The following is a 54,113-nucleotide window of genomic DNA, read 5'->3' on the forward strand; positions in this document are numbered from 1 at the left end:
GCAGGCGACCTGCGGAGCCTCGCCGCCGACAAGGGCTACGACGATATGGGTTTCCGCGAGGAGCTTCGCGCAGAAGGCGTTCGACCGCTGATCAAGCATCGCGTCTTCGCACCGTACGACCACGCGCACAACGCCCGGATCGACGATGACCTCTACAACCAGCGGTCGGTGTGTGAGACCGTGAATTCGGTGATTAAGCGCTCGTACGGCTCCGCCGTCCGAGCGCGAGCGTGGTATCGCCAGTTTCGTGAAATTGTGCTCGCCGCCGCAGTCTACAACGTCGAACAAGCCGTGAAACAGTGAATCCCGTCGCCCTCTGCGGATTCAATGAAGCCGAGTCGAAGTCGTCGTGGCCGTGCGGGAGCGGACCGTCGTGGTCGGCGAATCGCGCGGCGAGATGGTCGTAGTAGTCGGTGTCCTCCCAGACGAGCCCCTTCTCGAAGCGCTGGACGAGCCCGCGGTACCGCGGAAGGTCGCCGACCGCGTGGCGGTTCGCGGGCCGGTCCCAGTCGCCGCCCTGCACCCGGCCGAGCCCCCAGGGGAGCTCCACGTCGTCGACGTAGTGGGTGACCACGGTCGGGTCGACCGCGATGGTCGCCCACGGCTCGGTCGGCACGCCGTACCGGAGGCGGTTGTGGATGCCCCAGAGCCGCGTGTACCACTCGAACTGCGTCGCGAGCGGCACCGGCTGGCGGGCGAGCGCGAGCCGTCGGAACCGCTCAGCGATGGCGGGACGGACCGACCGGGCGAGGGACGCAGGGGACCCCTGCCGGAGAACTGTGGGCGTGAGATAGTCGCGGGGCGACATGGACTCTCAGCCGGGGGACTTCTCGTACTCGTACCGTTCGGTATCGAACTGCTCGTCGGTGGCGGTCCGTCGGTCGCCGAAGCCGACCGACTCGTAGAACCGGACCCCGACGTCGTTCTCGGCGAACACGGAGACCCGCAGGCGGTCGAAGCCACGGTCACGGAACACCGCTTCCAGCCGGTCCAGCAACGCGCGACCGACGCCGTCGCCCCAGTAGTCGGGGTGGACGTAGATGCGGTAGAGGTGGGCCACGTCCGCCTCGTCGTCGTCCGGGACCCCCTCGACGAAGCCGACGACCGCGTCGTCGACCGCGGCGACGAGGAACGGCCGAGCATCGGGCTCGATGTCGTCCGCGACGAGCCGGTCCGGGTCGTACCAGTTCACGATGATGTCGTCGACGACCCCTGGCCCGAGGATGTCGTCGTAGACGGCGTGACAGGCGGCGTCGGCGACGCGCTGGACGGCGCGGGCGTCGTCGCCCCCGGCCCCGCGCACGGAGAGCGAGTCATGCATGCGTCGTCGATTCGATGGGGGACGGGAAAGGTTTGGGGCGGGGTGGCACGCCGCCCAGACGACAGCCGTTCGCACGCGTGGCCGCCCTCCGAAATCGTTTTCATCCGCCCCCGCGCACCATCGGTATGCCGACCGATTCCGAAACGGGGTACGACCCCACACTCGGGAACAAATTCATCTTCGTGACGGGCGGCGTGATGTCCGGGCTGGGCAAGGGTATCACGGCCGCGAGCACAGGCAGACTACTGAAGAACGCGGGGTTCGACGTGACCGCGGTCAAGATCGACCCGTATCTGAACGTCGACGCCGGGACGATGAACCCCTACCAGCACGGTGAGGTGTACGTCCTGAAAGACGGCGGCGAGGTCGACCTCGACCTGGGGAACTACGAGCGGTTCCTCGACGAGGACATGACGTTCGACCACAACGTCACGACGGGCAAGACGTACAAGCACGTCATCGAGAAGGAGCGCGCGGGCGACTACCTCGGCAAGACGGTGCAGATCATCCCGCACGTCACCGACGACATCAAGCGACGGGTGCGCGAGGCCGCCGAGGGCACCGACGTCTGCATCGTCGAGGTCGGGGGCACCGTCGGCGACATCGAGGGGATGCCCTATCTGGAGGCGCTGCGCCAGTTCGCCCACGAGGAGGACGAGGAGGACTTCCTCCTGACCCACGTCACGCTGGTGCCGTACTCGAAGAACGGCGAGCAGAAGACCAAGCCGACCCAGCACTCGGTCAAGGAGCTGCGCAGCATCGGCCTCCAGCCCGACGTGCTGGTCGGTCGCTGCAGCGAACGACTGGACCCGGAGACGAAGAAGAAGATCGCGCTGTTCTGTGACGTGCCGACCGATGCGGTGTTCTCGAACCCGGACGTCGAGGACATCTACCACGTCCCGCTGGTCGTCGAGGAGGAGGGCCTCGACGCCTACGTGATGGACCGACTCAACCTCGACGCGAAGGCGCTGCCCGAAGCGAAGCGCGAGAACACCTGGCGGGAGCTCGTCACCCGCGAGCGCGAGGGCAAGGTCGACGTCGCCCTCGTCGGCAAGTACGACCTCGAGGACGCGTACATGAGCGTCAACGAGTCGCTGAAACACGCCGGCCTCGCGAAGGGCGTCGACGTGAACGTCGTCTGGGTCGACTCCGACGAGATGGTCAACGACGACACCGACGGCACCCACCGCGAACGGCTGGAGTCCGCCGACGGCATCGTCGTCCCCGGCGGCTTCGGCTCCCGTGGTACGGAGGGGAAGATTCACGCCATCCAGTACGCCCGCGAGCACGACGTGCCGTTCCTCGGGCTCTGTCTCGGCTTCCAGATGGCCGTCGTCGAGGTCGCCCGCGACGTGCTCGGCTACGAGGACGCCCACAGCGCCGAGATGGACCCGGAGACGACGAACCCCGTCATCGACATCCTGCCCGAGCAGTACGAGGTCTCGGACATGGGCGGGACGATGCGGCTCGGCGCACACCAGACCGACATCACCCCCGGCACGCTCGCCGAGGAGGTGTACGACGCGTCGGCCTGCACGGAACGCCACCGGCACCGCTACGAGGTCAACCCCGAGTACTTCGAGGACTTCGCCGAGACGCCGCTCGTCTTCTCCGGTCGCGCGGGCAACCGCATGGAGATACTGGAGTACGAGGACCACCCGTACTTCCTCGGCACGCAGTTCCACCCCGAGTTCCGCTCCCGGCCCGGCCGGGCGTCGCCGCCGTTCGTCGGCCTGCTCGAGGCCGTGATGGACCGCGCCGGAGTCGAGGGTGCGGACAACGGTGTCGACGGTGAGGAGGTGACCGCCTGATGGTGGACGTCGACGAGTTCATCGACGAGAAGGTCACCGAAATCGCCGAGGCGGTCGGCGACGCCAACGCCGTCATCGCGCTCTCCGGCGGGGTCGACTCCTCGACCGCCGCCGCGCTCGCCTACGAGGCCATCGGCGACCAGCTCACCCCGGTGTACGTCGACACCGGGCTTATGCGCAAGGGCGAGACCGAGGAGATCCGCGAGACGTTCGACTACATGGACTCGCTCCGCATCGTCGACGCACGCGAGCGGTTCCTCGACGAACTCGAGGGCGTGACCGACCCCGAGGAGAAGCGCCACGTCATCGGCGAGCAGTTCATCCGCGAGTTCGAGACGGTCGCGAGGGACGTGGACGCGGATTACCTCGTGCAGGGCACCATCTACCCGGACCGCATCGAGAGCGAGGGCACCATAAAGTCCCACCACAACGTCGGCGGGCTCCCCGAGGTCGTCGACTTCGAGGGCATCGTCGAGCCGATGCGCGACCTCTACAAGGACGAGGTCCGCGAGGTCGCCCGCGCGCTCGACCTGGACGAGCTCGTCTCCGAACGGATGCCGTTCCCCGGCCCCGGGCTCGCCGTCCGCATCATCGGCGAGGTCACCGAGGAGAAGCTCGACGTCGCCCGCATGGCCAACCACGTCGTCGAGGAGGAGCTGGCGGAGCACGAGCCCTGGCAGGCGCTCGCGGCCGTCCTCGGCAAGGCCACCGGCGTCAAGGGCGACAACCGCGTCCACGGCTGGGTCGTCGCCGTCCGCTCGGTCGAGTCCCGCGACGGCATGACCGCCCGTGCGCAGGAGGTCGACTGGGACACGCTCCAGCGCATCCAGTCCCGCATCACCGCCGGCCACGACAACGTCTCCCGGGTCGTCTACGACGTGACCCACAAGCCGCCGGCGACCATCGAGTACGAGTAACCCGCTCGCGGCTGTTCGACGTCTCCTCGTTTTCGCCGTCGGCTGTCACAGCGCCCAGTCGCGCCCGACCGGTCACTGCGCGGCCAGCCAGGCGTCGAGGTCGGTGACGACCTCGGCGGCGACGTTGTTCGGTTCGTAGTACTTCGCGAGGCTGGACGGGCCGGAGCCGGCGAACAGCAGGTGGTCGAGCGACGGGTAGCTGTGGTAGGTGCCGCGGTCGCCGATGGCGGTCTCCCAGTCCTCGATATCCGAGGGCGGCACTTGGAAGTCGCGCTCGCCCTGCTGGACGATGGCGGGGATGTCGAGGTCGGCGGCGACGGCGGTCTGGTCGTACGCGCGGAGGCTGGCCCAGAAGCTCCCGTCGTAGCCGAGGACGTCCTCGTCCTCGGAGAACTCCCCGTTCGAGATGCGCTCGACCTGGGCCGCGATGTCGTCGATGCGGCGCTGCTCGGCGTCGCTTATCTCGCCGTCGAGCCCGAAGATGTGCCGGTTCTGCATCGGGAGCAGCTCCCAGAGCTTCCCGGCGGGGGCTGCCAGGAGCGCCATCCCGTCGGCGCCGGACCGCCGGGCGATGCGCGGCGCGGCGAGGCCGCCCTGGCTGTGGCCGGCGACGTGGACCGCGGAGACGCGCTCCTCCTCGCGGAGCCGTTCGACGGCGGTGACGGCGTCGTCGACGGTCACGTCGTCGATGGTCACGTCGTCGGTGGCGCTCACGTCGCAGGCGTAGGTGCGCTTGTCGTATCGGAGGACTGCGTACCCCCGCGTGGCGAGGCCGTGGGCGAGGTCGCGGAAGATCTTGTTCGGGCCGACGGTCACGTCGCGGTCGTTCGGGCCGCTGCCGTGGACGAGGACTACGCCCGGCACCGGCTCGTCGCCGGTCGGCAGCGAGAGCGTCGCGCCGAGGTCGCAGGCCGGGGAGGGGAGGGTGAGCTCGGTCTCGTCGAACGCCGACTCGTCGACGTAGTCCGGCGAGCTGTACTCACCCTGTGGCGGCTGGATGAACAGGCTGTTCGGCTCGCCGCTGGCGTCGAAGCCCCAGCGGAAGTTCAGGACGCCGCCCTCGAACGTGGCTTCGACCACGACGACGTGGCTCCCGTCGTCGTTCGCGGTGTGGGTGACGTTCGCGACGGCCCGGAACGTGCCACGGTCGCCGGTGGCCTGCTGCCAGGCTCCTTCGAGGCGCTCGGGGGTGAGTACCTCGGCGGCCTCGTCGGTGAAGGCGTTCGAGACGCGCTCGAACTCGCCGTCGGCGAGCGCGACGGTCAGCTCGCGCGCCTCGGTCCGGAGCGCGGCCGGGTCGACGGTCCCCTCGGCGGTCGTCTCCTCGCGCGTGGTCTGCTCCTCGGTCGCCGTGGGTGTCCTCGTCGCGGTCGGCGTCGCCGTCGGGGTCGGTGTCTCGGTGGCGGCACCGTCGTCGCTCGAACAGCCGGAGAGGGCGGTCGCCGCCGTGGCCGACAGCGCGGCCAGGAGGCGACGGCGGGTGGGCGTATCCATACTTCCATCTTCCCCGGAGAGAACAAAAGGCTGTGGCGAAGCGATCTTCGAGAAGAAACCTGACAGTTAGTCGTCGCCGGTCGCGCGCTCGACGATACGGTCGGCCGCGGCGCTCGCGTCGTGCGTGCCCACTGGCGGGCGGTTCACCTCGGCGGCCCTGCTCTCGTCGAGGTCCGGAATCTCGACGTTGCGCTCGCGCTCGCTGCCGTCGCGGGCGTCCTGGTCGATGCGCATCGAGCAGAACTCCGCGCCGCACATCGAGCAGAACCGGGCGTCCTTGTAGTTGTCACCCGGCAGGCTCTGGTCGTGGAACTCCCGGGCGCGCTCGGGGTCGAGCGCGAGGTCGAACTGCTCCCGCCAGTCGAACTCGTAGCGGGCCGACGAGAGCGCGTCGTCCCAATCGCGCGCGCCGGGGCGGTCGTTCGCGATGTCGGCCGAGTGGGCGGCGATGCGGTACGCCGCCAGTCCGTCCTTCACGTCCTTCTCCTCGGGCAGTCCGAGGTGCTCCTTCGGGGTGACGTAGCAGAGCATCGCGGCCCCCGCCTCCGCGGCCATCGCCGCCCCGATGGCGCTCGTGATGTGGTCGTAGCCCGGCGCGATGTCGGTGACGAGCGGGCCGAGCACGTAGAAGGGTGCGCCGTCGCAGACCTCCTGCTGGCGCTCGACGTTCTCGGCCACCTTGTGCATCGGCACGTGACCTGGTCCCTCCACCATCACCTGGACGTCGTGGTCCCAGGCGACCCTGGTCAGCTCCCCGAGAGTGTCGAGCTCGGCGTACTGCGCCTCGTCGCAGGCGTCGGCGACCGAGCCCGGTCGGAGGCTGTCCCCCAGGCTGAACGTCACGTCGTGCTCGGCGAATATCTCGCAGATCTCCTCGAAGTGCGTGAAGAGGGGGTTCTGTTCGCCGTTGGCTTCCATCCACGACGCCAGGATGGAGCCGCCACGGGAGACGATGCCCGTCACGCGCCCGTCGGTCAGCGGGAGGTGCTCCATCAGGATGCCGGCGTGGATGGTCATGTAGTCGACACCCTGCTCGGCCTGCTTCTCGATGACCGAGAGCAGTATCTCGGGCGTGATGTCCTCGGGCGAGCCCGCCTGCTTCAGCGCCCCGTACAGCGGGACGGTCCCGATGGGCACCGGCGAGCGCTCGACGTTGTCCTCGCGGATGCGGTCGAGGTCCTCGCCGGTCGAGAGGTCCATCACCGTGTCCGCGCCGTGGCTCACCGCGACGTGGAGCTTTCGCCGCTCTTCCTCGATGCTGCTCGTGGTGTCGCTGTTGCCGATGTTCGCGTTGACCTTCGTCGAGAACTCCCGGCCGATGATCATCGGGTCGAGCGAGTCGTGGTGGACGTTCGCCGGAATCACGGCCTGCCCCGCCGCGACCTGCTGGCGGACGAACTCCGACTCGACGCCCTCTCGCTCGGCCACGCGCTGCATCGCCGGTGTGACGACTCCGTTCCGCGCTTTCCGTATCTGCGTCATCGACTACTAGGTAATACTACTAGGTTATAACTCTATGGTCCGACAGCGTTTTCGCCCGACCGGGCGGACGGCCAGTATGGCCGACGCAGACGAGTCCCCGACGTACGACCTCCGCGAGGGCCCACCCTCCCCCGAACGGTTCGTCGAACTCCGCGACACGGCCGGGATGAGCCACCGGACCATCGAGGCGGCCCGCGAGGGAGTGCCGAACAGCTACTACGCGGTGCGGGTCGTCGCGGCGACGGACGACGCCGAGCCTGTCGTCGGGATGGGGCGCGTCGTCGGCGACGGTGGCACGGTCTTCCAGCTCACCGACATCGTGGTCCACCCCGACCATCAGGGGCGAGGCCTCGGCACCGAGATAACCGACGCGCTCGTTACACACCTCCGCGAGACCGCGCCCGAATCGGCCTACGTGAACCTCATGGCGGACGTCGAGGGGTTCTACGAACGCTGGGGCTTCGAGTACACGGCCCCCGATTCGCAAGGGATGTTCATCCGCATCGGCGAGGAGTGACAGCGGCGAGTTCACTGATAGTGTAAACTCCCGGCCGGGTCCGGGGCTGTGAGCGGGCCGGCGGCAGGCCCGGCGAATCGCCGGCCCCCACGACGGGTGGACGCCAGTTTCATACCGCCCCCGGCCCTCGTCGCGGCCATGGACACCTATCGCGCGTTGCAGGTCGACGCGTTCACCGACGAGCCGCTCTCGGGCAACCCGGCGGGGGTCGTCCCGGACGCGGACGGGCTGGAGCCGGACCGGATGCAGGCTGTCGCGGCGGAGCTGGCGGTCTCCGAGACGGCGTTCGTCCACCCGAGCGGCAGCGCCGACTTCAGGCTGCGGTACTTCACGCCGACGACCGAGGTCGACCTCTGTGGGCACGCGACCGTGGCGACGTTCGGCCATCTCTCCGAGGACGGCGTCGTCGACCCGGGGACGTACACCGTCGAGACGAACGTGGGCGTGCTCGACGTGACCGTCGAGGACGACGGGACGGTGTGGCTGGACCAGGACACGCCGACCGTCGTGGAGGTCGACCTGTCCTACGAGCGGGTGGCGGACGCGCTCGGCATCGACGCCGCGACGCTGCAGGACGTCGGAGCGGACCTCCCGCTGGCCATCGCCGAGGCGGGCGTGCGCTACCTCGTGGTCCCGGTGAACTTCCTCGAGCACCTGGGCAACGTCGACCCGGACCTCGGCGCGGTCGAGTCGCTGACCGAGGCGGTCGACGCGACGGGGCTGTACGCGTTCACGTTCGACGCCGTCGGCGCCGAGTCACAGCTCCATGCGCGGATGTTCGCGCCCGGCGCAGGCATCCCGGAGGACCCGGTCTGTGGCACCGGTGCCGGCGCGGTGACGGCGTATCTGGACCACTACGGCGCGTTCGCCGACGAGTTCCCGGACGAGGTCGTGATAGAACAGGGCCACTTCGTCGACCGCCCGGGACAGGTGCGCGCCCGCACCGCGCCGTTGCGCGTGGGCGGTCGGAGCGTCACCGCCCTCGACGGGTCGCTGGTCGTCCCCGAGGCGGACGAGGACGAGATACTCGAAGCCTAGGGCAGCGGGTCGTCGTCGTCCTCTGACTGCTGCTTCCGCCGGGACCGCGTCTCCCTGTCGCCGGCGACGGCGTCGGTCGCCCGTTCGCTACGGCCGTCGTCGTCGTCGTCGTCGGACTGGGACGAGCGGGACGAGCCACTGCCGCCGGACTGCGAGCGCCCCGACCGGCTGGTGCGTTCACCGCCGGAGCTGCTCGAGGAACGCTGGCTCCCACCCGACGAGCGGGAACTCCCGCCGCTCGACCGGGTGGTGGTCGACCCGCTGCCAGTGGAGACGCTCGTGCCGGCCGAGGCGGTGTCGCCGCCCGACTCCACCTCGCGCTCGAGGTCCCTGATGTCCGTTCGCAGGTCATTCTCGACGCTGGAGAGCTGGTCGTTCACCACGTCGAGCACCTCGCTCTTGAGCTGCTCGTCGTCGCCCCCGTCGTCCTCGGCGGCGATGGCACGGGCCATCGTCCGCGTCAGGGCGACGGACTTGCCGACCTGCCAGACGACGATACCGACCACCGACAGCGCGACGGTGATGACGGGATTCGCGGCCGCGACGGCGGCGTCGAACTCCGCCGGGAAGTTGACGCGCAGGATGGAGATGGTCTCGCCGAGGCCAAGATAGACACCGAGGCCCACAATCGCCATCCCGACCCCGAACGACAGCCACGAGAGCAGTCGGTAGTAGCCGACCAGTTTGAACGTCTGCTTGGTATCCATGGCCGAAGGGTCACGACGACGGACCATAACGCCTACGGCTGTTCGACCCGGAAGCGGGCCGTCGGTTATCCCCACGATTCAAAACAGTCGACCGCGTGGGTCCGGACATGACGACACAGGCCGACCGACTCGGTGACGAGCTCCGCGAGCGCGAGGAGACACTCGCGGTGGCGGAGTCGTGTACGGGCGGGCTGCTCGGGGCGCGAATCACGGGGGTCCCCGGCGCGTCGGACTACTTCGACCGGGGGCTCGCGACCTACGCCTACGGTGCGAAGGAGCAGCTGCTCGGCGTCGACCGCGAGGCACTCGACGAACACGGTGCGGTCTCCGAGCCCGTCGCCCGGCAGATGGCACGTGGCGCGCGCGACACCGCGGACGTGACCTGGGGCGTCGCGACGACGGGCATCGCCGGCCCGGCCGGCGGCACAGAGGAGACGCCGGTCGGGACGGTGTACGTCGGCGTCGCCTACGCGGGGCCGTGGGGGAGCGGCTCCTCGTACGCGACCGTCGAGCGCTACGAGTTCGACGGCGACCGCGACGCGGTGCGCGAGCAGACGGTCGACCGGGCGCTCGCGGACCTGCTCACCGAGGTGACCCGATGAACAAGAAGGGACACGTGATGAACGGCGTGCTGCTCTCTATCGGTCTCGGCTACATCCTCGAACCGTCCGGCACCGAGGCGACGTTCGTCACGATTCTGGAGGTCGGCCTCCCCGTGACCCTCGGCGCGCTGTTCCCCGACGTCGACACCGAGTTCGGCAAACACCGGAAGACGCTGCACAACCTGCCCGTCCTCGGCCTGTTCGTCGCGTTCCCCTACGTGTTCGGAAACCTCGAGTTCGTCTGGATCGGCGTCCTCACCCACTACGTGCTCGACGTCATGGGGAGCAAACGGGGCATCGCGCTGTTCTACCCCTACCCGCAGGAGTTCGGGCTGCCGGTCGGCGTCGCGGTCAAGAGCAAGCACGCCGACCTGATGACGGTCGTCATCACCGGCTTCGAACTGGTCGTCGTCGCCGCCATCGTGTTCTACACGCCGTGGGACACGCTCGAACTCGGCGGTAGCATCCAGCAGGGCATCCAGGCCCTGGGCGTGTAGACCGGCGCGAATCAGTAGACTGCGACGTCGTCGAACCGGCCCTCGTAGGCGATGTGTCGCGGATGGGTCGGCTCGGTCCCCTGGAGGAACAGCCGGTCGATCTTCGACCACGAGTTCTCGTAGCCGAGATGTGCGAACTCCGCGAGACAGCGGAGCTGGTGGCGGACGCCCGTCCGCCGGCCGACGGTCCGCGGGACGCCTTCACGGAGCGCGTCGACGAGGTCCTCGGGCCGCTCGACCCGGCGCTCGAAGCGGGTCCACACCTCGCCGACGCTCGACCGCAGGTGCGCGTACGACGAGCCGAACGGCGGCCAGCGGCCCTCCTCGACGATGCGGCGCGCCCGCCGCCCGGCACGGGCGAGGAGCTTCGGGTTGTACGCCTCGACGCCGTGGATGCGGTCGCCGTAGGCCGCCAGGTCGGCACCGGTCAGGCTGACGTTCAGGAAGCCGGGGTGCGGCGCGAGGACGACCGCGTCCTGTCGCTGGAGCTCGCTCATCGCGCCCTCCAGCGTGATGAAGTCGGGGACCGGCTCGTCGAGGCCGACCGCGAGCAGGTGCTTGCGGGCGTGCCAGCTCCCCGTGAACAGCTCCCGTCCCGGGATCACCAGCAGCTCGTCGTCGCTGAAGGCAGCGGCTCGCTCGCGTATCTCCGGCAGCCTGACGAAGTGCGGTGCGTACACGAGCGCGTCCAGCCCGGCCGCCTTCGCGCGCTCGACGACCGTCTCGTCGAGCACCTTCACGTGCATGTCGACGCGGAAGCCCTCGCTGTCGCTCACACCGCCACGTTTCCCCACGCCGAATTTATCCGTTGCGCTTTCACGATGCGGGGTCGCTGGGCGGTCGGAATCCCCGGCAGTGGCCCGGGATGTCGGGAGTGCCCAACTGGTTTTGCACGGCACCTATTTTTATATGGAGCGTGTACTCTGATACGAGTAGCCCTCGCAGCCCTCACACACCGGACACTACTATGAAGAAGGACCAGGTCAAGGCAGGCAAGACGATCCAGCAGCAGACGGGGCGAACGTTCCATCTAGCGACGCGGCTCCTCCCGAAACGCATCAGACACGCGACGTACGTGCTGTACGGGTTCTTCCGTATCGCCGACGAGATCGTGGACGACCCCGACGGTCCCGACCCCGACGAGCAGGCCGAACAGCTCGCCGACCTGCGTGCGGAGGCGCTCGGCGAACAGCCGACCGACGAGCCGGTCCTCGCCGCCTTCGTCGACCTCTGTGAGGAGCACGACATCGACGACGAGTGGGTCGTCGAGTTCCTCGACGCGATGGAGAGCGACATCGACACCGACCGGTACGAGACCTACGAGGACCTCGAGGAGTACATGCGTGGCTCCGCCGCCGCCGTCGGCGTCATGATGACCGACATCATGGACCTGGACGACGACGAGTACGAGCAGGCGCTGCCCCACGCCATCAAGCTCGGCGAGGCGTTCCAGCTGACCAACTTCATCCGTGACGTCCGCGAGGACGTCGTCGACCGCGACCGCGTCTACCTGCCCATCGAGACGCTCGAACGCCACGGCGTCGACCGCGACCAGGTCATCCGGCTCGAGACGAGCGAGGAGTTCTGCGCCGCCGCCGAGGAGGAACTGCACCGTACCGAGGAGCTGTACCGGGAGGGCGTCGCTGGCATCCGGTTCCTGCCCGAGGACTGCCAGTTCGCCGTGCTGCTCGCGGCCGTGCTGTACGCCGAACACCACCGCGAGATCCGAGCGGTCGACTTCGACACCATCACCCACGAACCCGACCTCTCGACCGCCCGGAAGCTCCTCCTCGTCGCGAAGACCCGCTGGCACTGGCTCTGGAACAAGGACCCCGAGGCGGTGTTCCACCGCGTGAGCGCGGTGCCCGCCGGCGAGGCCACGCACCACGAGCACGGGCGGGGCTGGATGCGCTGGCTGCCGACGCGGTGAACTGGAGGCAGGATTTATAGCTCGCCACGGCGTGTGCTATCGTATGGCACACAAGCGTGGGAGTGGCTCGACCCCGCTCGACCGGCTTACATCGCACTACGACGACGTGGACCTCCGGTGTCCGAGCTGCGGCTACGAGGACGACGAGGGCGGCTGGAAGGCAGAGACGAACGGGGATACCGTACTCTACCGCCACATCTGTCCGAGCTGTGGGTCGATTCGGAAGCGGACGCTGAAGCTACGGTCGTAGCGGGCCCCGCTCCGTGCAGGACGGGAGTACAACCCTTTTGAGCACGTCGGGCGAACGCACGTGCATGCAGACCCACATCGTCCCGGTCGGCTTCGACTACGACCGGCTCATCGCGCCCCTGGTCCGCGACCAGTTCGACGTGGACCGGGTCATCCTCCTGGAGGGCGCGGTGGGGAGCGAGGCCAACGTCGAGTACTCGCAGAACCTGTCCCAGAAGCTCGAGACGGACTTCCAGAACCTGCTGGGCGCGGAGACCGAGCGCATGGTCGTCGCCGACGTCTACGACTACGACGCCGCGTTCGAGCAGGCGTACGACCTCATCGTCGAGGAGCTCGACCGGGGCAACGAGGTCTGGGTGAACATCGCCGCGATGCCCCGCACCGTCTCCTTCGCGTTCGCGACCGCCGCCCACTCCCTGATGGTCGAGCGCGAGGAGGACCGCGAGTCCATCCACACCTACTACACCGCCCCCGAGAAGTACCTGGAGACCGAGCTCGCCGAGGAGCTGCGCAAGCAGCAGGACCTCCTGGGTGACCTCGCCGACGCCGGCCTCGACGACGACCTCCGGGAGCGCGTCGTCGCCCGACTCGACGCCGCCGACGGGCTGCTCAAGGAGTTCGACGAGCGCGGCACCACCATCGGCGCGAAGGAGATCGGCGGCAGCCACGTCATCGAGCTGCCGGTCGCGTCGTTCTCCAACGTCAAACCGTTCGAGGAGGTCATCCTGTTCGAGCTGGGCGAGCACGGCGAGTTCGACTCCGTCTCGGAGCTGGCGGAGGCGCTCTCGCGCGAGCTCAACGAGGAGTACACCGACTCCTTCCGCTCGAAGGTCATCTACAACGTGGATAGACTCGGTCCGGGTGGGAAGGGGTACATCGAGCAGGAGGAGGTCGGGAAGTCCTACCGGACCAGGCTGTCGCGCATCGGGGAGCTGTGGGTCCGCGCACACTCCGACCGGGGGACGTAGTCGCCCCGTCCAGACGCAGACGGCACGGAACCCCCGCTCAAACTATATACGCGTCGATACCCAACTTACAACCATCATGAGCAAGCTCAAGAGAGGTATCATGGCCGCCGGAGGAATCGCGGTCGGACTCCTGACGCTGCGGACGATTCGCAAACTGCGCTCGGACGGCGACGCGGACCCGGACGCGGCAGTCGAGCCGGAGGAACTCGCGGGGGAGGCTGAGGAGCCGGAGGAAGCCGCGGCGGACGCCGGCGAACCCGAGACCGACACTGCCGTCGAGGTAGCGGTCGAGGCGGCCGAGTCGGAGCCCGAGGCGGCCGGCGCGGACGGCGAGGAGGGAATGGAGACGGCAGCCGAACACGCGACCGCCGCGGTCGAACACGCGGGCGCCGCGCTGAAGCTGGCGCTCGAAGCCAGGCGCGAGACGGCAGAGTAGGGTGTTGGCGGCCCGATGCTGCGGTACGTGGCCGTCGGACACGCCACCGCTGGCTTTTTATCCGCTCGCGAACCTCGTTCGGGTATGGAGCACGCCCCTGTCGCCGTAGTACGTACGTAGGGCCCGACAGCGGTGTGCGTCGTTCTCTCGAAGTCGCACGCGAGGAGCGGCGGCACCGTCGAACTGCATCGATTGTATTAAACGGCGATTGGACCACTGACAGCACAACGAGTACGACATGCCAGACGGAGACTACAACCCACAGGCGACCGAGGAGAAGTGGCAGGACCGATGGGTCGACGAGGAGACGTACGCGTACGACCCCGAGGACGAGGAACTGGACCCGAACACGGTGTACAGCATCGACACGCCGCCGCCGACCGTGTCGGGCAGCCTGCACATGGGCCACCTGTACGGCCACACGTTGCAGGACTTCGCGGCGCGGTTCCACCGGATGAACGACGGCTCGGTGATGTTCCCGTTCGGCTACGACGACAACGGCATCGCCTCGGAGCGACTCACCGAGAGCGAGCTGGACATCCGCCACCAGGATTTCGAGCGCCGCGAGTTCCAGCAGAAGTGCCGCGAGGTCTGTGCGGAGTACGAGGCCGAGTTCACCGAGAAGATGCAGGACCTCGGGATGAGCATCGACTGGTCTCGCACGTACAAGACCATCGAGCCGCGGGTCCAGCGCGTCTCCCAGCTCTCGTTCATCGATCTCTACGAGCAGGGCCGCGAGTACCGGAAGAAGGCCCCGGCCATCTGGTGTCCCGAGTGCGAGACGGCCATCTCGCAGGTCGAGCAGGAGGACGCCGAGCGCCACACCCACTTCAACGACATCCGGTTCGACCTGACCGAGCCGACGGAGTCGGGCCGCGAGAGCTTCGTCATCGGGACGACTCGCCCCGAACTCCTGCCCGCCTGTGTCAGCGTCTTCGTCCACCCGGACGACGACGAGAACGCCGAGCTCGTCGGCCAGACCGCCGAGATACCTCTCTTCGGGCACGAGGTCCCCATCATCGAGGACGACCGCGTCGACCTGGAGAAGGGTACCGGCGTCGTCATGTGCTGTACGTTCGGCGACCAGAAGGACATCGAGTGGTACCAGGCCCACGACCTCCCGTTGCGCGTCGCCATCGACGAGTCCGCGACGATGACCGACCTCGCGGGCGAGTACGAGGGACTGAGCACGCACGAGGCCCGCGAGGCCATCGTCGAGGACCTCGACGACGCGGGCTACCTCGAGGGGCGCGAGGAGCTGACACACACTGTCCAGGTCCACGAGCGCTGCGAGACCGACGTCGAGTTCCGCGTCTCCAAGCAGTGGTACGTCGAGATCCTCGACCACAAGGACGAGTACCTGGAAGCCGGCGAGCAGATGGACTGGTACCCCGAGAAGATGCACACGCGGTACGAGCACTGGATCGAGGGGCTGGAGTGGGACTGGCTCATCTCGCGCCAGCGCGACTCCGGCATCCCGTTCCCGGTCTGGTACTGCACGGACTGCGGCCAGGAGGTCGTCGCCGACAAGGCCGACCTGCCGGTCGACCCGCTCGGCGACGAGCCGCCGGTCGATTCGTGTCCCGACTGCGGCCACGACGAGTTCGAGCCCGAGGACGACGTCTTCGACACGTGGGCCACCTCCAGCCTGACCCCGCTGGTCAACGCCGGCTGGGACTGGGATGAAGAGAACGGCTTCACGATGGACGAGCCGGAGCTGTACCCGTTCGACCTGCGCCCGCAGGGCCACGACATCATCAGCTTCTGGCTGTTCCACACAGTCGTCAAGTGCTACGAGCACACGGGCGAGGTGCCGTTCGACGCGGTCATGATCAACGGCTGGGTCCTCGACGAGAACCGGGAGAAGATGTCGAAGTCGCGGGGCAACGTCGTCGAGCCGTCGGCCGTCGTCGACGACTACCCCATCGACGCCATCCGGTACTGGGCGGCGTCGTCGACGGTCGGCGACGACTTCCCGTTCAAGGACAAGGACATCGTCGCGGGCGAGAAGCTCCTGCGCAAGCTCTGGAACGCCTCGAAGCTCGTGGAGCACCTCGCCCCCGAGCCCGTCGACGAGCCCGACTCGTTCGACGACCTCGACGAGTGGCTGCTCGCTGAGATGGACGCACTCGTCGCCGAGCTCACCACGCACTTCGAGGCGTACGAGTTCTCGAAGGCTCGCGACCGGCTGCGGTCGTTCTTCTGGAACACGTTCTGTGACGACTACCTCGAGATCGCGAAACAGCGGCTCGACGACGAGGACAGCGCGTCGACGCGGTACGCGCTCCGGACGGTACACGAGACGTTCTTGCACCTGTTCGCACCGCTGGTGCCCCACATCACGGAGGAACTGTGGCAGGACATGTACGGCCACACCGCGGCGGCGGACAGCCTCCACCTGCGGTCGTGGCCCGAGCCACGCGGCTACGAGGCCGACCTCGCCGGTGGCGAGGCCGCGATGGCCGTCATCGGCGCGCTCCGGCGCTACAAGTCCGAGAACCAGCTGCCGCTGAACGAGCCGCTCGACCACGTCGCCGTCTACGGTGACGTCGACGGCTTCACCGACGCCATCGCGGGCGTCATGCACGTCGCGGAGTTCGAACTGCTCGACGAGCCCCCGGAGATCACGACCGAGATAGCCGACATCAGCCTCGACTACTCGACCCTCGGCCCGAAGTACGGCGGGACGGTCGGCGAGTTCGACGCCGCCATCGAGGCCGGCGAGTACGAGCTCGACGGCGACACGCTCGCGCTGGCAGGCGAGACCCTCGAAGCGGACGAGTTCGAGGTCCGCGAGGAGCGCACCTACTCCGGCGAGGGCGAGATGCTTTCGGCCGACGACGCCATCGTCATCGTCAACTGACGGCGCATCAGCCGTCGACCGCTGTCTCGTTCGTCACCGGCACCTCCCAGAGCAGGACGAGCGCGGAGCCGACGACGAGCACCACGCCCGACGCGGCGAGCGCGGCCAGCGGCGTCGTCGCGTCCGAGAGCACGCCGCTGCCGAGCTGGAACGGGACGACGGTCAGGCCGCTCACCATCGCCAGCGCGCTGAGCGTCGTCGCGCGGCCGACGGTGTCGATGCGGTCGTTGACGTACTGTCCGGCGAGCGAGCGGGTCACGTCGGCGAGCCCGCGGGCGAACAGGAACGTCGGGAGCGCGAGGACCGGGAGGACGTACATGCCGACGAGCGCGCCGCCGACGGCGAACGGGAGCACGAGGAACCACGTCCGCAGGCCGACCCGGTCCTCGATGCTCCCGGTGTAGTAGCTCAGCCCCGCGCCGACGAGGCTGTACGCCGCGTAGAACACGCCGAGGAGCGGTTCGACCTGCGCGGGGGCGACGCCGAGGTCGACGACGACCGTCTCGAAGACGGGCTGGAGGTAGACGAACACGAGGTACGTGACGGCGGCGTACAGCACGTAGTAGTAGACGACGAGCGCGCGGATGGAGCGCTTCGCGAGCATCGTCCGGACCAGGCCGAGGCTCTCTCGGATGCCCATCGCGTCGGCCGTGCTCTCCTCGTAGGTCTCGGACTCCTCGACGGTCAGCAGGACGAGCACGCCGACGGCCGTCACGGCGGCGGCGACGAACCACGGGTACGAGAGGTCGACGCCCCCGAGCGCACCGCCAGTGACGGCCGCGCCCGCGCCGACGGCCAGCGAGACGGACTCGCCGCGCCCCCGGACGTGTGCGAACTGGTCCTCGGCGAGGTCGTCGGTGAGCGTGTCGTAGAGCCAGGCGTCCTCGCTGCCCGACCGGAAGTTGTAGCCCATCGACCAGCAGACGTAGAGGGCGGCGAGCGCGAGGAACGAGCCCGCGAGCCCGATGCCGACCAGGGTCACCGCGATGAGGACGGTGCCGACGAGCAGGCTGTTCCGGCGGCCGACCCGGTCGCCGACGTAGCCCGTCGGTACCTCGCCGAAGACGGTCGTCAGGTTGTAGATGGCCTCCAGCGTGGCGATCTGCGTGAAATCGAGCCCCTGCTGGAGGAAGAACAGGTACATGATGGGACGGTAGAACTCGACCGCCTTCGTCGCCTTGTAGAGGTAGTACTTCCCGACGTTGCTGCGCGGGAGCCAGCGCCGCTCTGCCGTTCCCGTCCCAGTCATCCGGGCCGACGTACCGCGGTCACCCACAACTGTGTTGCGGTCCCGTCAGGCGGCCGAGGACCCCGCTTCCGGCCTTTCGCTCTCGTGCGTCGCGCTCCCACAGTCGCGTCGCGGTTAATAGGGGGGCGCCAGTTACGAGTAGTAGGTAGATTACAGATGGTAACCGTAACGCTCCTGTCCGGGCTCGCCGGTGGTCTCGTCGCGACGATACTCATGACCGTGTTCATGCTGACGCTGGGGGACGACTCCCCGCCGCCGACGGCGGCGCTGTGGGCGAAGTTCGTCGGCAGCGCGGGGCCCGAGGCGTACGTGCCACAGGGCATGGTCCTGCACCTGCTGTACGGTGTCGGTGCCGGCGCGGCGTTCGCGCTGGCGCTCCCGCTGGTCGTGGGAGAGGTGTCGCTCGCGACGGCCGTCGCCCTCGCTCTCGCCTACGCCGTCGGGCTCACCATCGTCGGCGCGGTGGTGTGGATGAAGGGCGTCCTCGGGGTGGACCCCGACCGCGCGACGGCGATGCAGTTCGGGTTCTTCCACCTCGTCTACGGGCTGGTGCTCGGTGGCTTCCTCGGCGCGGGCGTGGTCTGAGCGGTCACTCGGGGGTGACGCACTCGCCGGCGGGCGTCGTCGACGACGGCTTCCGTGTCGTCGGTCTGGAGGGCCAGTCGCCGCAGTTCACGCAGGTCGCTGGGTCCGGTTCCGCGTCGGCTATCGCACTGGTACTGATGCAATCAGGGGGCAAGAAGCTCCGCACCGGAGCCGGTGCAACGCCTGCGTGTCACTCCAGCCGCCCCTCCAGCTTCTTCACCCGCGTCGACAGCGCGAGGAACGTCGCGAGCAGCGTCAGCGCGACCGCCCCGGCGGCGGCGACGCGGTGCGGGCCGGGCGTGTGGACCACGGCGCCGTCGACGAGTTCCTCCGCGGGGACGAACGTGTGGTGGGGCGTCCCGACGAGCGGGACGAAGTAGTCGACCACGTCGTTGAAGCCGTACCACAGGAGTGCGACGGCGACCGCGCGCACCGGGAAGTCCGAGATACGGTGCAGGACGAAGCCCTGGAGCACCATCGCGAGGTGGCTCCAGAACAGGAAGTTGTACATCGCCCAGTGGACGTTGAAGTCGGACTTGAACGCCAGCAGGACGAAGGGCGTCCACGCGCCGAGTTTGAGACAGCCGAAGAAGGCGAGCGCCGAGAGGTACTCGTTCGGCCGGCCGAGCAGCCACGCCGCGAAGGCGAGCGCGATGAACAGCGTCGCGACGGGGCTGTCCGGGACGACCGGCCACGCGACCAGCGGCTCGATGGCGAACTGGCTGGACTCGGCGACGAAGCCCGGCGCGAGCGGGTCGAGGCCGTAGTAGTAGAAGCCGAAGGCGGTGCCCAGGACGTTCGTGAGGACGACCAGCCACGCGAACGTGAGCCCGAGGTCCTCGATTCTCTCGGGGACGGGCGCGAGGTACCGCGGCAGGTCCTCGCGTTCGGGCGGGTCGGCGAATGGCCACTGCATCGTTCGCTGTGTCGACCGGTCCGCTGATAGCCGTGACGGTTCCCGTTCGTGTTCCGTGTTGTTGTTCCTGTCTCGGGGAATGGACTCGTTGACTCGGACAGCCGGAAAGCCCCTTTCAGTCCCGCCCATCGCGACCGTACGGCTCCTCAGACCTCCCCAGCCGATTCGCTCGCCTCTGCTGCTCCACGGCTCGCTTCGCTCGCCGTTCCGCGTGGAGACGCTCCCTGACGGTCGCGTCTCCCTCGCGCTCCGGTTCGCTCATCCCTCGCGCGGAATGGCTCGACACGCTCACTGCGCTCACGGGTCGCTTCGCTCCCCGTTCGCAGTCGCGGTTCGCACTCGCTGCGCTCGCTCCGAACCGCGCACCGCTCGCGCCGTCTCGCCAGCCGCGTGCCACGTGGACTGTGGAATCCCGATTCGTTGCAGAAATCTCCAACTCGTTCCGTTCCCGGAAAGACACCGGTTAAGTGGGCCCGAACCTAAACCCGGCACATGACCGAGGAGACTGATTTAGAGGAGCTCAAGCGCGGGACCGAGCTCGTCAAGCGCGGGTTCGCCCGGATGCAGAAGGGCGGCGTCATCATGGACGTCGTGAACGAGGAGCAGGCGAAGATCGCCGAGGAGTGCGGCGCGGTGGCGGTCATGGCGCTGGAGGCGGTCCCGGCGGACATCAGAAAGCGCGGCGGCGTCGCGCGGATGGCCGACCCGGCGGACGTGGCCGACATCGTCGACAGCGTCTCCATCCCGGTGATGGGCAAGTCACGCATCGGTCACCGGAAAGAGGCCGAGATACTGCAGGCCGTCGGCGTGGACATGATCGACGAGTCGGAGGTGCTCACGCCCGCCGACGACGCCTACCACATCGACAAGCGCGAGTTCACCGCGCCCTTCGTCTGCGGTGCCCGGAACCTCGGCGAGGCGCTGCGCCGCATCGACGAAGGCGCGGCGATGATTCGGACGAAGGGCGAGGCCGGGACGGGCGACGTGAACCAGGCCGTCCACCACCAGCGCACCATCAAGGGTGCCATCCGACAGCTGGAGGGCATGAACTGGGAGGAGCGCGAGAAGTGGGCCCGCGAGCACGAGGCACCGAAGGACCTCGTCCACGAGACCGCCGAGATGGGCCGGCTCCCGGTCGTCAACTTCGCCGCGGGCGGCATCGCGACGCCCGCGGACGCGGCGCTGATGATGCACCACGAGTGCGACGGCATCTTCGTCGGCTCGGGCATCTTCGGCGCGGAGAACCCCCGCGAGATGGGCACGGCCATCGTGCAGGCGGTGAACAACTGGGACGACCCGGAGACGCTCGCCGACATCGCCTCCAACCTGGGCAAGAGCATGAAGGGCGACGCCAACGTCGACCTGCCCGAGGAGGAGAAGATGCAGGGCCGCGGCGTCTGAGGTCGGGCCTCACTTCTCGTCGTTCCCGTTCGCCCGGAACCGCGCGAGCAGCCTGCCGAACGGTGGCCCGCTGAGGAGCAGTATCGTGCCGGCCAGCAGGAGGTAGCCGCCGAGCCCGCCCCAGAGCAGCGCGAACACGAGCGGCGGCGCGACGAACGCACCGGCGACGGCGACGAGCACCGCGGCGGTGACGGCGAGCGGTCTGACGTAGCTGCGCTCCCAGACCGCGCGAACCCGGCTCGGCTTCGTCGACAGGAGGAGTTCGAGCACCACGATGCCGCCGGCCGCCGCGAGCAGCGTCGGCGTGTGGACGTCGACCTCGGCGGCGAAGCCGATGCCGACGACGATGGCGAGCGCGACCGCTGCGAGGACTGCATCGTCGGCCAGGCGCTCCCGACTGGACTGTTCCTCGACCGCCCCCTTCTCCGTCATCGGTTCACTCGAAGAACCCGGTCAGGATAAAACCCAGTCCGAGGACCCAGCCGCCCGCGACGACACCGACGAGCGCGTAGTGGTAGACGACCGCGACCGGCGGGAGCGTGGCCGGGTCCGCGGCAGCGACGGCTACCAGCCGCGAGAGCGCCGCCCCGACCGTCGCGGTCTCCAGTGCGATGGCCGCCCCGCTCAGCGCGGCGACGCCGAACGCGACCGCCGCGAGCGCCCCGCCGAGTCCCTGTGCGAGTCGGCCGTACCACTCTGCGGTGCCCGGCTCGTCGGCGAACGGCCGCTGCGGACGGCTGGTTGCCACACTATACCATGACGCGCCTTGGCAATATAAACATCCGGACTCAGCGGAACAGCTCCGCGCCACCACCGACGGCGGTCTGGTACGCCCGCGCGTCGATGTCCGCCTCGTCGAAGCCAGAGAGCATCGCCGCGGCGACACGACGCCGGTCCTCGGGTCGGCGGCAGACCGCGAGGACGCCGGGGCCGGCACCGCTGATTGTCACACCGGTCGCGCCCGCGTCGAGCGCGGCCCGCTTCGCCTCGTCGTAGCCCGTCACGAGCGCTGCGCGGGCGGGCGTTACCACCGACTCCTGCAGCCCGCGTCCGACCAGCTCGGGGTCGTTCCGGTGCATCCCGGTCGTGAGCGTCGCCGCGCTCCCGACCGTCTCGACCATCTCCTCCATCGACACCGTCCCGGGCACGACCTCGCGGGCGTCCCGCGTCGAGACCACGATGTCAGGCAGGCAGACCACCAGCGGGAGTTCGGCGTCGACCGACGTGACGCCGTCCGCTCGCGCGATGGTGAAGCCGCCGACGATGGACGGCGCGACGTTGTCCGCGTGGGCCGCGCCGGAGACGACCGCCTCGCCCTCGGCCGCCGCGCGGACCAGCTCCTCGTCTGAGCAGCCGCGGTCGTAGAGCGCGTTCAGCGCGACCGCCGCACCCGCCGCGCTGGCCGCCGACGAACCGAGGCCCGACGCCGGGCGGACGCCCTTGTCGATCTCGATGCGCGCCGGGGCGTCGAGCTCCCGTGCGACCACGCCGGCGGTGTTCTTCGCCGGGTCCGTCGGGATGTACTGGCTGCCCGCGCCTGTTACCTCGATGGTGGTCTCGGCGGCCTTCTCGACGCGGACCACGTCCGCCGGTGCCGACAGCGCCAGCCCGAAGACGTCGAAGCCGCTGCCGAGGTTGGCGCTCGTGGCCGGTGCGCGGACGGTGAGCATGAACTCCCCTTTCCACAGTGCGGGCAAAAACCTAGCGGACGGGGCCGAGATTGCGTGCGAGCGCATCGCCCGGGCGCACGGTTCGGCGGCTGCGGCAGCCGTCCTCACCGTCCCGAAACCGCCGTTTCTCCCGGCGGTTCACAGTATGTGTGAACGTTCGGGACGCGACGGCCGGCGTACTACGGCCGGGCGAGGCCACGCGTTCGCGGTTCACGGTTCGAGTCGAGCCGCGAGCCGGGAGCATCCTTTTTGCGCCAGCGCGGCGAACGGACTGGACGATGGACCGTCGTCGATTCCTGCGACGAGCCGCCGGCGTCGGGAGCTGCATCGCGCTGGCGGGGTGTGCCGAGTTCGGGGACCCGCCACGATCCGGTGGCGGCCCCGAGGACCTGCTGGTGACCGGCATCGACGCGAGCCCGCACGGCGAGAACGTGAGCCTCGGCCTGGACCTCTACGTGGACCGGACAGTGTCGACGGACCTCGAGGCCGAGGGCGAGGTGACGGTGGACGACCGGACGGCGCGGGCGGAGCGGACGGTCCAGCTCTCCGGTGAGCGGAAGTACGTCTCCGTCCAGTTACTGTTCAGCGACGTGTCGACCGGGAGCCAGCTCCCGGAGTCGGTGTGGGCCCGGGCGCGAGTCGGGTACGGCGGGGAGATGACAGACTGGCACGAGCTCACCATCTGACCTGTTCGTCTCCCAACAACTGTCAGATTCGCGTGAGGTGTCTGACGCAGGTTTATGGTTCCCGGCGCACGGGGTATGTAACATGCCGACGAACCGGGTGGAAGACCTCGAGGCCACCGTGGACGAGCTCGAAGCGACCGTTCGCGGACTGACGGAGGAACTGGTCGAAACGAAAGAACGCGTTCGCATTCTCGAAGCCGAACTCGAGGAGGAGCGAGCGGCCGACGCGGACGCCGAGTCCGTCGACGAGATGCTCGCACCCGAGCCCGGCGACGCGACCGGAGACCGCTCCGAAGCGGAACAGGAGGATGTCGAGCAGGCGGCCGCACGCGCCCGGAACGAAGGCGCTAAGGACCACGACGCAGAAGGCGGGGACGACACCGAGGACTCCGAGCTCGGCGACGACATCATCGTCGCGTAATCCCCCTATCGCGGCCCCCGACGCCTGACCACCATGCACATCAAAGAACTCGTTCTGGACAACTTCAAGAGCTTCGGCCGCAAGACGCGAATCCCGTTCTACGAGGATTTCACCGTGGTCACGGGGCCGAACGGCTCTGGGAAGTCCAACATCATCGACGCGGTGCTGTTCGCGCTGGGACTGGCCCGCACACGGGGTATCCGCGCCGAGAAGCTCACCGACCTCATCTACAACCCCGGCCACGACGACGGCGACCGCTCCGGGGGCCCGCGCGAGGCCATCGTGGAGGTCGTCCTCGACAACGAGGACCGCACGCTCAGTCGCTCGCAGGTCGTCAACGCTGCCGGCAGCGACAACGTCGGTGATGTCGACGAGATTCGGGTGAAGCGTCGGGTGAAGGAGACCGAGGACAACTACTACTCGTACTACTACCTCAACGACCGCTCGGTCAACCTCTCCGACATCCAGGACCTGCTCGCACAGGCCGGCGTCGCCCCCGAGGGCTACAACGTCGTCATGCAGGGCGACGTGACCGAGATAATCAACATGACGCCGCACTCCCGGCGGGAGATCATCGACGAGATAGCCGGGGTCGCGGAGTTCGACGCGAAGAAGGAGGACGCCCTGGAGGAGCTGGAGACCGTCCAGGAGCGCATCAACGAGGCCGAGCTGCGCATCGAGGAGAAGCAGGCCCGCCTCGACCAGCTCGAGGACGAACGCCAGACAGCGATGCGATACCGACGACTCCGCCGCGAGAAGGAGCAGTACGAGGGCTACCTCAAGGCCGCGGAGCTCGAGGACAAGCGCGAGGAGCGCGACTCCGTCGAGGCGAAGATAGAGCACACGGAAGCGGAGCTCGAGGAGCTCCAGCGCGACCTCGACCAGAAGCAGGGGACCGTCGTCCGCCTCCAGGAGGACCTGGAGGACCTGAACGCCGAGATAGAGCGCAAGGGCGAGGACGAACAGCTCGCCATCAAGCGCGAGATAGAGGGCATCAAAGGCGACATCTCCCGGCTGGAGGACAAGGTCGAGGCGAGCGAGGAGAGCATCGAGGCCGCCGAGACGAAACGCCGGGAGTCGTTCGTGAAGATCGACCGCAAGCAGGAGGAGGTCGACGACGTCGAGGGCGACATCCGCGAGACGAAGGTCGCCAAATCCTCGCTGAAGGCCGACGTGGCCTCGAAACGGGAGGAGCTCGCGGACGTCCAGGCCGAGATCGACGCCATCGACACCGAGTACGACGAGCTGAAGAACGACCTCCAGGAGAAGAAGGCCGAGCTCGAGGCCGAGCGCGACGCGGTCAACGAGCTCCAGCGCGAGAAGGACCGCCTCGTCGACGAACGCCGCCGCCGCTCGAACGAGGCCAGCGAGATCGACGACGACATCGAGGCACAGCGCGCGGAGATTCCGGACCTCGAGGCCGAGCAGTCCGACCTCGAGGACGAACTGGAGAAGGCCGAGCAGAACGTCGACTCCATCGCGTCGGTCGTCGAGGACCTCAAGGCCGAGAAGGAGTCGTATCAGGACGACCTCGCGACGGTCGAGGACGACCTCCAGGCGGAGCAGCAGAAGTACGCCGAGCTGGAGGCGAAGGCCGGTGAGTCCGGCGACTCCTCGTTCGGCCGGTCGGTGACGACGGTGCTCAACTCGGGCATCGAGGGCGTCCGCGGCGCGGTCGCCCAGCTGGGCAGCGTCACCCCCGACTACGCGACGGCGTGTGAGACCGCCGCCGGCGGCCGGATGGCCAACGTCGTCGTGCGCGACGACGTGGTCGGTCAGCAGTGCATCGAGCATCTCAAGTCCCGGAACGCGGGCCGGGCGACGATGCTCCCGATGAACAAGATGCGGGAGCGGTCGCTCCCGAGCGCGCCGGACGTGCCGGGCGTCGTCGACTTCGCCTACAACCTCATCGACTTCGACGACGAGTATGCGGGCATCTTCAGCCACGTCGTCGGCGACACGCTCGTCGTCGAGGACCTCGACACCGCCCGGGACATGCAGGGCGACTACCGGCTGGTCACGCTCGACGGCGACCTCGTCGAGAAGTCGGGCGCGATGACCGGCGGCTCGTCGTCCGGCTCGCGTTACTCCTTCGACTCCTCCGGCGAGGGGCAGCTCAAGCGCGTCGCCGAGCGCATCTCCGAGCTCGAGGACGAGCGGCAGTCGCTCCGCGACGACATCCAGGCGGTCGAGTCGCGACTGGACGACGCCCGCGACCGCAAGTCCGACGCGGTCGACGAGGTGCGCGGCATCGAGAGCGACATCGAGAGCACCGAGCGCAAGATAGCCGAGCGAGAGAAGCGCATCGCCGACCTCCAGGACCGCCGTGCGGAGATCGAAGACGAGCGCGAGTCCGTCGACGAGGAGATGCAGGAGATCGAGGCGGACATCGACGCGACGCAGGGCGAGATCACCGAGCTCGAGAGCGAGGTCGCGGAGATCGAGGCCGAGCTCGAGGACTCGCGCATCCCCGAGCTCACCCGGCAGAAGGAGGCCATCCAGGAGGAGATCGACGACATCGAGGACCGGCTGGACGAGCTCGACGCCGAGCTCAACGAGCTCCAGCTGGAGAAGCAGTACGCCGAGGAGGCCATCGAGGACCTCCACGACGACATCGAGGCCGCCCAGAACGAGAAGGCGAAACACGAGGAGCGCATCGAGGAGCTGGAGGCACAGGTCGCCGAGAAGGAGGAGACGCTCGAATCGAAGCGCCGCGAGGTGCTCGAACTGGAGAACGAGCTCTCCGAGCTGAAGGACGAGCGCGAGGAGCTCCGCGAGGAGCTCCAGTCGGCAAAGAGCGAGCGCGACTCGGTGCAGGGGCAGGTCGACGCCGTGCAGTCGAAGCTCGACTCCTACACGGAGACGCGCGACCAGCTCGACTGGGAGATCGAGTCGCTGGCCGAGGAGGTCGGCGAGTACGACCCCGAAGACGTGCCCGAGCACGATGTGGTCGTCGAGATGGTCGACTGCCTCCAGGGCGACATGGAGGCGATGGAGCCGGTGAACATGCTCGCCATCGACGAGTACGACGACGTCCGTGCCGACCTCGACGAGCTCGAGGACGGGCGGGACACGCTCGTCGAGGAGGGCGATGCAATCCGCGAGCGCATCGACTCCTACGAGGCACAGAAGAGGGAGACGTTCATGGACGCCTTCGACGACATCGACGAGCAGTTCCAGGACATCTTCACGCGCCTCTCGAACGGGAGCGGTCGCCTCCACCTGGAGGACGAGGAGGACCCGTTCGACGGCGGCCTGACGATGAAGGCCCAGCCCGCGGACAAGCCCATCCAGCGCCTCGACGCGATGTCCGGCGGGGAGAAGTCCCTGACCGCGCTCGCGTTCATCTTCGCCATCCAGCGCCACAACCCCGCACCGTTCTACGCGCTGGACGAGATCGACGCGTTCCTCGACGCGGTCAACGCAGAGCGCGTCGGCCAGATGGTCGACGAGCTCGCCGGGCAGGCGCAGTTCGTCGTCGTCAGCCACCGGACCGCGATGCTCGACCGCTCCGAGCGCGCCATCGGCGTGACGATGCAGGAGGACAACGTCTCTGCGGTGACCGGTATCGACCTGTCCGACGGCGATGCCGGCGACGTGGAGGTGTCCGCCGATGACTGACGGGGACTCCGCGACGGAGTCGAGCGACGGCTCAGGGGACCGCGCCTCGGACGAGCAGCGGGGTGAGCCCGCGAACGGGAACGACGGTTCCCCGACGCGGAACGGCGACTCGGCCGAGCAGGACGGCGATTCGCCGAAGGGGAACGGCGACTCCGTCGAGGACATGCTCACCATCGCGGGACACGAGGACCGGACACCGCCGGGCGAGGAGCCCGATTTCCTCGACGACGGTGGCGACGGCGGCGGGAACCCGGCCGACCCCGACGAGTTCTACGGCGACGGGGACGTCGAGGACGTGCTGCCGGACGAGGACGACGAGGAGGCAAGCGACGACGACGCTGCCGCTGACGACGAGCTCGACGCTGTCCTGCCGGACGAGGAGGTCATCGACGACGCCGCCGACGACGAGGTCGAGCCCGTCGAACTGCTCGTCCAGCTCGCGAAGAAGGGCGAGATAGACCCGTGGGACATCGACATCATGCGGGTGACGGACCGATTCCTCGACGCGCTGGAGTCCGTGGACCTGCGCACGTCGGGGCGGGCGCTGTTCTACGCGAGCGTGCTCCTGCGGATGAAGGGCGACGAGCTCATCCACGGGAGCGACGAGCAGGAGGAGGAGGAGCCCGCGCCGTGGGAGCAGCCGTTCGGCGACGCCCCTCAGTCGCCGCCGGACCCGGAGTTCGACCCCATCGAGGGGCTGGAGGCCGAGATGGAGCGCCGGCTCGAACGGAAGCACGCCCGCGGGACGCCGGAGACGCTGGACGAGCTGGTACGGGACCTGCGCGAGGCCGAACGCGGCTCCTGGTGGAAGGAGGGCCGCGAGTACGATACGAGCGACTCGCCGAAGGGGTTCCGGCGCGGCACGCAGACGCTCGACTACCACGCGGGCGACGACCGCCGCGTCGACGACGAGCCGACCGAGGACGACGTCACCGGGACGACCCACGAGGAGGAGATCGAGGAGGTCATCGACGACGTGCGCACGGCGCTTCGCGAGCACTACGACGCGGGCCGGGCGGAGGTGCTGTTCGCCGAGATACAGGACAGCGGTGGCTCGCGCGTGCTGACGTTCCTCGCGCTCCTCTTTCTCGCGCATCGCGGCCAGGTCACGCTCCAGCAGGACGAGCTGTTCGGCGACCTCTGGGTGCAGGACTCGACCGCCGCCTCCGTCTCCGACGAGGCGGTCGCCGACTGACCACCGCCACGGCCGCGCGTGTTGTTTTCAGAGTGCTGGAGCGGTCTGCCGACCCGAAGATAGATATGTTCAAATATCCTTTATTTCGGGCATGGGGGTAATCGCGGAGTTCTCGGTCGACACGGACACGTTCGGTCCGGCGTCGATCTGCTGGGGGGAGAGTGACGTCCAACTACAGTTCGAACAGGTCGTACCAACGTCGGGGGACGTGGTACCGTACGTCTGGGTCAGCGGCGACACCGACAGCTTCGAGCGCGGTATGGACGAGGCGACGACGGAGGTCGGTTACAGCACGATCGACAGACAGGGCGGTCGCGTCCTGTACCGGCTCCGGTGGCACACCGACCCGACTGGACTGCTGTCCATCTTCGTGGACACGAACGCGGCCGTACTGGAGGCACGGGCGACCGAGAGCTGGTTCTTCCGTGTCCGGTTTCCGGACGAGCCGAGCGTCACGCAGTTTCACGAACGCACCAGGGAACACGGCTACGAGCTCGACCTGCACCGACTGGGACGGTCCGACGACCAGCCCGACTCCGGCGAGACCTACGACCTCACCCCGGAGCAACGGGAGGCGATGCTGTTCGCCCTCGAAACCGGCTACTTCGACATCCCGCGACAGTCCACGCTGGAGGATATCGCGGACGAGTTCGACATCTCGAACCAGGCGGCCTCCGAGCGGCTCCGACGTGCGACCGCGACCGTCCTGGAGGCCTCCCTCACGGACGGCCTCGACAAACCGGCAAACAGGGGTGGTTGAGCCCGGTGTCGCCCGGCGCTATAAACCGGTTGAGATAACAAGCATCGGTATGATGTGGCCATAAGATATATGTGTAACCGACCGTCGTCCCGGTACCACAGAGGGGGAAAGGGGGCGGCGGTCTGGCACGCGAGATTGCCGATGTCAGGCGATCCCCGGCGCCAGAACGCTCGTCGGGCTGGCTGGCCCACACCGCATTCACCGTCAGTCGAAGCCCATCACATCCGTCAGGCGTCACCGCGATTCGCTTTCGCCAGCCCACCGCGGGCGTTTTCTATTCGATGAGAGGGATTCTTGGTCCCGGACGACGAGGTAGGGATAGATGGGACTGCTGAGTGGGTCCGACGACACGGACCGCGCGGAGGAGCTGTGCGAACTGGCGCGCGAGGAGCCGGCCGGCGCGGTCGCACACGCGGAGGAGCTATGCGACCTGCTGGGGGCGGGGGACGCGACGACACGGACCAGCGCCGCGGACGCGCTGTACCACATCGCCGGGACCGAGCCGACGGCGCTGGCGGACTGTCTCGACGCGCTCATCACGCAGCTCAGCGACGACGACGCGAGCGCCCGCCGCCGCGCTGCCGACGCGCTCGCAGCGACGGCGGACGGCGCGCCACGGACGTACAGCGCCTGGGTCGAGTCGCTTGCGCCGTTCCTCTCGACGACCGACCCGTACGTCCGGGCGGCCGTCGCCGCGGTGTTCGCCCGACTCGCCGCCGCTGGACCGAGCACCGTCCTCGACGCCGCCGAGGGCCTGCGGGACGCGACGACGGACGAGGAGGAGTGGGACGTCAGGACGTTCGCGACCGGCGCGCTGGCGGACGTGGCGACGCGCTACCCCGAGGAGGTGCTCCCCGTCGTCGACGACGCGGTGGCGAACGCCCGCGAGCCGGTGCCGGCACTCCAGACCGCCGCAATCGACCTCCTCGCCGCCGTCGCGGTGAACGACCCCGCGACGGTTCCCGAGGTCGACGACCTGTTCGCGGAGCTCGTCCTCGACGCGCCGACCAGTCAGCGACGGGCGGCGGCGTACGCCATCGGTCGCGTGGGTGTCGACCACCCCGACCGGATACCCGAGGCGCTCACGGCGCTCACGACGGCCATCGGCGACGACGACGACCGGGTGAGCCGTGCGGCCGCGACGGCGTTCGTCACCGTCGCCGCCGAGTACCCGGGGTCGGTGACCATCAGCGAGGGCCTCCGACAGCGGCTCTGGTGGCTCGCGGACGACATCGACGCCCCCGTCGAGCAGTTGCTCGAGGGGGACGAGTGACCCTCAGAGACGCTCGCCACCACGGCTGAGTCTGTCCGCGACGTAGGAGCGCCGCCGCCGGACAGCGCGGTCGGTCTCGGCGACACCTCGGACCGTCTCGACGGCCACCTGCTCGTGGAACCGGCCGGCGAGCGCGCACACCTCGAACGGGTTCGCCGAGGTGCAGGTGTACGGGACGACGACCTGCTCCTCGTTCGTCTCGCGCAGCTCCCGCGACTTCGACAGCGACAGCTCCATGACGCCGAGGTCGAGGGACCGTGCCTGCCGGCCGCGCGAGGGGAAGAAGCGTTCGTCGTCGGTCTCGACGACGTACCCCTCGCCACACAGCGGGCAGATGGAGCCGACCGCGGCGTCGATGCCGTCGAGGAACCCGCGAGCCGTCTCCTCGTCGCCGTCGAGCTGTGTCGCGACCTGCTCGACGAGCTCGTCGTCTGCGTCCATGGCGGTGACGGACGGCGTCGGGCGGCAAAAATCGGTCGGTGGGCGGGCGCTCAGTCGAGGTACTGCCCGGCGAGCAGGTCGACGCGCTCGCGGGTGTCGTCGGGGATGGCCTCGCTCGGCGTGTTGATGGTGCCCTCGAGCGCGGACCAGGCGTCGCTCTCGAACTCCTCGGGCATCGACCGGACGGCCTCCTCGACGACCGCGTTGATGGACTCCTGGTTCGCGGCGGCGTTCTCGAGCACCTCGTCGAGCGTGACCTCGCTGTCGCGCTTCCAGACGTCGTAGTCGGTGACGCCGGTGACCGTCGCGTAGCTCAGCTCGGCCTCGCGGGCGAGCTTCGCCTCGGGGATGGCGGTCATGCCGACGACGTCCCAGCCCTGCTCGCGGTAGAACTCGCTCTCGGACCGGGTGGAGTACTGCGGGCCCTCGATGCAGACGTAGGTGCCGCCCTCCTCGACGTCGGCGTCGGTGTCGGCGCGCTCGGCCGCGTCGGCGAGGTGCTCCACCATCGGCGGGTCGTACGGGTCGGCGAAGCCCATGTGGACGACCATGCCGTCGCCGAAGAAGGTGTGCTCGCGCTGGCTCGTCCGGTCGAATATCTGCGTCGGCACGAGCAGCGTCTGCGGCGGGAGGTCCTCGCGCAGGCTGCCGACGGCGTTCGTCGCGATGACGCGGTCGACGCCGACGGACTTCAGCGCGTAGATGTTCGCCTTGTACGGCGCGTTCGTCGGGGTGTGCTGGTGGTCGGGGCCGTGCCGGGGGAGGAACGCGACCTCCTTGCCGGCGAGTTCGCCGAGCGTGATGTCGTCCGAGGGCTCGCCGAAGGGCGTGTCCACGCTGCGCTTCTCCACGTTCTCGAGGGGCAGGGCCTCGTAGATGCCGCTGCCGCCGATGACGCCGATAGTCATGCTTGCACGAACTCGGGGCGCGCCTAAAACGGCTACGAGTCGTCGTCGGTTCCCGGCGTCTGACCGTCGTCGGTGAACAGTCCGACGGCGGTCTCCAGCCCCTCGCGGTACGCCACGACGTATCCGAGCAGTCCCGCGCCGACGGCGTTCAGGACGGGGCCGACGAGGTACGTCGGCTGCCCGTGCACCCCCGGGAACGGCGGCGCGAGCACGCCCTGCGCGACGAAGAAGACGCAGGGGACGACCACCGCGAAGACGACGGCGGCGAACTCGTCACGGTTCGGGTGTGTCGCGCCGAAGGCGAACGCAAGCCCGAGGCCGACCCAGAGCGGGAGCGCGACAGGGTCGGGCACCATCGTCTGCCGGTCGAGCAGCCAGCGCAGCGGGTGGGTCACGAGCCACGCGGGCAGCAGCATCGGAATCGACATCCCGAACCGCTCGGCGAGCGAGGGGTCGTCGTCGAAGGTCGTCACCTCGCCTCGCCGGGACGACTCAGGCATCCTCGACCTCCAGCACGGCGAGTGCGTGCTCCTGAAGTGCGAACAGCCGGTCGTCGGCGTAGGCCAGCGCGCGAGCCTCGCCGCCGTCGAGTTCGTGGGTCGACAGTCGCTCGCCGGTGACAGGCTCGCGCACCTCGACACCGGTGCTGCGGTGGACGTAGAGGTAGTCGTCGGTGCGGACCACGCCGCCGAGGTCGTCGGGCCCGTCGCTCCGCCAGCGACGCTCACCGGACTGGACGTCGAAGGCGTTCAGGTCACCCTCGAACGACGCACAGACGGCGATTCCGTCCCCGACGGCGACCTCGTAGAAGGTCCCCGCACTCCCTCGTTTCCAGCGTAGCGACCCGTCCTCGGTCGAGAACGCCCGGAGGCTCCCGCTGTCGTTGCTGCCGGCGACCGAGAGGAGCGTGTCGCCGTCGACCGCGCTCCGCCGGTGCAGGTACTCGTCCTCGTCCGTTCGCCAGCGCCGAGAGCCGTCGCTCGCGTCGAAGGCGCTGAGTCGAGTGTTCCGGAGGCTCCCTTCGCTGCAGTAGAGCGTCCCGTCGGCGTACGCCGAGGGGTACGGGTAGACGGATTCGCCGTCGACCTGCTCGGTGAACCAGTGCCGGAGCCCGCTCGACAGGTCGCGTGCCTCCAGCCCCCGCTCGCCGAGGCCGAACAGCGTCGACCCGACGGGGAGGTAGCTGGCGTCGAACAGGCCGACGACCGACCGTCGTCCGTACGCCGGCAGTCGCCAGCGTCCGTCCCCGCCCAGCCCGAGGACGTGGAAGTCGTTCCCGGTGGGATAGCAGAGATGACCGCCGGCCGCCGCGATTCCACCCTCGACCTCGGTCGACGTCCGGTAGCGCCACCGCCGGTCGCCGTCCGCGACCGAGTAGGCGGTGAGTCCGCCGTCCTCGACGGGCCAGACGACTGTTCCGTCGGCGACCACCAGGCTGTACCCCGCCTCGCTGTCGAACTCGGCGGTCCAGTGCTCGGTGAGGGCGGTGCCGCCGGGGACCGGCACGTGGCTCCGTCGCGTCGGCGTCCGGCCGGGCAGCAGCCACTCGTCGGTCGAGACGGAGGGGTCGGCGTCGAACGGCTCGCGGAACAGCGAGGGCCTGAGCAGCTGGCCGCCGGCCAGCGCGCCGACGCCGGCGGCGAGCAGGCCGCGACGGGAGGGTCGGGACGGGGACATCGTTGGTCGGCACCGATGGTGTCCGGAATCAAATGTCTTGTCCGTCCGCCGCGAGCCCTGCGACGTGCTATCGTCCACTACTCGCATTGATATGACTGCGAAGCGTTTCGATTCGTAATGGTCGATTCGCACACGAACACGACGCTCACCGAGGGGGAGCTCGCCCGGCCGATGCTCCGGCTGGCGTGGCCGCTCGTGGCAATCCAGCTGCTGCAGGTCACCTACAACCTCGCCGACACGGCGTGGCTGGGCGCGTACTCCTCGAACGCTGTCGGGGCGTTGAGCCTCGCGTTCCCGCTCATCTTCTTCCTCATCTCCGTCGGGGGCGGCTTCACGGCGGCCGGGGCCATCCTCGTCGCGCAGTACACCGGCGCCGACAGCGACGGCTCGGCGAGCCTGGTCGCCGGCCAGACCGTCGGCTTCGTCGGGCTGCTCTCCGTCGTCATCGGGGCTGTCGGCTACGTCCTGACGGACCCGATGCTCGCCGTGCTGCCGGCGGACCCGGAGACCCAGCGCCTCATCGTCCCGCTCGCGGCGGACTACATGCGTATCTTCTTCCTCGGGATGCCGTTTCTCTTCGGCTTCTTCGTCTTCGTCTCGTTGCTCCGAGGGTACGGCAACACGCGGACGCCGCTGCGCATCATGCTCGTCTCCGTCGCGCTGAACGTCGTCCTCGACCCGCTGGTCATCTTCGGCGTCGGCCCGTTCCCCGAACTCGGCATCGAGGGCGCGGCGCTGGCGACCGTGTTCTCCCGCGGCGTCGCCACGCTGCTCGGCCTCTACCTGCTGTTCTGGACTGACGCCGGGCCGGACGTCGGTGCGTCGGACCTGGTGCCTGACCTCGGGACCATCCGCGACATCGTCCGCATCGGGGTCCCCTCCGCGGCCGAGCAGTCGATGACCTCGCTCGCGCTCATCGCCCTGACCGGCATGGTCGCGACGTTCCCGCCGGCGGTCGTCACGGCCTACGGGCTCGGCAACCGGGTCATCTCGCTCGTGTTCCTCCCCGCGATGGGGCTGGGACAGGCGACGAACACCGTCGTCGGGCAGAACCTCGGCGCGGAGAAGCCCGAGCGGGCCGAACGGGCGACCTGGCTCGCCGCGAAGTTCGCCGCGGTCGGCCTGCTCGTCGTCGCACTGGTCGTCTTCGCGGTGCCGACGCTGGTGCTGCGGCCGCTGCTGACCGCCGACACCGCCCAGGCCGCCGAGACGCTGGTCTACGGCGCGGAGTACCTCCGCATCGTCGCCCCCGCGTTCGTGTTCATGGGGCTGTTCCCGGTGTTCCTCGGTGCGTTCCGCGGCTCCGGCGACACCAAGACGGCGCTGGTGTTCTCCGTGGTCGCGCTCTGGCTCGTGCGCGTCCCGACGACGTACGTGCTCGTGTTCGTTCTCGGCTGGGACACCACCGGGGTGTTCACCGCCGTGGCGCTCGGCGACGTGGTCGGTGCGCTCGCCGCGATGACCTGGTTCACCCGTGGCACGTGGAAGCGCACCGTGGTCGACCGTGGCCGGGAGCCGGTGGCGACCGACGGCGGCAGCGAGCCCGGCGTGGACTGAAGAAGTAGCAGCTACTCGGTCAGGGCCCAGCCACCGTCCTCGGTCGAGGTGACGACATCCCGGCGTTCCATCTCGGTGAGCACCTCCGTCATGCGGTTCGGCTGGGCGATCTCCATCTCGATGCGCTGGAGGTCGTGGTCCTCCGCGAGGAAGTGGCGGATGTCCGCCTTCTGGAACGACGGCTGCTCGTGGCGCTCCATCACCCCGGAGATGATGTCGATCATGTCCTCGATGAAGTTCCACGGGTACACCATCCACGCCCACTCCTCCAGGCGCTCGCCGACGTAGTCCGGCTCGAACTCGCTCGTCTGGAGCAACTGGAGCGTCGCCGTCTTCACCGTGCCCGCGTTGCGCTCCTCGACGTACTCCTCGGCACGGCGGATGGAGCCACCGGTGTCCGCGATGTCGTCGATGATGAGCACGTCTTTCCCCTCAACGCTGCCCTCGGGCATCGGGTAGCGGACCTGCGGTTCGTCGGCTTTCTGTGCAGTGCCCACGTAGTGCTCCATCTTCAGGCTCGTCAGGTCGTCCAGCCCGAGGAAGTCACAGATACAGCGACCGGCGAACCAGCCACCGCGGGCGAGTGCGACGATGACGTCGGGCTCGAAGGAGTCCGCCTTGACGTCCTCGCTGACGTCCCGACAGAGGCCGTAGATGTACTCCCAGTTCGTGATGGTGCAGTTGAAATCATCCGGGAGGTCGCTCATACCCGGGACTCGCGCGTGTCGGCACTTAACCGTTTTCAGGTCTCCCGGGCGTCCGTTTCGCCGGTAGTACCCGGGTGCGGTCACGACCGACCGGACCGTGGCTCGGACGGGAAAGGCACAAAGCCTCCCCCCTCGTTCGTTCACGTGATGCACGCGATTTTCGCTGGCCACGACGAGCACGAGTTGGTACGCGAGCTGGAGGCAGTCGGGTTCACCGTCCACGTCGTCGACGGTGTGGCGAACCGGCCCGGGCTGGAGGAGGCTGGAATCGTCGACGCGGACCTGTTCGTCCTGACCGACGTGGGGCAGGCGACCGGTATCCCGGTCGCGAAGGACCTGAACCCGGACGTGCGGGTCGTCGTCTACTCCGACGACTCGCTCCCGGAGTTCGTCAGCGGCCAGGCGGACCTTGCGGTCGACCCGGCGTTGCTCGAACCCGCGACGGTCGCCGAGGAGCTCGCGGGCCAGTAACGACGACCCCTGCGAGTGGGCCTGCAAGCCCGGGTCGGGGTGGCCGTCACGAGAGCCACTGGTCCAGCAGGCGACGCTTCCGCCGCTGTAGTGATTCCCGGAGACCTGTCGCGGACCAGCAATCGTGTCCCACGCTAACGCACCTCGGCTGGTGCGGATGCAGCTACGAGCGGTTTCGGCGGTCTGAGCTCTTTGGAGTGGCGATTTCGCCGGGCTCAAGGCTCGTTAACGAAGCGCGTACTGTCGCCAGAGCGATATTACGAGACGGGAGCGGAACTGTTCAAGACCGTTCAGAGCCCCTAAATTGTCTGGACAGTTGTCCGTGTTCAAGTAGATACGATTCCTCGGCCCAGGTGGAGACCACGAGGACACAAATAGGTCGGTGTCAGAGGGTCACGCCCTCGTTCCCTGACAGGCGTGGTCTCCCGGTACTGGATATCGTCCAGTAACACTCCCCCTTCCCTTTCGACGTTCCCGCAGCGCCTGCCAGCCATCGGCTCAGTCCGAGCGGCGCGCCAGCCCGACCAGATGCGGTGCCTCGGGGACGATGATTTCCGCGACGCCGAGGCGTACTGCCGCCTCGCTCCCCGGCAGACAGCAGACGAGCACGCCCTCGTCGACGCCGGCCATCGTTCGCGTGGCGATGGCCCGGGTTCCGATCTCCTCCTGGGACAGCCGCCGGAACAACTCGCCGAAGCCTGGGAGCTGCTTGTCGAACAACGGCTCGACGGCCTCGACGGTCACGTCGTCGGGCGTGACGCCGGTCCCGCCGGTCGTGACCACGAGGTCGACGTCCTCTCGGTCGACGAGTCGGCCGACCGTCCCCTGCACGCTGTCGTACTCGTCGGCGATGAGTTCCCGGACAGCGACCTCGTGGCCCTCGTCGGTGAGGAGGGACGCGATGCGGTCGCCCGAGGGGTCGTCGTCCAGCGTCCGGGAGCTCGACACCGTGACGACCGCGACGCCGAGGTGGTGGTCGTCGTGCTCGTGGTGGTCGTGGCCGTCGTCGTCGACGCGTTCGCTCATGCCGGCGGGTTCCGGCGGCGACGGCATAGCTCTTGTCCGGGTTGCCCGCGTCGGCACGCTTTTGGCCGCGCCACGAGTCGCCACGCGCATGAAGGCCGTCCAGTTTGCCGAGCACGGCGACGCCGACGTCATCGAGTACGACGAGTATCCGACGCCGGAGCCAGACGACGACGAGGTGCTGGTCGACGTGAAAGCCGGCGCACTCAACCACCTCGACGTCTGGACACGGCGAGGACTGCCCGGACTCGACCTCGAGATGCCACACGTCCCGGGCAGCGACGCCGCGGGTGTCGTCGCGGCGGTCGGTGCGGACGTATCGCGCTTCGCGCCCGGCGACCACGTCGCGGTCTGGTCCGGCATCGCGACCGGCGACGACGAGTTCACCCGGAAGGGCGACCCGACGCTGTCACGGAGCTTCAAGGTCATCGGCGAGCACCTGCCGGGCGTCCACAGCGAGTACGCGACCCTGCCCGCAGAGAACCTGGTGCCGGTGCCGGACGACGTGCCCTGGGAGACGGCGGCGGCCGCACCGCTCGTCTTCGGCACCGCCTGGCGGATGCTCGTCTCGCGCGGTGACGTGACCGCCGGCGAGTCCGTGCTGGTGCTCGGTGCCTCCGGCGGTGTCGGCCACGCGGCTGTCCAGATCGCCGACCACGCGGGGGCAGAGGTGTACGCCACGGCGAGCAGCGAGGAGAAGCTCGACTACGCCCGGGACTGTGGCGCGGCCCACGTCTGCAACTACGAGGAGGAGCGCTTCGCGACGTGGATTCGCGAGGAGACCGACGGCCGGGGCGTCGACGTTGTCGTCGACCACGTCGGCGAGGAGACGTGGGAGGACTCGCTGAAGTGCCTCGCCCCCGGCGGACGGCTGCTCACCTGCGGGGCGACGACGGGACCGAACGCCGAGACGAACGTCAACCGGGTGTTCTGGAGCCAGCTGGAGATCATCGGCTCGACGATGGCGACGCCCGGCGAGGCCGAGACCGTCCTCGAACTGGTCTGGGACGGCACGTTCGAGCCCCGAATCCGCGAGACGCTCCCGATGAGCGAGACGGGCCGGGCCCACGAGCTCCTCGAGAACCGTGAGGGCTTTGGGAAGGTGGTCGTAATTCCGGACAGTGAGCTCTGACGCCGACACGGAGGGACGGACGGGCGACGGACGCGGCACACCCACCATCGACGGGGCCGACGCGACGGCGGGGGACGGCGACGACGAGCGCTACGTCCACCGGCCGGCCGACGGCGTCCACCCGGAGGCCGTCGACCGGGAGTGGAACTGGCGCGGCTGGGTGGTCGTCGCCGTCGTCGCCTTCTCGTTTCTCGTGGTGCCGGTCGTCATCCTCTACCGGCCGCCGTCGCTGCCGTACTGGGTCGCACTGCTCGCGTTCCCGATGCTGCCGGCGCTGTTGCTCGGTCTCGTCGCGGTCTGGGGGACCACGCGGCCCTAGCTCAGCGGTACCCGGCCGAAACTCGCCTCGAGCCGGTCGATGATGGCCTGGGCCTGGGCGACGTCCGACGCCGGCGTCGAGTCCCGCTCCGCGTACTCTCGCAGGTCACGCCACAGTCGCCACGCCTCGAACGTCGTCAGTGTCGGGTCACCGGCCTCGAGCTTCCGGGCGATGTTGAGCGCCCACCAGGGCTGTGGGTCGTCCTCGTCGTGCCCGGTGAGTCGCTCGACCATCACGTGGTGGACGAGCCACAGTTCGCCGCGGGAGAGCGACAGGTCGGCCGTCCTCGGTTGCTTTCGTGCTGACGACATCTGTGGATGGGCGCCTCCAGGAAGAAACTACGGTCCACCGCGACATAATCCTTGTCACGTGTTAACATATATTCTGCGGATATCCGCCCGGTCGCTCAGTCGAAGTCGCGACGCATCGCGATCTCGAACCAGGGGCAGAGCCGGAGCTGACGGTAGTACTCCGGGTTGTCGTGGAGGTGCTCGTAGGGGACCCACATGAGACCATCGACCTCCTCCGGGTCGGGGTCGAGCGTGGTGTCGGTCAGCGTGATCTTCAGCACGGCACAGACCTCGTGCTCGACGCCGGCGTTCTCGAAGTAGCGCTTGTACTCGAATCGGTCCGTGAGCTGGACGGAGTCGTACTGTTCGGGCGTGATGCCGAGCTCCTCCTCGAGTCGCTCGCGGGTCGCCGCCTCCTGGCTCTGTCCCTCGACGGGGTGGGACGCGACCGTCCCGTCCCACCAGGTTCCCCACAGCCGCTTCTCGGCGGCGCGCTGTGCGAGCAGGATGTTCTCGTCCTCGTCGAACACGAGCGACGTGAACGCGCGATGTCGGATTCCCTCGCCAGTGTGGGCCTCCAGTCGGTTGACGAGCCCCTGTTCGTTGTCGTCCGGGTCGACCGCGACGACCTCCTGTCGCGCGTTCTTGTGCGCGATGTCGTCGGCCGCGCCGTCGGACGGGTCAGACGTGCTCATGGCTCTACAATCGAGTACCCCGCTAAAATGGACTTCGACTCGCCACGGGCCACCATGTGGTGCCGGTGACTCCCAGCGGCGCCGCTATCGGGACCTGCGGTTCCGTGCCGCGCACCGACGCCACAGCCCGCTCCCCTGGAATGACCACCCAACCCCTAGTTCGTGCCGTTCACGCCTCGGATTCGACCGTCTGTGCCATCAGCGACTTGATACCGCCGTACAGCCCGAGCACGGCAGCGCCACTGAAGAAGCCCCCGATGGCAGTCACCAGCCGGACGTCCTGCGGAATACCGAACGCCGTCGGCCAGAGTGTGATCCAGAACGTGAACAACAGCACCATCTGGGCGAGCATCATCATCACGAACGCCGCACCCGTGTCGACACTCGCCTCTAGTTTGACATCCTCTTCACCGAACCGCTTGCTGGGGGTGGCCATGTGAACCAGTTAGCGGTACCGTTGGTCACCGGATATAGTTATCTGTTGGTTACCTACCAGAACTGCAGTGGTATAAAGTGTTTGTGGCCGGGACTCTCAACGGAATCCACAGACTGCGACGGGGTATAATCACGCACTACCGTGTGGCAACGGGGCGTTACTCCCGTCAGCCGAGCCGCTCGTCGAGGATGAGGCGCGTCTTCGTCGAGACGACCTCCTCCATCTCGCGGGCCTGGGTGATGAGGTCGTTCACCCCCTGCGTGTCGGCGCAGTCGACCACGAGCACCACGTCCTCCTCACCGGAGACCTGCCAGACGAAGTCCACCTCGGTCCAGTCGGCCATCCGCTCGGAGATCTGGGTCGTCTCGACGTCCATCGCGACGCCGATCTCTATCATCGCTTTCACGTTACCCGTACGCGTGGCGACGGTGAACCGTTCGATGACGTCGTCTTCGGTCATTCGTTCGACCCGGTTACGGACCGTCCCCTCGCTGGTGCCGACCTCCTCGGCGATCTCGGTGTAGGGCGTTCGGGCGTCCCGACGGAGGATGTTCAGAATCTCGCGGTCGAGTTCGTCCATGGAGGTGGTCATCTACCACCGGGGCACACTTGATGATTACGAAATTCGTAACGAAGCTTCGAAAGCAAGGTTTATTGACTTGGCTACATACGTACTTCGTAACGATGGACGCCTACGTAGCACTGGAGGGTGGCCACGTGGTCGAGGCACGTGGTCGGGCTCCAGGCACAGCAAACGGCGAACTGGTTTTCACGACAGCGTACACGGGATACGAGGAGAGCCTCACGGACCCGTCGTACGAAGAACAGATACTCACCTTCGCGTACCCGCTCATCGGGAACTACGGCGTGCGCAGCGAGCGCTTCGAGTCCGACCGGGTCCACCCCCGCGCCGCGGTCACCCGCGAGATGACCGACGACGTGGCGGAGTGGCTCGCGGAGGAGGACGTGCCGGCGGTCGACCACATCGACACGCGTGACCTCGTCACCGACATCCGTGAGGAGGGAGCGATGGCCTGCGGCATCGCCGTCGGCGACGACGTAACCCCCGAGGACGCGCTCGCGGAGCTCGAGGACTGCGTGCCGATGAGCGACCACACGGACATCGGCGCACAGGTGTCCGTCGCGGAGCCCGTCGTCCACAACGCCGAGAGCGACGGTTCGACGGTCGCACTCGTCGACTGCGGCGCGAAGCGGTCCATCGTCGACTCGCTGGTCGAGCGCGGCGCGACGGTCCACGTGCTCCCGTACGACGCCACGGCCGACGACGTGGCCGAAATCGACCCGGAGCTCCTGTTCATCTCGAACGGCCCGGGCGACCCGGAGAACTTCGACGCCGCAGTCGACCTCGTGGACACGTACGTCGGCGAGGTGCCCATCGCGGGCATCTGTCTCGGCCAGCAGATCGTCGCCCGCGCGCTCGGCGGCACCACCGAGAAGATGGACTTCGGTCACCGTGGCGTCAACCAGCCCGTCCGCGACTACGACACCGGGAAGGTCGTGATGACCACCCAGAACCACGGCTACACCGTCGCCGACGCACCCGAGGCGCTCGAGGTCTCGCAGGTCAACGTCAACGACGGCACGCCGGAGGGCCTCGACAGCGAGGACCTCGACATCATCACGCGCCAGTACCACCCCGAGGCGAACCCCGGTCCGCACGATTCGCTGTCCTTCTTCGACGACGTGCTCGGGCTGACCGGTTCGAAGCGAACCATCGTCGCCGACTGAGCGGGACGTAGGCGTCCCACGCCGTTCTAACACCCCGACGAAGTAGCAGCGGCTCGGCCGTCGGCAGGCACCCCGTCACACCCCTACGACGGGATGGAGTAGCCGGAGCGGCGCGCGACCAGTCCCGCCTCGGGGCCGCGCCACTCGAACGCGACGCCCTCGTGGGTCGGCGGCGCGACTCCGGCGACCTCGAACGTCCGGTTCCTGGCCTCCGGTGTGGTGAGTGCGGCGACCATCACCCACGCCAGGTCCGGTCGGGGAATCCGCCCCGTGACGGTGTTCTCTCCCTCGCTCGTCGCCACCGAGCCGGTCCCCTCGTCGTCAGTCGTCCGCCCGGTCCGCAGAATCGTGTGCGGGACGCCGGAGTCGCGGAGGTAGCGCTCGGTGGCGTCGAGCGCCCGGACGAGTCTGTACTTCAGCAGCCTGACCGGGAGCACCATGCCGCTCTGTGAGTCGCCGACACCGGTCGTCGAGTGGAGTACCACGTACGGGCGGTCGGCACCGCTCGCGGCGTCGACGAGGTTCCTGACGCCGACGCCGGCCTCGAGCTGACCGACGACGTGGGCGAGGCCCGTATCCCGTACGCTACAGCAGATGGCGTCGACGTCGCTGACGGCACCGTCGAGCCCCCGGCCGGTGGTCAGGTCCGCGACGCAGACCTCCGCAGCGCCGGCCCGTCGTGCGGGGGCCTCCCCGTCACGGTCGGTGACGAGCGCGCGCACCACGTAGTCGGTGTCCGCGAGGTAGGTCACGAGTGCCCGACCGACCGGTGTCGAGGCGTCGGCGACCAGCACGCGGTACGATTCGTGCGACACGGTGACATCCTACGTACTGAGGTGAGTAAAGCGTTCCGCGCAACCAGTTGGTCAGTCGCGAAACGGCCGGCTCAGTCGCCGAACTCGCCGCGTGGCGACCGGCGCTGCTGGCGACCCTCGCGGCGCTCCCGCGTCGGCGGGTGGACGAAGAGCGCGTCGGCGACCACGATACTGCTGCCGACGCCCACCGCCGCGGTGAGCAGGTGGAGGGGGAACGCGGTCGCGACCGAGAAGGCGGCCGCCGCGAGCCACAGGAGCGGGATCACGCCGAGCACGAGATCGTACCGAGAGACCGAGTCGAGTACCGTTGACGGTCGAACGAGCGATTCGACGTCCACGTGGTCGGTTTCAGTCCGCTTCATCGTCACCACCTCGTGTGAAACTACGGCAGCATCGGTTGTAAAATTTTGGCTCGAAACCACCGGGGAACCGCGAGGGAACCCACCTGCAATATCTGAAACACAATCGGATATTATTTCGAAATAATATCACCCCGGCGTACCGTCTGGTCTCCACGTGATGGCAACGGATGTCGGCCGATGACCTCGCAGTGGGTCACTCGCGGGTCGGTGCGTGGACGGTCAGCAGGTCGGCGATGATACCGGCCGAGACGAGCGTCGCCGCGCCGACGAGCAGGGAGAACGGGAGCGCGGTCACGGCGACGCCGACGGCCGCCGCGAGCAACGGGAGCGGGAGGACGCCGAGTGCGACGTCGTATCGCGAGAGCTCGATGGGGTCAGCCTGTGACATCGACCGTCTCGGCTGGCTCCACGGCAGCTGCACTGGTAGAAGTGTGGGGTCCGACCGACGCTACCCGTTCGCGTGCGTCGCTCCCGCCCGGTAGTGCCGGTTGTACTTCGAGAGCTTCCGGTAGAGCACGTACCCGACGACGCCCTCGAAGGCGAACACGAAGCCGATGAAGCCGAGGCTGCCGCCGACGAACGGGGCCGCACCGAAGCCGACGACGGTGACGAGTGTGTTGTACGTCGCGTGGATGGCGGCCGCGACGAGGAACCCCTTGACGACGATGGGGCCCCAGTGGTCGTCGCTGAACTTCGCGAGCCCGAGGTAGTAGCCCGCGATGGCGGAGTAGAGCACGTGCCCCGGGCCGACGAAGGAGCGGGCAGTCGCCGTCTCGACCGCGCCGGCGAGACTCGCGCTCGTCGAGACGGAGGCGGCCTGGATGACCGCCTGCGTGATGTAGAGCGCGTTCTCGATGGTGGCGAAGCCGAGTCCCGCGACCGCACCGTACACCGCGCCGTCGATGACGGCGTCGAACTGGTCGCCGTTGTAGGCGTAGACGCGGACGGAGAGCCACTTCACGGTCTCCTCGACGGGGCCGACGACGAGGAAGAAGAACACGACGAGCGTGATGGGGAACAGCGGCGTGCTCGGGAGCACGGCGGCGATGACCGAACGCAGCGCGGAGTTCGCCACCGCGGCGAAGCTCGCGAACAGCACCGACAGCAGGAACGTCACCGCGAGCGGCCCGATAGGGTCGCGCCCGGTCGGGTTCGTCCGCCAGATGGCCCCGACGATGACGAGCGCCGGCAGGATGGAGGCGGCCGTGAGTATCCCGAGCGTCGGCCGAACGCTGATGCCGTAGACGACCAGCCCGAGCTGGGCGGTGAAGGTCGCCAGCGCGAGCAGGACGACCGCCCAGTGTGCGCTCCGGACGATGCCGCCGTAGACGAGCACGGCGAACCGGTCGAGATGCGTTCGCGGCTCCCAGCTCGTTACCTCGTACCCGCCGTCCGTGACGACCTCCCTGTCGCCGTCGCCCCCGTCCGTCATCTGTCAGCGACGGTAAGACGCGGCACGTGTAGTAGGTGCGGCCAACGTACGTAGCCGGCCGAGAACTGCTCACGATGCCGTCTCGTGCGTCCTACTCGACCTCGAAGGAACCCTCCAGGCCGAGCGTCTGGTGGGGCGCACAGTAGTACTCGTACCGCCCGCTCGCCCGGAACGTGTGGGCGTGCAGGTAGCCCTCCCCGTAGGTGTCCGAGGCCGTCCCCGGCGTCCCGGTCCAGTCGGAGTCGTCGGGTTTCTCGCGGACACGGACGTTGTGTCCGGAGCTCCGCCACACCCAGTGGACGGTGTCGCCGACCGCGACGGAGAACGTCTCCGGCGCGAAGCTGAACCCGTCCGCCGCGACGTCGACGACGAGGGCCGGCTCGCGCTCCTCCGCCGGCACGCTGGTCGTCGTCGGGGTGGCGGTCTCCGTCGGTTCCGCCGTCGGCGCCGTCCCGTCCGTCGTCGGCCGACTCTCCGTCGCGTCGGTCCCGGCTGCCGGCCGGCCCGACGTGGCAGGGTTCGTCCCGTCACCGCTCTCATCGCCGCCGTCGCCCCGGCGCTCCGGCCCCCAGGGGTTCGAGAGACAGCCCGCGGTGCCGACCGCGGCAGCGAGGGCCGCGCCGGTCGTCCGGAGCAGATTCCGCCGGCTCCGCTCCCGACCGGCACCCGAGCCGCGCTCGTCGCGGCTCACGGCTCCTCCTCCTCCGTGCCCGCCGTGTGCACGTCGCGGAACTCGTAGCCACCGCGGACCGGCTGTCCGTCGTCGGCACCACCCTGGCGCGCGTCGACCAGCAGCGGGACGGCGTGGACGACGCCGGTCGCGGCGAACGCCCACTCCGGCACCGTCGCCGGGAAGAGCACGGCCGCGAGCAGCACGAGCCCGGCGACCAGACTGCCGACGAGGTACGCCGCACGGCTCCGGTGGGTGGCGACAACGCCGGTGACGAGGTAGCCGACGGCCAGCACGACGGGCCACGGCGTCCACAGCAGCGTGCGCGCCAGCTCCGGCGACGACACCAGCCCGTAGACGACCGCCGCGTCGAGTGCGAGCGCGGTGGCGACGAGCGCGACCCACAGCCACAGCAGCGGGGTGTATCGCACGGTCCGCGCGCCGGCGAGCAGGCCGAGGCCGACCATCGCGACCGTCGCGGCCGCCCAGAAGCCGACCACGACGACGGTGCCCTCGACGCCGACCGCGTCGAGCGCGAGGCCGGGACGGTCCGCGAGGAACTGCGTGACCCCCCCAGCCGAGGAGGCCCAGCACGCCGCCGAGCGCGAGCAACGCGTCGATACCGAGCCCGTCGCGCATGGTCTCGTCGGTCTGGGCGGCGTCGGTGTCCATCATCGACCGTCACCGCCGGCGAGCGCGGCGTAGTCGTAGGTGCCCGCGTACTCCGCGTCGGTGACGGGCACCGGTTCGGGGGGCTCGTCGTCGGTGGCGTCGCCCCCGTCGTCCGCCGCCACCTCCTCGACGTGTTGTCCCCAGAGTCCCTCGTGCTTCTCGACGGTCACGTCGCCCTCAACGCGGGTCTGGCAGGCGAGCCGGAGCCCGTTCGCCTCGTCGTGCGGCGGGAGGGTCAGCCGGCGTCGTTCGCGGGACTCGGGCTCGCTCACCTCGCCGTCGACTGCGACCGCACAGGTGCCACAGAGACCGTTGCCGCCGCAGTTGGCGACCTGTGTCACGTCGTTGTGCGGCGAGTGCCCCTCGGCCGCGAGCAGCACCGAGCGCAGCTGGTCGCCCACCTCGCAGGCGACCTCGCGCCCCTCGAACCGGACCGTGGGGGTCCGCCGGAACGTCGGGCTCCGGCCGTCGTAGACGAGGTCGACGGCCGTCGTCATCCAGCAGCCGCCGTACTTGCCGACGGACTGTCGGGCGACGGTGAACTCGTAGGTGCGGTCGCCGTCGGGATGTCGGGCGAGGACGGCCTGCGTGAACGTCTCGTCGTCGCGTTCGGTCGGTCCGCGCTCGACCGCGTCCGCGCCGAGGAGGCGGTCGTAGATGGGGCCGAGCAGCGCCGTCGCGAAGCCGTCGAGCGAGCCGTGGGCCGTCCGGAACCTCGGTGCCGAGAAGTCGAAGAGCGTCCGCACGCTGTCGGGGATCGCGCCGTCGGCGCGGGCCGCCGCGACATCGACGTCGGTCGCGGCAAGTGCGTCGAGCTGTGCCCGGACCGCGTCTGCGGGCCCGATGTCGGGCGAGGGACCGACCCGGGCGTCGCGCGAGTCGTCGTCGGAGCGGCCCTGGCCCGTCGCAGCTTCGGCCTCGCTGGTCGCCTCGCCCGGTCCGGTGGTCTCGTCGCTGTCCGCCGCCGGGCCGGTCATCGACGCCCCTCCACCGCGGTGCCGGGCTTCGAGTCCGGCGACCGCACCGTGAACTGCTCCAGTGCGCGCTCGAGCTTCCCGGCGCTCTCGGCGAGCCAGTCGACGCGCTGCTCGATGGTCCCGATGACCGTCTCCTGCTCGCGGGCGGTCGTCGCCACCTGCGAGGCCTCCGTCGCGGTCTCCGCGCCGATTTCGCGAACCGTCTCGACGGTCGAGCGAATCTCCGCGACGCGTTCGGTCTGTACGTCCGTCGCGGCGTCGATGCGTGCCGCGTCGACGGCCGTCTCGTCCACCACGTCCTCGACCGCGTCGAACGCGCCGAGCGCCGACCCGATGGTGTCGGTACCGCGTTCGACGGCGGCCTGCGTGCGCTCGATCTCCGAGAGCGCCGACGCGGTGTCGGCCTCGACGGACTCGAGTGCGTCCTCGATTTCGGCCGCCGCGGCCTCGGTGTCGTTCGAGAGCGTGCGTATCTGCTTGCCGAGATGGGTCATGCTGCCGTCGTCGTTCGACTTCTTCGCCTCCAGCTCGGTGTTCATCGCGAGGTGCTCGGTCTGCTCGGTGAGGTCGCGCACCTGGTCGGCGAGGTCGGAGACGTCCGCGACCGTCCGCGAGAGCGACTCGATCTCGTCGACCGAGGACGCCGTGCGCTCCTCGATGGTCTCGACGGCGTCCAGCGCGTCGGCCGCGGCGGCCGCACCCTCGTCGGTCGCGGCGGCGGCCGCCTCGGACTTCTCGGCGACGGTCTCCGCGCGGTCGGCGACGGCCTCGACGCGGTCGACGAGGCCCGCCATCGCCGCCGCGGTCTCGGCCAGCTGGGCGTGCTGGCCGTCGACGCCCTCGCTGATGGACCGCGTCGCTGCCGTCACCGCGACGGTGCCCTCCCTCGCCGCAGTGGCGTTCTCGTCGGCCTCGCGGGCGGCGCCGGCGACGGACTGGGAGAACGCCCGCACCTCGGCGACCATCGTCTCCATCTGGTCCATCATCCCGTTGAAGCTCGTCGCGAGCGCGTCGAACTGCGGGACGCCCGTCTCCTCGTCCATCCGGCCGGTGAGGTCGCCACGCCGGGCCGCAGACAGCGTCCGGGTCTGTGCGGTCGCCGTCGTCGCCAGCTCGCGGTTCAGCGACTCGACGGTGTCGACCTGCGTCGCGAGCTGGTCGCGCAGCTCGGCGACGCTCCAGGCCAGCTGGCCGACCTCGTCGCGTCGGGTCGGCTCGAATGCGGTCTCGTACCGCCCGGTCTCCGCGACCCGACGCGTCTCGCTGTCGAGTTTCCGTACCCCGCGCACCACCGACCGTTCGACCAGCGCGAGCGCGACGACGTTGCCCGAGACCACGACGGCGACTGCCAGGATGCCGCCGCGGTAGATCGCCTGTGCTTCGCCGTACGTGGTCGCGAGGTGGACGGTCGCCTGCCACACCGCGACCGTCACCACGGCGAGCGCGACGAGCGTGGACACGGCCGCCGCGGCCACGAACTTCCCCGTCAGCGACGCCCGTGGGTCGACGGCCCGGCGGAGCCGACGTGTCGGCCCTCGAAGTACCCCAGTTGCCATGGGCGTACCTGAACGTATTAGTTAAAGTGAATTTTCCCAGTTCCGTCCCAAATTGGGCCAAAATACCCGCGCTGTCCGGCGGCTACCCGGTTCGGATGGGCTGCAGCGGAACGCTCGTCGGGGCGGTCAGCCCCAGCGCTGCCGGGTCCGCGGACGGTCCTGGACCGGTAGCACCTCGAGGTCGTCCTCCTTCGCGGCCAGCCCCTCGAGGAACGCCGCCGCAGAGGCCTCGGTGGAGAGGTAGGCGACCTCCTCCTCGACGGCGGTCTTCAGGGCGTCGACATCGTCGCTGACGACCAGGTCGACGGTCCCCTCGATGATGGCCGCCTCGATGTCGTCGAACGCGGTGACGTCGAAGTACTCCTCGTAGCCCTCGACGTCGAGGTCGACGACCGCGACGCCGCCGGGCTCGATGGCGTTGCCCGCGGCGTCCTGGGCCTTCCAGTACGCCATGCCGAACGTGCTCGCGGTGCCCATGACCTCGCCGGTGGACTTCATCTCCGGGCCGAGGCGCGGGTCCGAGTTCGGCAGGCGGTCGAACGGCAGGACGACCTCCTTCACCGAGTAGTGCGTCGGCACCTGCTCGCTCACGTCGAGGTCGGCGAGCGTCTCGCCGGCCATGACCTTCGCCGCGAGCTTCGCGATGGGGACGCCCGTCGCCTTGGAGACGTACGGGACGGTGCGCGAACTGCGGGGGTTCGCTTCGAGCACGTACACCTCGCCATCCTTCACCGCGAGCTGGACGTTCATGAGCCCGACCGTGTCGAGCGCGTCGGCGATCTCCTCGACGACCTCGCGGACCCGTTCCGCCGTCGCGTCGTCGAGCGAGCGCGGCGGGATGACGCAGGCCGAGTCGCCGGAGTGCACGCCGGCGGACTCGATGTGCTCCATGATGCCGCCCAGGAGCACGTCCTCGCCGTCGCTCACGGCGTCGACGTCCAGCTCGATGGCGTCCTCGAGGAACTCGTCGACGAGGATGGGCTTGTCGGGGGAGACCCGAACCGCCTCCTCGATGTACTCTTCGAGTTCGGCGTCGTCGCGGACGATGCGCATCGCACGCCCGCCCAGCACGTAGCTCGGGCGGACCAGGACGGGGTAGCCGAGGTCGCGGGCGAGTTCGAGGGCCTCCTCCTCGCTGGTCGCGCTCCCGCCCTTCGGCTGGGCGATGCCGCGCTCGTCCATGAGCCGGTTGAAGCGGTCGCGGTCCTCCGCGAGGTCCATCGCCTCGACGGCGGTGCCCATGATGTCGCACTCGATGCCCCGGCGTTCGAGCTCGTCGGCGAGCGGTTCGCCGATGTCGACGGAGGTCTGCCCGCCGAACTGTATCATCACGCCGTCGGCGGCGGTCACCTCGATGACGTCGGCGACCTCCTCGGCGGTGATGGGCTCGAAGAACAGCCCGTCGGAGGTGTCGTAGTCCGTCGAGACGGTCTCGGGGTTGTTGTTCACGACGTGCGCGTCGATGCCGAGCTCCTCCAGGGCCTGCACGGCGTGGACCGAGCAGTAGTCGAACTCGACGCCCTGCCCGATGCGGATGGGGCCGCCGCCGACCACGACGACGCTCTCGGCGTCGCGGTCGACCTGCAGTTCGCCCGCCGCGGCCTCCGCACCCTCGTAGGGACCGGAGAACCACTCGGGCTTGCGCGAGGAGTAGTAGTACGGCGTCGAGGCCTCGAACTCGCCGGCGCAGGTGTCGACCTGCTTGTAGGTGCGGCCGGGCACGTCGGCCTCGACCTGCCCGACGCCGGCCCGCGCCGCCGACACCGGGACCCCCTCGTCGGTGGTCTCGACGTCCGCGCCGGCGGCGGCCTCTGCGTCGGCGTCGCCCGCGACCGCCTCGGGCGGGTCGGTCGCCTCGGCGGTCCGCCACGCGCCGCGTGTCTCCGGCAGCCACGTGAGGCTGCTGTCCTCGAAGACGTTGCCCGCGAGCGCCGATATCTCGGCGTTCGTGAAGCCGGCGGTCGCGGCGGGTGTGAACTCCCCGTCGACGACTTCCTTGCTGGCCTCGACGATGCGCGCAAAGCGCTCGACGTACCACTCGTAGATGCCCGTCGCCTCGACGACCTCGTCGACCGAGAAGCCGCGCTCGAACGCCTCGAACATCGCGTACGGGCGGTCGGGGCTCGGGCGTTCGAGGTACTGCTCGGTCAGTTCGTCGTCCTCGAGCTCGCCGAAGTCGACCGCGGGGTCGTACTCTGAGCTCCGCAGCGACTTCAGCAGGCTCTCCTCGAAGGTGCGGCCGATGGCCATCGCCTCGCCGGTGGACTTCATCGCCGTCGAGAGCGTGAAGTCGGTGTCCTCGAACTTGTCGATGGGCCAGCGTGGCACCTTCGTGACGACGTAGTCGATGGCCGGCTCGAAGGCCGCGGTCGTCTCGCCGGTGATCTGGTTGTCGATCTCGTGGAGGCGCTTGCCCAGCGCGACCTTCGCAGTCACGCGGGCGATGGGGTAGCCCGTCGCCTTCGACGCGAGGGCCGAGGAGCGGGAGACCCGGGGGTTCACCTCGACGACGCGGTACTCGCCCCCGGGCGTGCCGTCGTCCTGCCAGGCGAACTGGATGTTACAGCCGCCCTGGATGCCGAGCTCGCGGATGACCTCCAGTGCGGCGTCGCGCATCTCCTGGTGGCCGTCGTCGGGGATGACCTGCGAGGGCGTGACGACGGTGGACTCGCCCGTGTGGATACCCATCGGGTCGAGGTTCTCCATGTTGCAGATGATGATACAGGAGTCGTCGGCGTCGCGCATGACCTCGTACTCCAACTCGACCCAGCCCGCGATGGACTCCGTGATGAGCACCTCGTCGTTCCGGGAGAGGCGCAGGCCCTTGCGGACGCGGCTGATGAGCTCGTCCATCTCGTGGACGACGCCGGAGCCGGACCCCCCGAGCGTGTACGTCGTGCGTGCGATGACCGGCAGTCCGCCGACCGCGTCGACGGCGTCCTCGACGCGCTCGACGAGGTCGGCCTCTGTGAGCGCGCTGACCGACTCGTCCTCGTCGAGCGAGATGGTCGTCGACGCCGGGACGGGTTGGCCGATCTTCTCCATCCGCTGGCGGAAGAGGTCGCGGTCCTCCGTCGCGTAGATGGTGTCGAGCGGCGTGCCCATTATCTCGACGTCGTACTCCTCGAGGATGCCCTCCTCGGAGAGCTCCGCGGTGACGTTGAGCCCGGTCTGGCCGCCGAGGCCGGCGATCACGCCGTCGGGGCGCTCCTTCCGGATGATCTCCGCGATGGCCTCGGTCGTGATTGGCTCGACGTACACCTTGTCGGCCATCTCCGGGTCCGTCATGATGGTCGCCGGGTTCGAGTTGACGAGGACGACTCGTGCGCCCTCCTCCTGCAGCGCCCGGCACGCCTGCGCGCCGGAGTAGTCGAACTCGGCGGCCTGCCCGATCTGGATGGGACCGCTGCCGATGAGAAGTATCGTGCGTCCGTCGCCGGTGTCGTCCGGTGTCCCGCCGGTCATGGTTGTCTGTCGGTATCAAGTTCGCACATCGTAATAAGCGCCACGATACACTACGAGAAACGTAACGCCGTTTCGAAATTCGAACCCGGGCCGTGCTGCCACGGGGCACAGCCGCTGCTCGACGGTCGCTGTCCGACAGAGCCGTCGAGCCCCACTGTCGCTACGGGGACACTGTCGTACGAACGCACCCACCGGCTCGGCGCGAGCTCACCCCGACGCGTCCGACGTCTGGACCCGATACCGGTACGGCTGTGACCGGATGACCTCGACGTCACCCGTCTCGGCGTGCCGACCGAGCACCGTGGCGACGCGGTGCGGGCTGTCGATCTCGATGTCGTGCTCCTCGAGGAGTTGGACGATCTCTCGGGCCGACAGGGGTTCGTCGGCGTCCGCCTCCGCGAGAACGGTGCGTATCCGTTCGAACTCGCCCTGGCGGGTATGCATGTACGCGAGACACGGCCTCCAACGGCATAAAACGGTGTCAGACGAGTGTTAGACAATCACAGCCGCCGTCTCGGCTCAGAGCGCGCGGTCGTGTTCGGTCTCGAAGTCGCGCTCGTCCCGGTACGCCTCGACGAACTCGCTCACGTCGAACTCGAGCATCTGGCGCTCGAACTCGGACATGGCGCCGTCGTCGTCGCTGTGGCTGATGGCGTGCTCCATCAGTTCGACGACCAGTTCGACGACGATCTCGTGGAGCCGCCTGTCGTCGAACTCGGTCAGCCAGATCATCGAGCAGCCGACGGTGCCGTCGTCGGAGACGTCCGCGCTGTCGACTTTCTCGGGGAACTCCTCCATCACGATGCCCATGATGTGGACCGTCCCGAACTCGTCGAACTCGTCGGCCGGCTCGACGGTGTCCCGCAGCACCTCGACCAGCGACTCCGGGAAGAACCGCGACGGCGGATGGACGTCCATCACGACCGCGTAGCGTTCGCCGTCGTGCACGTACTCCCGCATCCCGAGGTCGATCTCGCCGACGTCGACCGTCGGACCGTCCGGCAGCGACAGCTCCGTCCCGGACCCGCCGGGGACGCGTGGCTCGGTCATGGACGGTCCTCGGCGTTCCGAAAGGAAAAGTGACGCGCTCTGTGCTTACGCTGCGTCGGTTTCGCCGTCTCCGGCTCCCACCGCTTCGTCTTCTGCGGCTTCTTCGTCGTCGGCTTCGGCTTCTTCGTCGGCTTCGGCTTCTTCGTCGTCGGCTTCGGCTTCTTCGTCGGCTTCGGCTTCTTCGTCGTCGGCTTCGGCTTCTTCGTCGGCTTCGGCTTCTTCGGCTTCGACCTCCACCTCGACCTCGATCTCGATGCCGTCGGCCTCCAGTTCGGCCTCCGCTGTGCGCTTGTCGCCGACCTCGATCTCGAGCTCGTCCCGTTCGACTTCGACCTCTACCTCGACGTCTACGGAGATGTCGTCTCCCATACACCGACCGACACCGCCAGTCGTAATAAAAACAGATGGTGACCCTACGGCCAGTCGTCCCGCACCGGCTCCTCGGACTCCGCCTCGGTCTCGGGCTCGCCCGTCTCCCAGCCAGCGGCGTCGGCGGCGTCCTCGATGGGGAGGTACTCCCAGCCGACCTCGTCGGCGAGGGCCGCGTCCTCGTCGGTGGTGCCGACGAAGACGTGGCGGTCGGTGTCGAACTGCTCGCCGACGCTCTCCAGACTCTCGCCCTTGCCGCGCGGCCCCGAGAAGAAGTCCTGCCGGATCCGGTTCTTCCGGGTGAAGTTCGTCACGACGTAGGTCGGTTTATCGGAGACGACACCGACGTACTTGCTCCAGCGCCGTGCGTCGTCGAACACCGCCTCGGGGTTCGCGAGACGCTCCAGCGCGGAGAGTTCGAGCGCCAGCGTCATCGTGCCGTCACCGTTCATGCGAGACCCTCGCCTCGGCGCGCTGAAAACGATGTCGATTGGGCCGTGGGTAGGGGTACTCGGTTATCGGAGCGTGACCCGGTAGTAGGCAGTGTGGACGATGACCTCGCCATCTTCGAAGGGTGCCTCCTCGGCGGGTTGTACGTTCACTGTGTCGCCATCGACGAGTCCCCGGAACTGGTCGAACGCCTCGTCGTCGAGCTGGTCGACGTGGCGGAGCGCCGTCACGTCTGCAGGAACCGTCTCGACCTCGCGTGCGCTGAGGTGAGCGTGCCGTCC

Annotated in this window: 61 protein-coding genes (1 of these 61 running past the window's edge); 26 read left to right on the forward strand and 35 right to left on the reverse strand. The window is 68.7% G+C overall.

Annotation, left to right across the window (positions count from 1 at the left end):
* A partial coding sequence (locus BLT27_RS09320; RefSeq protein ID WP_139172287.1) for a transposase occupies window positions 1–303 on the forward strand: 303 nt, incomplete at its 5' end.
* Here BLT27_RS09320 and BLT27_RS19090 read toward each other — a convergent pair.
* Entirely contained in the window at window positions 194–808 is a 615-nt protein-coding gene (locus BLT27_RS19090) for a hypothetical protein (RefSeq protein WP_139172288.1), read from the reverse strand. The two genes, BLT27_RS09320 and BLT27_RS19090, sit on opposite strands and share 110 nt — an antisense overlap.
* Window positions 809–814: 6 nt before the next feature.
* Entirely contained in the window at window positions 815–1,321 is a 507-nt protein-coding gene (locus tag BLT27_RS09325; protein ID WP_089733171.1) for a GNAT family N-acetyltransferase, read from the reverse strand.
* 125 nt (window positions 1,322–1,446) lie between these two features.
* Between BLT27_RS09325 and BLT27_RS09330 the strand changes: the two genes are divergently transcribed.
* Complete coding sequence (locus BLT27_RS09330; protein ID WP_089733173.1) at window positions 1,447–3,132, forward strand: CTP synthase; 1,686 nt, start codon at window positions 1,447–1,449, stop codon at window positions 3,130–3,132.
* A complete protein-coding gene (gene guaA / locus BLT27_RS09335) occupies window positions 3,132–4,049 on the forward strand; it encodes a glutamine-hydrolyzing GMP synthase (RefSeq protein ID WP_089733175.1) in 918 nt (305 codons plus the stop codon). Before BLT27_RS09330 ends, guaA begins: the two co-directional genes overlap by 1 nt.
* 72 nt (window positions 4,050–4,121) lie before the next feature.
* On the opposite strand, the gene BLT27_RS09340 is transcribed toward guaA, so the two are convergent.
* Together BLT27_RS09340 and thiC are read right to left on the reverse strand one after the other, a co-directional pair.
* Window positions 4,122–5,543, reverse strand: a complete 1,422-nt coding sequence (locus BLT27_RS09340; RefSeq protein ID WP_089733179.1) for an alpha/beta fold hydrolase — start codon at window positions 5,541–5,543, stop codon at window positions 4,122–4,124.
* A gap of 66 nt (window positions 5,544–5,609) precedes the next feature.
* Window positions 5,610–7,025 carry a phosphomethylpyrimidine synthase ThiC gene (thiC, locus tag BLT27_RS09345; RefSeq protein WP_089733181.1) on the reverse strand — a complete coding sequence of 472 codons (1,416 nt, stop codon included), beginning with the start codon at window positions 7,023–7,025 and terminating at the stop codon, window positions 5,610–5,612.
* A gap of 76 nt (window positions 7,026–7,101) precedes the next feature.
* Here thiC and BLT27_RS09350 point away from each other — a divergent pair, with 76 nt between their 5' ends.
* On the forward strand, window positions 7,102–7,542 hold the full coding sequence (locus BLT27_RS09350) for a GNAT family N-acetyltransferase (RefSeq protein ID WP_089733184.1): 441 nt from the start codon (window positions 7,102–7,104) through the stop codon (window positions 7,540–7,542).
* Between the two features lie 138 nt (window positions 7,543–7,680).
* A complete protein-coding gene (locus tag BLT27_RS09355) occupies window positions 7,681–8,580 on the forward strand; it encodes a PhzF family phenazine biosynthesis protein (protein ID WP_089733185.1) in 900 nt (299 codons plus the stop codon).
* Here the strand turns inward: BLT27_RS09355 and BLT27_RS09360 are convergent.
* Window positions 8,577–9,287 (reverse strand): hypothetical protein, encoded by a 711-nt coding sequence (locus BLT27_RS09360; protein WP_089733187.1) that lies wholly within the window; start codon window positions 9,285–9,287, stop codon window positions 8,577–8,579. The genes BLT27_RS09355 and BLT27_RS09360 overlap by 4 nt on opposite strands.
* A gap of 107 nt (window positions 9,288–9,394) precedes the next feature.
* On the opposite strand from BLT27_RS09360, the gene BLT27_RS09365 reads away from it, so the two are divergent.
* Together BLT27_RS09365 and BLT27_RS09370 are read left to right on the forward strand one after the other, a co-directional pair.
* Window positions 9,395–9,889 carry a CinA family protein gene (locus tag BLT27_RS09365; protein ID WP_089733486.1) on the forward strand — a complete coding sequence of 165 codons (495 nt, stop codon included), beginning with the start codon at window positions 9,395–9,397 and terminating at the stop codon, window positions 9,887–9,889.
* Complete coding sequence (locus BLT27_RS09370; RefSeq protein ID WP_089733190.1) at window positions 9,886–10,386, forward strand: metal-dependent hydrolase; 501 nt, start codon at window positions 9,886–9,888, stop codon at window positions 10,384–10,386. The genes BLT27_RS09365 and BLT27_RS09370 overlap by 4 nt, the downstream gene beginning before the upstream one ends.
* 11 nt (window positions 10,387–10,397) lie before the next feature.
* On the opposite strand, the gene BLT27_RS09375 is transcribed toward BLT27_RS09370, so the two are convergent.
* Window positions 10,398–11,132, reverse strand: a complete 735-nt coding sequence (locus tag BLT27_RS09375) for a PHP-associated domain-containing protein (protein WP_089733488.1) — start codon at window positions 11,130–11,132, stop codon at window positions 10,398–10,400.
* 221 nt (window positions 11,133–11,353) lie between these two features.
* Here BLT27_RS09375 and BLT27_RS09380 point away from each other — a divergent pair, with 221 nt between their 5' ends.
* The 5 genes from BLT27_RS09380 to BLT27_RS09400 all read left to right on the forward strand — a co-directional run bounded on the left by BLT27_RS09380 (window position 11,354) and on the right by BLT27_RS09400 (window position 16,832).
* Window positions 11,354–12,316 carry a phytoene/squalene synthase family protein gene (locus tag BLT27_RS09380; RefSeq protein ID WP_089733192.1) on the forward strand — a complete coding sequence of 321 codons (963 nt, stop codon included), beginning with the start codon at window positions 11,354–11,356 and terminating at the stop codon, window positions 12,314–12,316.
* Between the two features lie 43 nt (window positions 12,317–12,359).
* Window positions 12,360–12,566, forward strand: a complete 207-nt coding sequence (locus tag BLT27_RS09385; RefSeq protein WP_089733194.1) for an HVO_0649 family zinc finger protein — start codon at window positions 12,360–12,362, stop codon at window positions 12,564–12,566.
* A gap of 64 nt (window positions 12,567–12,630) precedes the next feature.
* Window positions 12,631–13,533, forward strand: a complete 903-nt coding sequence (locus tag BLT27_RS09390; protein ID WP_089733195.1) for an HFX_2341 family transcriptional regulator — start codon at window positions 12,631–12,633, stop codon at window positions 13,531–13,533.
* A 76-nt stretch (window positions 13,534–13,609) separates the two neighbouring features.
* Window positions 13,610–13,969, forward strand: a complete 360-nt coding sequence (locus BLT27_RS09395; RefSeq protein WP_089733197.1) for a hypothetical protein — start codon at window positions 13,610–13,612, stop codon at window positions 13,967–13,969.
* 238 nt (window positions 13,970–14,207) lie between these two features.
* On the forward strand, window positions 14,208–16,832 hold the full coding sequence (locus BLT27_RS09400) for a valine--tRNA ligase (RefSeq protein WP_089733199.1): 2,625 nt from the start codon (window positions 14,208–14,210) through the stop codon (window positions 16,830–16,832).
* A 7-nt stretch (window positions 16,833–16,839) separates the two neighbouring features.
* Here BLT27_RS09400 and BLT27_RS09405 read toward each other — a convergent pair whose 3' ends face one another.
* Entirely contained in the window at window positions 16,840–18,081 is a 1,242-nt protein-coding gene (locus BLT27_RS09405; RefSeq protein WP_217639119.1) for an MFS transporter, read from the reverse strand.
* A gap of 156 nt (window positions 18,082–18,237) precedes the next feature.
* On the opposite strand from BLT27_RS09405, the gene BLT27_RS09410 reads away from it, so the two are divergent.
* Window positions 18,238–18,666, forward strand: a complete 429-nt coding sequence (locus tag BLT27_RS09410; protein WP_175526426.1) for a hypothetical protein — start codon at window positions 18,238–18,240, stop codon at window positions 18,664–18,666.
* A gap of 190 nt (window positions 18,667–18,856) precedes the next feature.
* Here BLT27_RS09410 and BLT27_RS09415 read toward each other — a convergent pair whose 3' ends face one another.
* Window positions 18,857–19,582, reverse strand: a complete 726-nt coding sequence (locus BLT27_RS09415) for a DUF1405 domain-containing protein (RefSeq protein ID WP_089733200.1) — start codon at window positions 19,580–19,582, stop codon at window positions 18,857–18,859.
* 492 nt (window positions 19,583–20,074) lie between these two features.
* Here BLT27_RS09415 and pdxS point away from each other — a divergent pair, with 492 nt between their 5' ends.
* The gene (gene pdxS / locus BLT27_RS09420; protein ID WP_089733201.1) at window positions 20,075–20,983 is read left to right on the forward strand and encodes a pyridoxal 5'-phosphate synthase lyase subunit PdxS; all 909 of its coding nucleotides are present in this window, start codon (window positions 20,075–20,077) and stop codon (window positions 20,981–20,983) included.
* A 9-nt stretch (window positions 20,984–20,992) separates the two neighbouring features.
* Here the strand turns inward: pdxS and BLT27_RS09425 are convergent, their stop codons facing one another.
* Genes BLT27_RS09425 through BLT27_RS09435 form a run of 3 tightly spaced genes read right to left on the reverse strand, consistent with a single transcriptional unit; the run spans window position 20,993 to window position 22,653 of the window.
* A complete protein-coding gene (locus tag BLT27_RS09425; RefSeq protein ID WP_089733203.1) occupies window positions 20,993–21,415 on the reverse strand; it encodes a hypothetical protein in 423 nt (140 codons plus the stop codon).
* Window positions 21,416–21,419: 4 nt separating this feature from the next.
* Window positions 21,420–21,731, reverse strand: coding sequence for a hypothetical protein (locus BLT27_RS09430; protein WP_089733204.1), 312 nt, complete (start codon window positions 21,729–21,731; stop codon window positions 21,420–21,422).
* Window positions 21,732–21,771: 40 nt separating this feature from the next.
* Entirely contained in the window at window positions 21,772–22,653 is an 882-nt protein-coding gene (locus BLT27_RS09435) for a homoserine kinase (RefSeq protein ID WP_089733206.1), read from the reverse strand.
* Window positions 22,654–22,931: 278 nt separating this feature from the next.
* Between BLT27_RS09435 and BLT27_RS09440 the strand changes: the two genes are divergently transcribed.
* From BLT27_RS09440 to BLT27_RS09465, 6 genes are all read left to right on the forward strand, one after another.
* Window positions 22,932–23,339: a hypothetical protein gene (locus BLT27_RS09440; protein ID WP_089733207.1), complete on the forward strand. Its 408-nt coding sequence runs from the start codon at window positions 22,932–22,934 to the stop codon at window positions 23,337–23,339.
* A gap of 82 nt (window positions 23,340–23,421) precedes the next feature.
* Window positions 23,422–23,760, forward strand: coding sequence for a DUF7518 family protein (locus BLT27_RS09445; RefSeq protein ID WP_089733209.1), 339 nt, complete (start codon window positions 23,422–23,424; stop codon window positions 23,758–23,760).
* 33 nt (window positions 23,761–23,793) lie between these two features.
* Window positions 23,794–27,381 carry a chromosome segregation protein SMC gene (smc, locus tag BLT27_RS09450; protein ID WP_089733211.1) on the forward strand — a complete coding sequence of 1,196 codons (3,588 nt, stop codon included), beginning with the start codon at window positions 23,794–23,796 and terminating at the stop codon, window positions 27,379–27,381.
* Window positions 27,374–28,576: a segregation/condensation protein A gene (locus BLT27_RS09455; RefSeq protein ID WP_089733213.1), complete on the forward strand. Its 1,203-nt coding sequence runs from the start codon at window positions 27,374–27,376 to the stop codon at window positions 28,574–28,576. Before smc ends, BLT27_RS09455 begins: the two co-directional genes overlap by 8 nt.
* Before the next feature lie 91 nt (window positions 28,577–28,667).
* The gene (locus tag BLT27_RS09460; protein ID WP_089733214.1) at window positions 28,668–29,336 is read left to right on the forward strand and encodes a helix-turn-helix domain-containing protein; all 669 of its coding nucleotides are present in this window, start codon (window positions 28,668–28,670) and stop codon (window positions 29,334–29,336) included.
* A 322-nt stretch (window positions 29,337–29,658) separates the two neighbouring features.
* Window positions 29,659–30,609: a HEAT repeat domain-containing protein gene (locus tag BLT27_RS09465; protein ID WP_089733216.1), complete on the forward strand. Its 951-nt coding sequence runs from the start codon at window positions 29,659–29,661 to the stop codon at window positions 30,607–30,609.
* A gap of 3 nt (window positions 30,610–30,612) precedes the next feature.
* On the opposite strand, the gene BLT27_RS09470 is transcribed toward BLT27_RS09465, so the two are convergent.
* From BLT27_RS09470 to BLT27_RS09485, 4 genes are read right to left on the reverse strand one after another with little or no spacing between them, the layout of a single operon-like run.
* On the reverse strand, window positions 30,613–31,050 hold the full coding sequence (locus BLT27_RS09470; RefSeq protein WP_089733217.1) for a hypothetical protein: 438 nt from the start codon (window positions 31,048–31,050) through the stop codon (window positions 30,613–30,615).
* A 50-nt stretch (window positions 31,051–31,100) separates the two neighbouring features.
* The gene (gene mtnP / locus BLT27_RS09475; RefSeq protein WP_089733219.1) at window positions 31,101–31,958 is read right to left on the reverse strand and encodes an S-methyl-5'-thioadenosine phosphorylase; all 858 of its coding nucleotides are present in this window, start codon (window positions 31,956–31,958) and stop codon (window positions 31,101–31,103) included.
* A 32-nt stretch (window positions 31,959–31,990) separates the two neighbouring features.
* A complete protein-coding gene (locus BLT27_RS09480; RefSeq protein ID WP_089733221.1) occupies window positions 31,991–32,458 on the reverse strand; it encodes a hypothetical protein in 468 nt (155 codons plus the stop codon).
* Complete coding sequence (locus BLT27_RS09485) at window positions 32,451–33,635, reverse strand: outer membrane protein assembly factor BamB family protein (RefSeq protein WP_175526427.1); 1,185 nt, start codon at window positions 33,633–33,635, stop codon at window positions 32,451–32,453. Before BLT27_RS09485 ends, BLT27_RS09480 begins: the two co-directional genes overlap by 8 nt.
* 117 nt (window positions 33,636–33,752) lie before the next feature.
* On the opposite strand from BLT27_RS09485, the gene BLT27_RS09490 reads away from it, so the two are divergent.
* Window positions 33,753–35,192, forward strand: coding sequence for an MATE family efflux transporter (locus BLT27_RS09490; RefSeq protein WP_089733226.1), 1,440 nt, complete (start codon window positions 33,753–33,755; stop codon window positions 35,190–35,192).
* Between the two features lie 11 nt (window positions 35,193–35,203).
* On the opposite strand, the gene BLT27_RS09495 is transcribed toward BLT27_RS09490, so the two are convergent.
* Window positions 35,204–35,899: a phosphoribosyltransferase gene (locus BLT27_RS09495; RefSeq protein WP_089733229.1), complete on the reverse strand. Its 696-nt coding sequence runs from the start codon at window positions 35,897–35,899 to the stop codon at window positions 35,204–35,206.
* A 147-nt stretch (window positions 35,900–36,046) separates the two neighbouring features.
* Here BLT27_RS09495 and BLT27_RS09500 point away from each other — a divergent pair, with 147 nt between their 5' ends.
* Complete coding sequence (locus BLT27_RS09500; protein WP_089733231.1) at window positions 36,047–36,370, forward strand: DUF7126 family protein; 324 nt, start codon at window positions 36,047–36,049, stop codon at window positions 36,368–36,370.
* A gap of 498 nt (window positions 36,371–36,868) precedes the next feature.
* On the opposite strand, the gene BLT27_RS09505 is transcribed toward BLT27_RS09500, so the two are convergent.
* Window positions 36,869–37,423: a MogA/MoaB family molybdenum cofactor biosynthesis protein gene (locus tag BLT27_RS09505; RefSeq protein WP_175526428.1), complete on the reverse strand. Its 555-nt coding sequence runs from the start codon at window positions 37,421–37,423 to the stop codon at window positions 36,869–36,871.
* Between the two features lie 61 nt (window positions 37,424–37,484).
* Between BLT27_RS09505 and BLT27_RS09510 the strand changes: the two genes are divergently transcribed.
* Window positions 37,485–38,525 (forward strand): zinc-binding dehydrogenase, encoded by a 1,041-nt coding sequence (locus BLT27_RS09510; protein WP_089733234.1) that lies wholly within the window; start codon window positions 37,485–37,487, stop codon window positions 38,523–38,525.
* Window positions 38,515–38,844, forward strand: coding sequence for a DUF7977 family protein (locus tag BLT27_RS09515; RefSeq protein WP_089733236.1), 330 nt, complete (start codon window positions 38,515–38,517; stop codon window positions 38,842–38,844). The genes BLT27_RS09510 and BLT27_RS09515 overlap by 11 nt, the downstream gene beginning before the upstream one ends.
* Here BLT27_RS09515 and BLT27_RS09520 read toward each other — a convergent pair.
* From BLT27_RS09520 to BLT27_RS09535, 4 genes are all read right to left on the reverse strand, one after another.
* Entirely contained in the window at window positions 38,841–39,155 is a 315-nt protein-coding gene (locus BLT27_RS09520; RefSeq protein ID WP_089733238.1) for a DUF7853 family protein, read from the reverse strand. The genes BLT27_RS09515 and BLT27_RS09520 overlap by 4 nt on opposite strands.
* A gap of 95 nt (window positions 39,156–39,250) precedes the next feature.
* Window positions 39,251–39,829, reverse strand: a complete 579-nt coding sequence (locus BLT27_RS09525) for an isopentenyl-diphosphate Delta-isomerase (RefSeq protein WP_089733240.1) — start codon at window positions 39,827–39,829, stop codon at window positions 39,251–39,253.
* 169 nt (window positions 39,830–39,998) lie between these two features.
* Window positions 39,999–40,265, reverse strand: coding sequence for a hypothetical protein (locus BLT27_RS09530; protein ID WP_089733242.1), 267 nt, complete (start codon window positions 40,263–40,265; stop codon window positions 39,999–40,001).
* Window positions 40,266–40,431: 166 nt separating this feature from the next.
* Window positions 40,432–40,845 carry an Lrp/AsnC family transcriptional regulator gene (locus BLT27_RS09535; RefSeq protein ID WP_089733493.1) on the reverse strand — a complete coding sequence of 138 codons (414 nt, stop codon included), beginning with the start codon at window positions 40,843–40,845 and terminating at the stop codon, window positions 40,432–40,434.
* A gap of 104 nt (window positions 40,846–40,949) precedes the next feature.
* Here BLT27_RS09535 and carA point away from each other — a divergent pair, with 104 nt between their 5' ends.
* Window positions 40,950–42,014, forward strand: coding sequence for a glutamine-hydrolyzing carbamoyl-phosphate synthase small subunit (gene carA / locus BLT27_RS09540; protein ID WP_089733244.1), 1,065 nt, complete (start codon window positions 40,950–40,952; stop codon window positions 42,012–42,014).
* A gap of 83 nt (window positions 42,015–42,097) precedes the next feature.
* Here carA and BLT27_RS09545 read toward each other — a convergent pair whose 3' ends face one another.
* The 6 genes from BLT27_RS09545 to BLT27_RS20180 all read right to left on the reverse strand — a co-directional run bounded on the left by BLT27_RS09545 (window position 42,098) and on the right by BLT27_RS20180 (window position 45,793).
* Window positions 42,098–42,829, reverse strand: coding sequence for an NAD(P)H-binding protein (locus tag BLT27_RS09545; RefSeq protein WP_089733246.1), 732 nt, complete (start codon window positions 42,827–42,829; stop codon window positions 42,098–42,100).
* Window positions 42,830–42,900: 71 nt separating this feature from the next.
* Window positions 42,901–43,191, reverse strand: a complete 291-nt coding sequence (locus BLT27_RS09550; RefSeq protein ID WP_139172289.1) for a DUF8015 family protein — start codon at window positions 43,189–43,191, stop codon at window positions 42,901–42,903.
* Window positions 43,192–43,384: 193 nt separating this feature from the next.
* Window positions 43,385–43,579, reverse strand: coding sequence for a DUF8015 family protein (locus BLT27_RS09555; protein WP_139172290.1), 195 nt, complete (start codon window positions 43,577–43,579; stop codon window positions 43,385–43,387).
* Window positions 43,580–43,639: 60 nt separating this feature from the next.
* Window positions 43,640–44,623: a PrsW family intramembrane metalloprotease gene (locus BLT27_RS09560; protein ID WP_089733253.1), complete on the reverse strand. Its 984-nt coding sequence runs from the start codon at window positions 44,621–44,623 to the stop codon at window positions 43,640–43,642.
* Window positions 44,624–44,714: 91 nt separating this feature from the next.
* Window positions 44,715–45,314, reverse strand: coding sequence for a plastocyanin/azurin family copper-binding protein (locus tag BLT27_RS20175; RefSeq protein WP_245707705.1), 600 nt, complete (start codon window positions 45,312–45,314; stop codon window positions 44,715–44,717).
* Window positions 45,311–45,793: a hypothetical protein gene (locus tag BLT27_RS20180; protein WP_089733256.1), complete on the reverse strand. Its 483-nt coding sequence runs from the start codon at window positions 45,791–45,793 to the stop codon at window positions 45,311–45,313. Before BLT27_RS20180 ends, BLT27_RS20175 begins: the two co-directional genes overlap by 4 nt.
* Window positions 45,794–45,857: 64 nt before the next feature.
* On the opposite strand from BLT27_RS20180, the gene BLT27_RS20185 reads away from it, so the two are divergent.
* Window positions 45,858–45,998 carry a hypothetical protein gene (locus BLT27_RS20185; protein WP_175526429.1) on the forward strand — a complete coding sequence of 47 codons (141 nt, stop codon included), beginning with the start codon at window positions 45,858–45,860 and terminating at the stop codon, window positions 45,996–45,998.
* On the opposite strand, the gene BLT27_RS20190 is transcribed toward BLT27_RS20185, so the two are convergent.
* The 8 genes from BLT27_RS20190 to BLT27_RS09610 form a co-directional block, all read right to left on the reverse strand.
* Entirely contained in the window at window positions 45,965–46,942 is a 978-nt protein-coding gene (locus BLT27_RS20190; RefSeq protein WP_245707707.1) for a 2Fe-2S iron-sulfur cluster-binding protein, read from the reverse strand. The genes BLT27_RS20185 and BLT27_RS20190 overlap by 34 nt on opposite strands.
* Window positions 46,939–48,498: a methyl-accepting chemotaxis protein gene (locus BLT27_RS09580; protein ID WP_089733258.1), complete on the reverse strand. Its 1,560-nt coding sequence runs from the start codon at window positions 48,496–48,498 to the stop codon at window positions 46,939–46,941. The genes BLT27_RS20190 and BLT27_RS09580 overlap by 4 nt, the downstream gene beginning before the upstream one ends.
* A gap of 126 nt (window positions 48,499–48,624) precedes the next feature.
* Entirely contained in the window at window positions 48,625–51,963 is a 3,339-nt protein-coding gene (carB, locus tag BLT27_RS09585; RefSeq protein ID WP_089733260.1) for a carbamoyl-phosphate synthase large subunit, read from the reverse strand.
* Between the two features lie 207 nt (window positions 51,964–52,170).
* Window positions 52,171–52,407, reverse strand: a complete 237-nt coding sequence (locus BLT27_RS09590) for a hypothetical protein (RefSeq protein ID WP_089733263.1) — start codon at window positions 52,405–52,407, stop codon at window positions 52,171–52,173.
* 75 nt (window positions 52,408–52,482) lie between these two features.
* On the reverse strand, window positions 52,483–53,013 hold the full coding sequence (locus tag BLT27_RS09595; RefSeq protein ID WP_089733264.1) for a DUF5815 family protein: 531 nt from the start codon (window positions 53,011–53,013) through the stop codon (window positions 52,483–52,485).
* 45 nt (window positions 53,014–53,058) lie between these two features.
* Complete coding sequence (locus BLT27_RS09600) at window positions 53,059–53,382, reverse strand: hypothetical protein (protein ID WP_089733267.1); 324 nt, start codon at window positions 53,380–53,382, stop codon at window positions 53,059–53,061.
* A 44-nt stretch (window positions 53,383–53,426) separates the two neighbouring features.
* The gene (locus tag BLT27_RS09605; protein WP_089733269.1) at window positions 53,427–53,834 is read right to left on the reverse strand and encodes a DUF7124 domain-containing protein; all 408 of its coding nucleotides are present in this window, start codon (window positions 53,832–53,834) and stop codon (window positions 53,427–53,429) included.
* Between the two features lie 63 nt (window positions 53,835–53,897).
* A protein-coding gene (locus tag BLT27_RS09610; protein ID WP_089733271.1) for a DUF7979 domain-containing protein crosses the window boundary here: on the reverse strand, window positions 53,898–54,113 show its 3' portion. It continues 21 nt past the right edge of the window; 216 of the gene's 237 nt are visible here — the last part of the coding sequence; its start codon lies off the right edge, out of view; the stop codon is at window positions 53,898–53,900.

Source organism: Haloarchaeobius iranensis (assembly GCF_900103505.1).
Classification (GTDB): Archaea; Halobacteriota; Halobacteria; order Halobacteriales; family Natrialbaceae; genus Haloarchaeobius; species Haloarchaeobius iranensis.

Excerpts from the sequence above, each read along its gene's own strand:
- BLT27_RS19090 (WP_139172288.1), bottom strand. The coding sequence starts at position 808 with ATGTCGCCCCGCGACTATCTCACGCCCACAGTTCTCCGGCAGGGGTCC.
- BLT27_RS09325 (WP_089733171.1), bottom strand. The coding sequence starts at position 1,321 with ATGCATGACTCGCTCTCCGTGCGCGGGGCCGGGGGCGACGACGCCCGC.
- BLT27_RS09330 (WP_089733173.1), top strand. The coding sequence starts at position 1,447 with ATGCCGACCGATTCCGAAACGGGGTACGACCCCACACTCGGGAACAAA.
- guaA (WP_089733175.1), top strand. The coding sequence starts at position 3,132 with ATGGTGGACGTCGACGAGTTCATCGACGAGAAGGTCACCGAAATCGCC.
- BLT27_RS09340 (WP_089733179.1), bottom strand. The coding sequence starts at position 5,543 with ATGGATACGCCCACCCGCCGTCGCCTCCTGGCCGCGCTGTCGGCCACG.
- thiC (WP_089733181.1), bottom strand. The coding sequence starts at position 7,025 with ATGACGCAGATACGGAAAGCGCGGAACGGAGTCGTCACACCGGCGATG.
- BLT27_RS09350 (WP_089733184.1), top strand. The coding sequence starts at position 7,102 with ATGGCCGACGCAGACGAGTCCCCGACGTACGACCTCCGCGAGGGCCCA.
- BLT27_RS09355 (WP_089733185.1), top strand. The coding sequence starts at position 7,681 with ATGGACACCTATCGCGCGTTGCAGGTCGACGCGTTCACCGACGAGCCG.
- BLT27_RS09360 (WP_089733187.1), bottom strand. The coding sequence starts at position 9,287 with ATGGATACCAAGCAGACGTTCAAACTGGTCGGCTACTACCGACTGCTC.
- BLT27_RS09365 (WP_089733486.1), top strand. The coding sequence starts at position 9,395 with ATGACGACACAGGCCGACCGACTCGGTGACGAGCTCCGCGAGCGCGAG.
- BLT27_RS09370 (WP_089733190.1), top strand. The coding sequence starts at position 9,886 with ATGAACAAGAAGGGACACGTGATGAACGGCGTGCTGCTCTCTATCGGT.
- BLT27_RS09375 (WP_089733488.1), bottom strand. The coding sequence starts at position 11,132 with ATGCACGTGAAGGTGCTCGACGAGACGGTCGTCGAGCGCGCGAAGGCG.
- BLT27_RS09380 (WP_089733192.1), top strand. The coding sequence starts at position 11,354 with ATGAAGAAGGACCAGGTCAAGGCAGGCAAGACGATCCAGCAGCAGACG.
- BLT27_RS09385 (WP_089733194.1), top strand. The coding sequence starts at position 12,360 with ATGGCACACAAGCGTGGGAGTGGCTCGACCCCGCTCGACCGGCTTACA.
- BLT27_RS09390 (WP_089733195.1), top strand. The coding sequence starts at position 12,631 with ATGCAGACCCACATCGTCCCGGTCGGCTTCGACTACGACCGGCTCATC.
- BLT27_RS09395 (WP_089733197.1), top strand. The coding sequence starts at position 13,610 with ATGAGCAAGCTCAAGAGAGGTATCATGGCCGCCGGAGGAATCGCGGTC.
- BLT27_RS09400 (WP_089733199.1), top strand. The coding sequence starts at position 14,208 with ATGCCAGACGGAGACTACAACCCACAGGCGACCGAGGAGAAGTGGCAG.
- BLT27_RS09405 (WP_217639119.1), bottom strand. The coding sequence starts at position 18,081 with ATGACTGGGACGGGAACGGCAGAGCGGCGCTGGCTCCCGCGCAGCAAC.
- BLT27_RS09410 (WP_175526426.1), top strand. The coding sequence starts at position 18,238 with ATGGTAACCGTAACGCTCCTGTCCGGGCTCGCCGGTGGTCTCGTCGCG.
- BLT27_RS09415 (WP_089733200.1), bottom strand. The coding sequence starts at position 19,582 with ATGCAGTGGCCATTCGCCGACCCGCCCGAACGCGAGGACCTGCCGCGG.
- pdxS (WP_089733201.1), top strand. The coding sequence starts at position 20,075 with ATGACCGAGGAGACTGATTTAGAGGAGCTCAAGCGCGGGACCGAGCTC.
- BLT27_RS09425 (WP_089733203.1), bottom strand. The coding sequence starts at position 21,415 with ATGACGGAGAAGGGGGCGGTCGAGGAACAGTCCAGTCGGGAGCGCCTG.
- BLT27_RS09435 (WP_089733206.1), bottom strand. The coding sequence starts at position 22,653 with ATGCTCACCGTCCGCGCACCGGCCACGAGCGCCAACCTCGGCAGCGGC.
- BLT27_RS09440 (WP_089733207.1), top strand. The coding sequence starts at position 22,932 with ATGGACCGTCGTCGATTCCTGCGACGAGCCGCCGGCGTCGGGAGCTGC.
- BLT27_RS09445 (WP_089733209.1), top strand. The coding sequence starts at position 23,422 with ATGCCGACGAACCGGGTGGAAGACCTCGAGGCCACCGTGGACGAGCTC.
- smc (WP_089733211.1), top strand. The coding sequence starts at position 23,794 with ATGCACATCAAAGAACTCGTTCTGGACAACTTCAAGAGCTTCGGCCGC.
- BLT27_RS09455 (WP_089733213.1), top strand. The coding sequence starts at position 27,374 with ATGACTGACGGGGACTCCGCGACGGAGTCGAGCGACGGCTCAGGGGAC.
- BLT27_RS09460 (WP_089733214.1), top strand. The coding sequence starts at position 28,668 with ATGGGGGTAATCGCGGAGTTCTCGGTCGACACGGACACGTTCGGTCCG.
- BLT27_RS09465 (WP_089733216.1), top strand. The coding sequence starts at position 29,659 with ATGGGACTGCTGAGTGGGTCCGACGACACGGACCGCGCGGAGGAGCTG.
- BLT27_RS09470 (WP_089733217.1), bottom strand. The coding sequence starts at position 31,050 with ATGGACGCAGACGACGAGCTCGTCGAGCAGGTCGCGACACAGCTCGAC.
- mtnP (WP_089733219.1), bottom strand. The coding sequence starts at position 31,958 with ATGACTATCGGCGTCATCGGCGGCAGCGGCATCTACGAGGCCCTGCCC.
- BLT27_RS09480 (WP_089733221.1), bottom strand. The coding sequence starts at position 32,458 with ATGCCTGAGTCGTCCCGGCGAGGCGAGGTGACGACCTTCGACGACGAC.
- BLT27_RS09485 (WP_175526427.1), bottom strand. The coding sequence starts at position 33,635 with ATGTCCCCGTCCCGACCCTCCCGTCGCGGCCTGCTCGCCGCCGGCGTC.
- BLT27_RS09490 (WP_089733226.1), top strand. The coding sequence starts at position 33,753 with ATGGTCGATTCGCACACGAACACGACGCTCACCGAGGGGGAGCTCGCC.
- BLT27_RS09495 (WP_089733229.1), bottom strand. The coding sequence starts at position 35,899 with ATGAGCGACCTCCCGGATGATTTCAACTGCACCATCACGAACTGGGAG.
- BLT27_RS09500 (WP_089733231.1), top strand. The coding sequence starts at position 36,047 with ATGCACGCGATTTTCGCTGGCCACGACGAGCACGAGTTGGTACGCGAG.
- BLT27_RS09505 (WP_175526428.1), bottom strand. The coding sequence starts at position 37,423 with ATGCCGTCGCCGCCGGAACCCGCCGGCATGAGCGAACGCGTCGACGAC.
- BLT27_RS09510 (WP_089733234.1), top strand. The coding sequence starts at position 37,485 with ATGAAGGCCGTCCAGTTTGCCGAGCACGGCGACGCCGACGTCATCGAG.
- BLT27_RS09520 (WP_089733238.1), bottom strand. The coding sequence starts at position 39,155 with ATGTCGTCAGCACGAAAGCAACCGAGGACGGCCGACCTGTCGCTCTCC.
- BLT27_RS09525 (WP_089733240.1), bottom strand. The coding sequence starts at position 39,829 with ATGAGCACGTCTGACCCGTCCGACGGCGCGGCCGACGACATCGCGCAC.
- BLT27_RS09530 (WP_089733242.1), bottom strand. The coding sequence starts at position 40,265 with ATGGCCACCCCCAGCAAGCGGTTCGGTGAAGAGGATGTCAAACTAGAG.
- BLT27_RS09535 (WP_089733493.1), bottom strand. The coding sequence starts at position 40,845 with ATGGACGAACTCGACCGCGAGATTCTGAACATCCTCCGTCGGGACGCC.
- carA (WP_089733244.1), top strand. The coding sequence starts at position 40,950 with ATGGACGCCTACGTAGCACTGGAGGGTGGCCACGTGGTCGAGGCACGT.
- BLT27_RS09550 (WP_139172289.1), bottom strand. The coding sequence starts at position 43,191 with ATGAAGCGGACTGAAACCGACCACGTGGACGTCGAATCGCTCGTTCGA.
- BLT27_RS09555 (WP_139172290.1), bottom strand. The coding sequence starts at position 43,579 with ATGTCACAGGCTGACCCCATCGAGCTCTCGCGATACGACGTCGCACTC.
- BLT27_RS09560 (WP_089733253.1), bottom strand. The coding sequence starts at position 44,623 with ATGACGGACGGGGGCGACGGCGACAGGGAGGTCGTCACGGACGGCGGG.
- BLT27_RS20190 (WP_245707707.1), bottom strand. The coding sequence starts at position 46,942 with ATGACCGGCCCGGCGGCGGACAGCGACGAGACCACCGGACCGGGCGAG.
- BLT27_RS09580 (WP_089733258.1), bottom strand. The coding sequence starts at position 48,498 with ATGGCAACTGGGGTACTTCGAGGGCCGACACGTCGGCTCCGCCGGGCC.
- carB (WP_089733260.1), bottom strand. The coding sequence starts at position 51,963 with ATGACCGGCGGGACACCGGACGACACCGGCGACGGACGCACGATACTT.
- BLT27_RS09590 (WP_089733263.1), bottom strand. The coding sequence starts at position 52,407 with ATGCATACCCGCCAGGGCGAGTTCGAACGGATACGCACCGTTCTCGCG.
- BLT27_RS09595 (WP_089733264.1), bottom strand. The coding sequence starts at position 53,013 with ATGACCGAGCCACGCGTCCCCGGCGGGTCCGGGACGGAGCTGTCGCTG.
- BLT27_RS09600 (WP_089733267.1), bottom strand. The coding sequence starts at position 53,382 with ATGGGAGACGACATCTCCGTAGACGTCGAGGTAGAGGTCGAAGTCGAA.
- BLT27_RS09605 (WP_089733269.1), bottom strand. The coding sequence starts at position 53,834 with ATGAACGGTGACGGCACGATGACGCTGGCGCTCGAACTCTCCGCGCTG.